Annotated in this window: 39 protein-coding genes, 1 tRNA gene, 1 other RNA gene and 1 pseudogene; 9 read left to right on the plus strand and 33 right to left on the minus strand. The window is 72.5% G+C overall.

The genetic code is table 11. From position 1 onward, the window contains the following. Positions 1 to 15 precede the first annotated feature (15 nt). From ACWDR0_RS05205 to ACWDR0_RS05225, 5 genes are all read right to left on the minus strand, one after another. On the minus strand, positions 16 to 417 hold the full coding sequence (locus ACWDR0_RS05205; RefSeq protein ID WP_456350251.1) for a type II toxin-antitoxin system death-on-curing family toxin: 402 nt from the start codon (positions 415 to 417) through the stop codon (positions 16 to 18). Between the two features lie 2 nt (positions 418 to 419). Continuing rightward, positions 420 to 635 (minus strand): CopG family transcriptional regulator, encoded by a 216-nt coding sequence (locus tag ACWDR0_RS05210; protein WP_456350252.1) that lies wholly within the window; start codon positions 633 to 635, stop codon positions 420 to 422. Positions 636 to 652: 17 nt separating this feature from the next. Continuing rightward, positions 653 to 1,114 carry a hypothetical protein gene (locus tag ACWDR0_RS05215; RefSeq protein ID WP_456350253.1) on the minus strand — a complete coding sequence of 154 codons (462 nt, stop codon included), beginning with the start codon at positions 1,112 to 1,114 and terminating at the stop codon, positions 653 to 655. Between the two features lie 66 nt (positions 1,115 to 1,180). Then, positions 1,181 to 1,348: a hypothetical protein gene (locus ACWDR0_RS05220; RefSeq protein ID WP_456350254.1), complete on the minus strand. Its 168-nt coding sequence runs from the start codon at positions 1,346 to 1,348 to the stop codon at positions 1,181 to 1,183. Further along, positions 1,345 to 1,692 (minus strand): hypothetical protein, encoded by a 348-nt coding sequence (locus ACWDR0_RS05225; RefSeq protein ID WP_456350255.1) that lies wholly within the window; start codon positions 1,690 to 1,692, stop codon positions 1,345 to 1,347. The genes ACWDR0_RS05220 and ACWDR0_RS05225 overlap by 4 nt, the downstream gene beginning before the upstream one ends. Before the next feature lie 131 nt (positions 1,693 to 1,823). On the opposite strand from ACWDR0_RS05225, the gene ACWDR0_RS05230 reads away from it, so the two are divergent. Beyond that, a complete protein-coding gene (locus tag ACWDR0_RS05230; protein WP_456350256.1) occupies positions 1,824 to 3,080 on the plus strand; it encodes a helix-turn-helix domain-containing protein in 1,257 nt (418 codons plus the stop codon). Between the two features lie 51 nt (positions 3,081 to 3,131). Here the strand turns inward: ACWDR0_RS05230 and cutA (ACWDR0_RS05235) are convergent, their stop codons facing one another. Beyond that, the gene (gene cutA, locus ACWDR0_RS05235) at positions 3,132 to 3,458 is read right to left on the minus strand and encodes a divalent-cation tolerance protein CutA (RefSeq protein WP_456350257.1); all 327 of its coding nucleotides are present in this window, start codon (positions 3,456 to 3,458) and stop codon (positions 3,132 to 3,134) included. Between the two features lie 113 nt (positions 3,459 to 3,571). On the opposite strand from cutA (ACWDR0_RS05235), the gene ACWDR0_RS05240 reads away from it, so the two are divergent. Together ACWDR0_RS05240 and ACWDR0_RS05245 are read left to right on the plus strand one after the other, a co-directional pair. Next, positions 3,572 to 3,850 carry a hypothetical protein gene (locus tag ACWDR0_RS05240; protein ID WP_456350258.1) on the plus strand — a complete coding sequence of 93 codons (279 nt, stop codon included), beginning with the start codon at positions 3,572 to 3,574 and terminating at the stop codon, positions 3,848 to 3,850. A gap of 128 nt (positions 3,851 to 3,978) precedes the next feature. Then, complete coding sequence (locus ACWDR0_RS05245; protein ID WP_456350259.1) at positions 3,979 to 4,962, plus strand: helix-turn-helix domain-containing protein; 984 nt, start codon at positions 3,979 to 3,981, stop codon at positions 4,960 to 4,962. 73 nt (positions 4,963 to 5,035) lie between these two features. Here the strand turns inward: ACWDR0_RS05245 and ACWDR0_RS05250 are convergent, their stop codons facing one another. Together ACWDR0_RS05250 and ACWDR0_RS05255 are read right to left on the minus strand one after the other, a co-directional pair. Further along, a complete protein-coding gene (locus ACWDR0_RS05250) occupies positions 5,036 to 5,680 on the minus strand; it encodes a dihydrofolate reductase family protein (RefSeq protein WP_456350260.1) in 645 nt (214 codons plus the stop codon). Between the two features lie 119 nt (positions 5,681 to 5,799). After that, positions 5,800 to 7,419, minus strand: coding sequence for a N,N-dimethylformamidase beta subunit family domain-containing protein (locus ACWDR0_RS05255; RefSeq protein WP_456350261.1), 1,620 nt, complete (start codon positions 7,417 to 7,419; stop codon positions 5,800 to 5,802). Positions 7,420 to 7,700: 281 nt separating this feature from the next. On the opposite strand from ACWDR0_RS05255, the gene cutA (ACWDR0_RS05260) reads away from it, so the two are divergent. Then, the gene (cutA, locus tag ACWDR0_RS05260; protein ID WP_456350262.1) at positions 7,701 to 8,039 is read left to right on the plus strand and encodes a divalent-cation tolerance protein CutA; all 339 of its coding nucleotides are present in this window, start codon (positions 7,701 to 7,703) and stop codon (positions 8,037 to 8,039) included. A gap of 77 nt (positions 8,040 to 8,116) precedes the next feature. After that, the gene (locus ACWDR0_RS05265) at positions 8,117 to 8,647 is read left to right on the plus strand and encodes a GNAT family N-acetyltransferase (protein WP_456350301.1); all 531 of its coding nucleotides are present in this window, start codon (positions 8,117 to 8,119) and stop codon (positions 8,645 to 8,647) included. A gap of 231 nt (positions 8,648 to 8,878) precedes the next feature. On the opposite strand, the gene ACWDR0_RS05270 is transcribed toward ACWDR0_RS05265, so the two are convergent. Further along, positions 8,879 to 10,480, minus strand: coding sequence for an MFS transporter (locus ACWDR0_RS05270; RefSeq protein WP_456350263.1), 1,602 nt, complete (start codon positions 10,478 to 10,480; stop codon positions 8,879 to 8,881). 214 nt (positions 10,481 to 10,694) lie between these two features. Between ACWDR0_RS05270 and ACWDR0_RS05275 the strand changes: the two genes are divergently transcribed. Then, a tRNA-Cys gene (locus ACWDR0_RS05275) sits at positions 10,695 to 10,766 on the plus strand. 251 nt (positions 10,767 to 11,017) lie between these two features. Here ACWDR0_RS05275 and ACWDR0_RS05280 read toward each other — a convergent pair. The 10 genes from ACWDR0_RS05280 to ACWDR0_RS05325 all read right to left on the minus strand — a co-directional run bounded on the left by ACWDR0_RS05280 (position 11,018) and on the right by ACWDR0_RS05325 (position 24,233). Then, positions 11,018 to 11,599: an AAA family ATPase gene (locus ACWDR0_RS05280; protein ID WP_456350264.1), complete on the minus strand. Its 582-nt coding sequence runs from the start codon at positions 11,597 to 11,599 to the stop codon at positions 11,018 to 11,020. 214 nt (positions 11,600 to 11,813) lie between these two features. After that, a complete protein-coding gene (locus ACWDR0_RS05285) occupies positions 11,814 to 14,135 on the minus strand; it encodes a xanthine dehydrogenase family protein molybdopterin-binding subunit (RefSeq protein WP_456350265.1) in 2,322 nt (773 codons plus the stop codon). Beyond that, a complete protein-coding gene (locus tag ACWDR0_RS05290; RefSeq protein ID WP_456350266.1) occupies positions 14,132 to 16,168 on the minus strand; it encodes a 2Fe-2S iron-sulfur cluster-binding protein in 2,037 nt (678 codons plus the stop codon). The genes ACWDR0_RS05285 and ACWDR0_RS05290 overlap by 4 nt, the downstream gene beginning before the upstream one ends. Continuing rightward, a complete protein-coding gene (locus tag ACWDR0_RS05295; RefSeq protein WP_456350267.1) occupies positions 16,165 to 17,064 on the minus strand; it encodes an FAD binding domain-containing protein in 900 nt (299 codons plus the stop codon). The genes ACWDR0_RS05290 and ACWDR0_RS05295 overlap by 4 nt, the downstream gene beginning before the upstream one ends. A gap of 826 nt (positions 17,065 to 17,890) precedes the next feature. Next, positions 17,891 to 19,573, minus strand: a complete 1,683-nt coding sequence (locus tag ACWDR0_RS05300; RefSeq protein ID WP_456350268.1) for a beta-N-acetylhexosaminidase — start codon at positions 19,571 to 19,573, stop codon at positions 17,891 to 17,893. Positions 19,574 to 19,667: 94 nt separating this feature from the next. Next, positions 19,668 to 20,495, minus strand: coding sequence for a carbohydrate ABC transporter permease (locus ACWDR0_RS05305; protein WP_456350302.1), 828 nt, complete (start codon positions 20,493 to 20,495; stop codon positions 19,668 to 19,670). A 101-nt stretch (positions 20,496 to 20,596) separates the two neighbouring features. Continuing rightward, on the minus strand, positions 20,597 to 21,589 hold the full coding sequence (locus tag ACWDR0_RS05310; RefSeq protein WP_456350269.1) for a carbohydrate ABC transporter permease: 993 nt from the start codon (positions 21,587 to 21,589) through the stop codon (positions 20,597 to 20,599). Positions 21,590 to 21,626: 37 nt separating this feature from the next. Next, positions 21,627 to 22,931 carry an extracellular solute-binding protein gene (locus tag ACWDR0_RS05315; RefSeq protein WP_456350270.1) on the minus strand — a complete coding sequence of 435 codons (1,305 nt, stop codon included), beginning with the start codon at positions 22,929 to 22,931 and terminating at the stop codon, positions 21,627 to 21,629. 361 nt (positions 22,932 to 23,292) lie between these two features. Beyond that, positions 23,293 to 23,574 carry a DUF3039 domain-containing protein gene (locus ACWDR0_RS05320; protein ID WP_456350271.1) on the minus strand — a complete coding sequence of 94 codons (282 nt, stop codon included), beginning with the start codon at positions 23,572 to 23,574 and terminating at the stop codon, positions 23,293 to 23,295. Positions 23,575 to 23,672: 98 nt separating this feature from the next. After that, the gene (locus ACWDR0_RS05325; protein ID WP_456350272.1) at positions 23,673 to 24,233 is read right to left on the minus strand and encodes a YqgE/AlgH family protein; all 561 of its coding nucleotides are present in this window, start codon (positions 24,231 to 24,233) and stop codon (positions 23,673 to 23,675) included. Positions 24,234 to 24,567: 334 nt separating this feature from the next. Here ACWDR0_RS05325 and murA point away from each other — a divergent pair, with 334 nt between their 5' ends. Further along, on the plus strand, positions 24,568 to 25,911 hold the full coding sequence (murA, locus tag ACWDR0_RS05330) for a UDP-N-acetylglucosamine 1-carboxyvinyltransferase (RefSeq protein WP_456350273.1): 1,344 nt from the start codon (positions 24,568 to 24,570) through the stop codon (positions 25,909 to 25,911). Between the two features lie 269 nt (positions 25,912 to 26,180). Here the strand turns inward: murA and ACWDR0_RS05335 are convergent, their stop codons facing one another. From ACWDR0_RS05335 to ACWDR0_RS05370, 8 genes are all read right to left on the minus strand, one after another. Continuing rightward, positions 26,181 to 26,462, minus strand: a complete 282-nt coding sequence (locus ACWDR0_RS05335) for an HU family DNA-binding protein (protein WP_456350274.1) — start codon at positions 26,460 to 26,462, stop codon at positions 26,181 to 26,183. Between the two features lie 343 nt (positions 26,463 to 26,805). Continuing rightward, on the minus strand, positions 26,806 to 28,239 hold the full coding sequence (locus tag ACWDR0_RS05340; RefSeq protein ID WP_456350275.1) for a malic enzyme-like NAD(P)-binding protein: 1,434 nt from the start codon (positions 28,237 to 28,239) through the stop codon (positions 26,806 to 26,808). A 482-nt stretch (positions 28,240 to 28,721) separates the two neighbouring features. Beyond that, on the minus strand, positions 28,722 to 31,391 hold the full coding sequence (locus ACWDR0_RS05345; protein ID WP_456350276.1) for a UvrD-helicase domain-containing protein: 2,670 nt from the start codon (positions 31,389 to 31,391) through the stop codon (positions 28,722 to 28,724). A gap of 72 nt (positions 31,392 to 31,463) precedes the next feature. Continuing rightward, on the minus strand, positions 31,464 to 32,300 hold the full coding sequence (locus tag ACWDR0_RS05350; protein ID WP_456350277.1) for an anti-sigma factor family protein: 837 nt from the start codon (positions 32,298 to 32,300) through the stop codon (positions 31,464 to 31,466). Continuing rightward, positions 32,297 to 32,890: a sigma-70 family RNA polymerase sigma factor gene (locus tag ACWDR0_RS05355; protein ID WP_456350303.1), complete on the minus strand. Its 594-nt coding sequence runs from the start codon at positions 32,888 to 32,890 to the stop codon at positions 32,297 to 32,299. Before ACWDR0_RS05355 ends, ACWDR0_RS05350 begins: the two co-directional genes overlap by 4 nt. Before the next feature lie 446 nt (positions 32,891 to 33,336). Continuing rightward, positions 33,337 to 34,026, minus strand: a complete 690-nt coding sequence (locus tag ACWDR0_RS05360; RefSeq protein WP_456350278.1) for a CGNR zinc finger domain-containing protein — start codon at positions 34,024 to 34,026, stop codon at positions 33,337 to 33,339. A gap of 155 nt (positions 34,027 to 34,181) precedes the next feature. Beyond that, positions 34,182 to 35,495 carry a serine hydrolase domain-containing protein gene (locus ACWDR0_RS05365; protein ID WP_456350279.1) on the minus strand — a complete coding sequence of 438 codons (1,314 nt, stop codon included), beginning with the start codon at positions 35,493 to 35,495 and terminating at the stop codon, positions 34,182 to 34,184. A 211-nt stretch (positions 35,496 to 35,706) separates the two neighbouring features. Next, a complete protein-coding gene (locus ACWDR0_RS05370) occupies positions 35,707 to 36,681 on the minus strand; it encodes a LysR family transcriptional regulator (RefSeq protein WP_456350280.1) in 975 nt (324 codons plus the stop codon). Positions 36,682 to 36,754: 73 nt separating this feature from the next. On the opposite strand from ACWDR0_RS05370, the gene ACWDR0_RS05375 reads away from it, so the two are divergent. Further along, complete coding sequence (locus ACWDR0_RS05375; RefSeq protein WP_456350281.1) at positions 36,755 to 37,978, plus strand: MFS transporter; 1,224 nt, start codon at positions 36,755 to 36,757, stop codon at positions 37,976 to 37,978. A gap of 132 nt (positions 37,979 to 38,110) precedes the next feature. Here ACWDR0_RS05375 and ssrA read toward each other — a convergent pair. From ssrA to ftsE, 5 genes are all read right to left on the minus strand, one after another. Next, positions 38,111 to 38,505: a transfer-messenger RNA gene (ssrA, locus tag ACWDR0_RS05380) on the minus strand. Between the two features lie 145 nt (positions 38,506 to 38,650). Further along, entirely contained in the window at positions 38,651 to 39,130 is a 480-nt protein-coding gene (smpB, locus tag ACWDR0_RS05385; RefSeq protein WP_456350282.1) for an SsrA-binding protein SmpB, read from the minus strand. A gap of 18 nt (positions 39,131 to 39,148) precedes the next feature. Then, positions 39,149 to 40,321 carry a S41 family peptidase gene (locus tag ACWDR0_RS05390; protein ID WP_456350283.1) on the minus strand — a complete coding sequence of 391 codons (1,173 nt, stop codon included), beginning with the start codon at positions 40,319 to 40,321 and terminating at the stop codon, positions 39,149 to 39,151. 67 nt (positions 40,322 to 40,388) lie between these two features. Next, positions 40,389 to 41,306, minus strand: a complete 918-nt coding sequence (gene ftsX / locus ACWDR0_RS05395; protein ID WP_456350284.1) for a permease-like cell division protein FtsX — start codon at positions 41,304 to 41,306, stop codon at positions 40,389 to 40,391. 21 nt (positions 41,307 to 41,327) lie between these two features. Then, positions 41,328 to 42,017, minus strand: a complete 690-nt coding sequence (ftsE, locus tag ACWDR0_RS05400) for a cell division ATP-binding protein FtsE (RefSeq protein ID WP_456350285.1) — start codon at positions 42,015 to 42,017, stop codon at positions 41,328 to 41,330. A gap of 266 nt (positions 42,018 to 42,283) precedes the next feature. Between ftsE and ACWDR0_RS05405 the strand changes: the two genes are divergently transcribed. Next, on the plus strand, positions 42,284 to 42,475 hold the full coding sequence (locus tag ACWDR0_RS05405; RefSeq protein WP_456350286.1) for a hypothetical protein: 192 nt from the start codon (positions 42,284 to 42,286) through the stop codon (positions 42,473 to 42,475). A gap of 94 nt (positions 42,476 to 42,569) precedes the next feature. Here the strand turns inward: ACWDR0_RS05405 and ACWDR0_RS05410 are convergent. Continuing rightward, positions 42,570 to 43,154 (minus strand): annotated as a pseudogene (locus ACWDR0_RS05410) (hypothetical protein); the annotation flags it as partial.

The following is a 43,154-nucleotide window of genomic DNA, read 5'->3' on the forward strand; positions in this document are numbered from 1 at the left end:
GGGGTGCGACCTACTTCACACGGAACCCGGTCCGGCCGCGCCCTCGTACAGTTCCCGCAGCCGCCCGGCGATCGCGGCGACATCCGCGACGGCGCCCGAGGCCACGCCGACGACCAGGTCGTACGCCGCGTCCTGGTCGACGCCGCGCAGGTCCAGGCCGTTGAGGTCGAGGAAGACGGCGGCGCACAGCCAGGCCGTCCGCTTGTTGCCGTCGACCAGCGGATGGTTCACCGCGAGGCCGTGGAGCAGCGCGGCGGCCTTCTCGAACGGGCCGGGATACGCCTCGACGCCGTACATGCGCGCGGCGGGCCGGTGCACGGCGGAGCCGAGCAGTCCGGGCTCCCGTACGGCGACGGGTCCGCCGAATCCGATGGCGGCGAGGTCCGCGGCCTCCAGGTGGGTCAGATAGCGGGTCACGGTCACTCTCCCAGCCGCCGCAGCAGGTCCGCGTGGCGCTCCGCGTACTCGGCCCCGGTCCGCCGTACGGCCTCGCGGTCGGCGGCGGCCGCCCGCTCCAGATAGGCGTCGACCGCCTCGGCCACCAGCTCGCCCACCGGGCGGCCGGTGGCCTCGGCACGGACGGCGAGGGCTTCGTACTGGTCGTCCCGGAGCCGGAGGACGAGGTCGTTGGTCATGCCATGGACCGTACTGATCACCGCCCGGCACCGGTACCGGATTTCGGCACCCCCGCCGGAAGGTCGTTGCTACCGGGCCCGGTGAGGCGGGCGTCGATGTGCTGGGGGCAGGCATAGAGCGTGCGGGTACGGCCGCCGGGTGCCGGGACGTCCCGTATCGCGACGGGCGCGGCGGTGCTGCGGCCGCAGACGCAGCAGTCCTCGCGCCGGGCCGCCGGGGGCCCGGCGGACAGGGCGAGGAGGTGCACGCCGATGCCCCGGGGCGCGATGTAGAGGGTCCGGTTCCCCCGGTGGAGGAAGCGCGTCCGGAGCGGGGTCGCGGACTGCCGGGCGAAATGTCTCCGGGCCTGGGCCCGGGTGGGCCCGCCGAGGGGCCGGGTCCACGGGTCGGCGGGCCCGGGCGGCGCCCCGGGGCCGCGGACGGGCTTCGCCGGGCGGCCGGCCAGGCGACGGGCGATACGGGCGATCAGTGCGCGCACGGTGTCGGCTCCTCGAACGGCAGGGGTCCCGGCCCGGGGCGGGGGCGGCCGGACCGGGACCCGGTCTCAGGGGTGCTCGTCGCCCGGCCCGGGCGCGGTATCGCAGTCGCGGTGCGCATAGAGACAGGGCCGGGCCCCGGAGGCGGAGAAGCCGTCGAAGACTTCGTTCTCCTCGGTGGCCTCGACGGGGCGCCCGCAGCGGACGCACCAGTCCATCCGGGCCGGGGTGCTCACGACGCCCCCCGACCGGCGATACGCAGCAGCGCCTCCGCGACCCGGAGTGTCTTGTCCGCGGCCCGGCGCAGCCCGTCGGCGTGCTCGGGGCACCCGTATACGGGACGGTCGGAACCGGACGCGGTGGGCACGGACGCAACGCGCCGGGTGCCCTCGCGGATACCGCAGATCCTGCACACCGGGCCCGGAGCAGCGGGGTTCGCGCTCACGACGCCGCCCGAACAGAGGGGCGGCAGAGCACGGGGGTCGGGACGGCACTGCGGGGTGCCGCACTCGCAGAGCGGCCAGTCCAAGGCCGGACGGTTCGGCCGCTCCGGCACCTTGGTGCCTCGCTTCTCGGTCATGAGAACCATGAGACTGCCGTCAAGGAGGCGTTCCCAGGGGAATCAGGAGGGGGAAAAATCCGTCAAGGGGGAAACGGAGGGGGAAGTACCGGTGACGATGGGCCAACGTCGTCGGACGATGGGCCTCACTCATGCCGCCAGCCGAGTCTTTCGGAGAGCTGTTACGCCGCCTCCGCGTCGAAGCCTCACGTACCCAGGAGGAACAGGCTGAGGTCGTCAACGCGGTCTCCGGCCGCGGCACACTGACACGGCGCGAGATCAGTCGCTACGAGAACAACGAGAACATCCCGACGAACCACACCGTCGCACACATCGCGATCGCCTGCGGTGTGTCATCCGATTACCTCCGGAAAGAAGCGGCCGACGCCCGTGAACGGCGGCGGAGAAGGGGAGAAGGGAGGGAGGAGGAGGAGGCGGATGACATGAAGCGACGTACGGTGTTGGAAGGGGCGATTCTCGGGGCCTCGGCAGCTTCCGCCGCTGAGCCATGGCAACGGCTGGCCCATGCGCTTGGGCGTGGCAGACGTCTCGACGCTCAGGCAGCCGGCGAGCTGAAGTCGCGTTCAGATGCGCTCCATATCAGTGAGTTGCAGCTCAGCGCCGATCAGCTGAGAAGCCAGGTGGAGGCTCACCTGGACGCGATTACCGCGGCTCTTCCCAGGGCCGGGGAGCATGAAAAGACTCTTGTCATTGCCGCGGGGGAAACCGCGGCCTTGGCCGGGTGGCTGGCCTGGGACCTGGGCGACCACGGCACTGCACGCGCCTACTACCGCGTCACGGCGGACTGCGCCGAGACCGCCGGGCATCCTCCGCTCCGTGCTCTGGCACTCGGCTACGCCAGCTACGGCGCGGCTGATCCCACCCAGGCCATCGAACTGCTCACCCTAGCCGCGGAGAATGTCAGGGGGCCGGGCTCGGCGACAGCGGCAACATGGCTCCATGCCAGGCACGCAGAGGAGGCGGCCGCCATCGGCGACACCACGGCCGCGCTGCGCGCTCTCGACCGGGCACAGACCGCATACGACTACGCCGACTACTCCGCCGAACAGTCCTGGGTCCGGTTCATGAGTCCGGCCCGCGTGGACTCGCTGGTTCTCTCCGTCTACGGGCGTCTTGCCCACCCGGAGTTGACCGACACGGTCAGCGCCGCCACGGATCGGCTGGGCACCGACCGGTCCGAGGCCGGAGTGGTCATTCTGGGAGACATCGCGGCAGCACTGCTTCAAAGTGGTGATCAGGAGAGGGGGGTTCATGTGGCGGCGGATTTCGCTGCGGCAGCGGCTGCCCGACCCAACACCATGGGACGGCACCGGGCACTGACGATCATGAGCAGGCTGCCTGCTCGGGAAAGAGACCTCGCGGAGCACTTCCGCGTTCTCGCGTCCTGAGCGGCGGCCCGTACCGGGAGCGGCCCGGTACGAGCTGCCCCACCCGCGAGGTCACCGGTCGGCGGTCTCCTCCGCCACCCACCGCAGGTACGCCTCCGATCCCCCGTCCACCGGCAGCACAATCCACTGCGGTACTTCGTACGCGTGCACCGACGCCACCCACGCCGCCAGCGCGGGCAGCCGGTCACGAGTCGTCTTGTACGAGATCCGCCACTCCCGCTCGACCTGAATCTCGTTCTTCCAGTGGTAAATCGCCTTGTGCGGTGGGTCGATATGCACACCGGCAGCGAGCCGGGCCTCCACCGCGCCCCGCGCCAGCGCCTCCGCCTTGCCCTCGTCGTCGATAGTGGTCTGCGCGACCACGATGTCCGTCGGCACGTCCGCTCCCTCCTCCGTCAGGGACAACGACCCTACCCAGACCGAGAACGGGGATTCGCAGGGCACGAATCGGCGCACCGAGCGTTCGGCGCACCCGCGCTACCGTCCCCATGATGACTTCGACGCAGCGCGCCCAGGAGAAAGCCGTCCGCGATGTCTGCCGCCGTGCCGGGCTGTCCACCGCCGGGCTGGGGCTGATCCGGCGGCACGCCACCGGGGTCTATCTACTGCCCGCTGAAGGCGCGGTGGCACGGGTGCGTCCAGTGAGCGAGTCGGTGGCCGCCCTCATGCTCTCCGAACTGCTGCGGTGGCTGATCGGCCTGGGCTATCCGGCGGTCGAACCGCTGACCGAACCGCTGCCGCCGAACTCAGGCACCGGCTCGACACCCTGAGGTCGGGCCGCCACGATGCCCGGTGGGGCCGACATTGAAAGCAGCTCTCCGAACAGTCGGCCCTGAACGCATCGTCGGCGCCGTGCCTCCTGCCGACCGCGGAGGCACTGGAGGAGAAGGAGACTGATGTGGACCGCAGGGAGCTCATCAGTGCCGGAGCGGGCGTTTTCGCGGGTGCGATGGTCCCGGGAGAGGCCTCGGCCCAGGAGGGCCGCCGGGTCGGGCAGGCCGATGCCGAGCGGCTCCGGCTCGCACTCGAGGATCTCCGGAGGCTCGACGACTACTCGGGCGGCGGGGTGACCTACCCGCTGGCGGTAAGGACGGCCCGGCAAATCGAGAACGTCCTCAGCAGGGCCGTCTACAGGGACGAAGTGGGGCGGCGGATGCTGGAGGTGCTCGCCGAAACGCATCAGCTCACTTCCTGGGTGGCCTTCGACTCGGGCAGGCTGGGTGAGGCCAGACGACTGGCCGAGCGGGCGTCGACGGCAGCGCATCAGGCGGGCAACCGGGTCCTCGCCGCTTCGGCGCTCTCCGAGCTGTCCTATCTGACGGCATCGGGACCGCAGCCGCGCGAAGCGGTGCAGATGGCCCGCGCCTCCCTGGCCCTGGCACCGCAGGACGCGCTCCCCGCCGCCCGCGTCCTCCTCGCGGACCGGCTCGCCTGGGCGTGCGCACGTACCGGCGACGCCCAGGGCGTCGACCGGGCCCTGGGGCTCTCCGAGGACTGCCACAACCGCCGGGACTCCGGCACGGAGCATGAACCGGACTGGGTGTACTGGATCAACCGCGAGGAGTCCCGGATCATGGCCGGGCGCTGCTGGGCCGAACTGCGCGAACACCGCCGCGCCCTGCCGGTGCTGGAAGGCATCGAGATGCCGTACGACGACACCCACTCCCGCGAAGTCGCGCTCTTCGCCTGCTGGCTGGCAGGCTCCTACATCGACGCGGGCGACATCGACCGCGCGGTGGCCTCGGCAACCCGCGCGGTCACCCTGGTCAAGGGCACCGACTCCCCACGCACCGACGACTGGGTCAGCGGAGTGCTCGACCGTCTGAAGGTCCACCACCGGGCACCTGGTGTCCAGGACCTCCTGGCGTCCTGGCCGGCCTGATCGTCCTGGGGTATGTCACAGACATCCGCCAGGACGCCAGGAGGCCGGCCTCAACCGCCCGGGGCAGGCCCGCTCACTTCCGCCAGAACAGGTGGTGCGTCACACCGCTCGGGCTCGGTACGACGTCCAGGTGGAACCGGTCGGTCAGCTCTTCGGGTGACTCCCAGAGCTTCAGTCCTGATCCGAGCTTCACCGGCGAGACCACCACATGCAGGGTGTCGACGAGGTCCGCGTCGAGGAACTCGCGGATGGTGCTGACCCCGCCGCCGAGGCGGACGTCCCGGCCCCCGGCCGCCTCCCGGGCCCGGGCCAGAACCGTGGCGGGGTCACCGGAGACGAAGTGGAACGTGGTGTCCGAGAGGGTGAACGACGGGCGCGGGTGGTGGGTCATGACGAACACCGGGGTACGGAACGGGGGCTCGTCACCCCACCAGCCGCGCCACTCGTCGTCCTGCCAGGGCCCGCGCTGGGGCCCGAACTTGTTGCGGCCCATGATCTCGGCGCCGATATCGCGCGCGTAATCCCGGGTGAAGTAGTCGTCGAGGCCCCGGCTCCCGCCGGGCTCCGTGCGCATGGGCCAGCTCGCGGTGGCCCCGGCCCAGGCAAAGAGCCGTTCGGGGTGCGGCAGCCCGAACGGGCATTCCAGGGTCTGGTCCGGACCGGCGGCGATACCGTCGGCCGAGACATTGAAGTTCTGGACCCGCAGCAACTGGGACATGTGTTCCTCCCGTGGTGTCGGACAACACCGGTGAGACTGCCCCGGGCGGGCAAACTCATCGGTCCGCCGCGCCGAGCCACGGGCCGGGCCGTTTCCGGCCCTGCCGCCCGCCCCCGCGGTCAGCGCGGCACGCCCGCCGTCAGACGGAAGACCACATTGGACGTCGCCCGTCTGATCCGCGACTTGGTGAGGGTGCTCGCCTTGACCGTCTTGAGGGCGTAGCCGTCGTCGTCGACCAGCAGCAGCGGCCAGTGGAAGGTGCCGGCCATGAAGACCGTGCCGCCGCCGTCGTGTTCCGTCACGGCGGTGTGCTGGACCTTCGTCTTCGCCTGCTTGGAGTCCTCGTAGCGGGAGTCCGCGAGCAGGGTCCGGCGGCCCCGGGGCTGCGGCGAGTGGATGTCGTAGCAGTCCGCCTCCACCCCGACCATATGGGGGAGCTGCTCGCCGTCCTTCACCCCGGTGCCGCGCCACAGCCAGTGCCCCGGCTGCCGGACCACCAGCGGTGTCGGCTTCTTCACGATGCCGCTGAACTGGATTCCCAGCAGCCGCTGCTCGGCCAGCGCCCGGTCCGGGAGGACCGACCGCCAGATGGTGGTGGCGCCGGACTCCCCCGCCCCCGGGTCGGGGGCGGTCTTGTAGCAGGCCACCAGCCGGTTCGGGCGGCCCGTCGCGGACCGCTCCAGCCGGATGTGGAAGTACACGTTGTTCGCGCCGAGGAAGGCGAGGTTGCGGCCCGCGGCGACGGCCCGGTCCGCCGCGTCGTACATCTGCTTCGACCAGTACTCGTCATGGCCGGGGAAGAACACCGCGCGGTACCGGGCCGGGTCCACCGCGCCGTCGTGCAGGTCGACGCTGCTCGCGTACGTGATGTCGTAGCCCATCTGCTCCGCCCAGCGGACGAACGCGGTGTCCATGTTGAACCAGGTCGGCGCGCCCGAGCCCGCGTAGGGCCGGTCGAACGAGACCTTCAGGGAGCGGCTCGCCGCACCCCCGGCCCCACCGCCGGGAAGGTAGCCGCCGTAGAGGTTCTTGCCGGTCTTCCCGTCCTTCGGCCACATGTTGTACGCCTGGTACGTGGTGAACGGGATCACGCACAGCAGCGCGGACGCCCGCTGCGGCTCGCGCACCACGAACGGGGTGCTGCTGCGGTAGCCGTCGTCCGTCGTGAACACGGCCTGGTAGAGCCCGGAACGCCAGCTCGTGGGGACGGTGATGCCCCAGGAACGCGTCCAGGCACAGGAGACGGCACCGGTCTCCGGGTCCGTCCGGGGCGCCGCCTGCCTGCGGCCCGTCAGGACCGGACTGGTGGTCATCAGCCGGGCGCCCTTGCCCCCGTAGTAACCGATCCGGAACACCGAGATCCGGTACGTCCGGGCGCTGCGCACCGAGATATGGAAGTCCACCACCTCGCCGTGCCCCGCCGAGGTGGTGGAGGTGTACCCCATGATGTGGCCGTAGGTGTCCGTGGACGCCTTGCCGATGCCCTGGTCCGGTATCCAGGCCCGGGACCCCGCCGCGCGGTTCTCGTCGGCGATGCTCCGGACCTGCACCGTCCCCGCCGTCGGGACCCTGGTGTAGGCCGCGGGCTCGACCCTGGTGAGCCGGGTGGTCGCTTCCGCGGCGGCCGCCCGGTCCGGGCGCAGCACCTTCTCGCGCAGGGCGTGCGCGCCGAGCGCGGTACCGGCGGTGGCGAGGGCGATCAGGGACAGCACCGACCGGCGCGGGGGTCTCGACGACATGGGGTCCTCCTGTGGGTTACAGAGGTATGAGCGCTGAGGGGCCCGGAGGGTTGCACCGGATATCTGATCGGAAAACAGGAGATCGACCGGACTGTCCGGTGGAAGGAGCGGATAAGGCCGCGGAGGGGCGGGCGAATCCGCTCTCCCGGCCGCGACACCGGCCGCGACACCGGGCGTGGCACGGGGCGTGGCACGGGGCGTGATACCGGCATTGACACCGGCCGCTTTCGCGGCCTCGGTAGGGTCGGTGGCCCGCGTTTCCCGATCAGGAGGAGACAGACATGACGGCGGACATCGTGGTCGCCCAGACCACTGTCGACGACGAGGGCAGGGCCGAGACCCTGGCGCTGGGCGCGGTGGAGGCGCGCCTCGCGGCCTGCGCGCATATCGATCCACCGGTGAAGGCGGTCTACCGCTGGGAGGGCGCGGTCCAGGTCGAGAAGGAGTGGCGGATCTCGTACAAGACGTCGCGGGACCGGCTGCCCGCGCTGGCGGAGTGGGTCGCCGCCGGGCATCCGTACTCCGTGCCGGAGTGGATCGTCCTGCCGGTGGACGGCGGCTCGGAGCCGTATCTCGCCTGGGTGGCGGAGGAGAGCACTCCGCCGCAGGGCGCGGAGTGACCCCGGCCGCGGGCGGGGCGGTCCCGCCGGAGGGCGCGGCCGCGGGCGGTGGGGCCGTACCACCGGGGGCCGTTGTTCTGGAGCGTCTCGACGGCCCGGCGGCCGCCCGGGCCGAGGACGCGTTCCGGCTCGTCTACACCGAGGTGTTCGCGGAGCCGCCGTACGGCGAGACCGACGCCGACGTGGCCGTCGCGTTCGAGCGCTTCCGGCCCCGGACCGGCGAGCCCGGTTTCCGGGGCGCCCTGGCCAGGACCGCGCGGGGCGAACCGGTGGGGATCGCGTACGGCTGGGCGCTGCCGCCGGAAACGGACTGGTGGGACCGGCTGGCCGAGCCCGTCGACGAGGAGACCCGACGCGAGGACGGCCACCGCACCTTCGGGCTGATGGAGCTGGCGGTACGCGGCCGGTGGCGCGGGCACGGCACGGCCCGGCGGCTCCACGACAGCCTGCTCGACGGCCTCGGGGCGGAGCGGGTCCTGCTGAACGTGCTTCCCGCGGCCGGCGCCGCCGCGGCCGCCTACCGCTCCTGGGGGTACCGCAGGATCGCGGAGTTCCGGCCCGCGGACGGGACGGACTCCTACGACCTGATGATGCTGCGGCTCCGCTGAGCCCGGCCCCGGCGGGCAACCGCCTGGCGGGGGGCGGGGTCCTGGGCCGGGCGCGGGCGGAATCCCGCACCGAAGCCGGAGCCGGACCCGGGGCGGGCCGGACCCGGAGCCGAGCCGGAATCGGGGCGGGCACCCGCGACGCCGGGCCGGACCGGAACCGGGAGCAGGCGGATTCCGGCGCCGAAGCCGGAACGGGACGGGAGCCGGGGCCCGGGGCCCGGGGCCCTGGCCCTACGCCGGGGCTCCCGGCCCGGCCGGGGCCGGTGCCGCCGGGGCCGGGACCTTCAGCCGGGTCGTGACCCAGGCGCCCGCCAGTGCCACCAGCGCCATCGGGACGAAGACCACCGCGAACGCCGCCGGGTGGGAGCCTCCCGAGGACGCGGCCGCCGTCGCATGGTGGCCCACCGCGCCGCCGCCGAGGGCCGCGAACGCCGCGCCGCCCGCCGCGAGCAGCATGATGTTGGAGAGGCCGTCGGAGATCTGGAGGGCCGCGGAGTTGGCCCCGGCCTCCTCGGGCGCGGAGAGCTTCAGCAGCATGACGCTGGTCGACGCGATGACCATGCCCATACCGAAGCAGCCGATCGCCCAGGTCACCGCGAGCGCCCAGACCGGGACGGCGTCGATGAGCACGGTCGGGGCGGCGGCGATCGCGAGACCGCAGAGCACCATCCCGCCGGCCATCAGCTTCTCGCGGTACGGCTCCATCCGCGGCCGGGACTGGAGGAACGAGCCCAGGGCCCAGGTCAGCCCGCCCGCGGCCAGGGAGAAGCCCGCCATCGTCGGGGAGAGTCCGCGCTGGGTCACCAGCATCAGCGGGATAAACGATTCGGCAGCGATGAACGAGCCCGCCGCCAGACCGCGCAGCAGCACCACGGACGGCAGTCCGCGCGCCGCCCGGTAGGTGCCCTTGGGCAGCAGCCCCAGGACCGAGGGCACCAGCAGTGCCGCGCCCGCGGCGGCCGGCAGCAGGGAGAGCCAGACCAGGTCCTGCGCCGCGTACTGGAGCAGTCCGGCGCCCAGCGAGATGCCCAGCGCCAGCCGGATCCGGCGGCGGTCGAACGGCGGCCGGGCCGCCTTCCGGCCGGCCGGGGCCGCCGTATCCGCCGGGCCCGCCGGGCCCGCCGGGCCCGAGGTCATCCGCCGGATCGCCGGCAGCGCGAGGGCCAGCGGGAAGACCACCAGCGCCGGGATACCGAGGAACACCCACCGCCAGCCGAGCTGCTCGGTCACCGTGCCGGAGGCCAGCGGGCCCACGATCGACGGGATGATCCAGCTGGCCGCGAAGGCCGCGAGGATCTTGGGCCGCAGATGCTCGGGGTACGCCCGCCCGATGACCACGTACAGCGCCACGATCACCAGTCCGCCGCCCAGGCCCTGGACGGCCCGGCCCAGGATGAACAGCCACATGGCGGTCGCCGTCCCGGAGAGCACCAGTCCGACGGCGAAGGCCGCGATTCCGGTCGCCAGCGGCCGCAGCGGGCCGTCCCGGTCGGCCCACTGCCCGGCCACCACCATGCCCAGCAGGCTGGTCGTGAAGTAGGACGAGAAGGCGAAGGCGTACACCTCGACGCCGTTCAGCTCCCGGGCCGCCACCGGCATCGCCGTGCCCACGGCGGTCGCCTCGAAGGCGATCAGCAGCACCACGGCGATGATGCCGATGCTGAGGGCCCGGTACGTACGGCTGAGCACGCCGTCCCCGGCGTCGGCGACCGGTGCGCCCGGCCCGCCAGGACCGGTGTCCCGGACGGCCGCGGGACCCTCCGGAGCAGGGGATATGACAGGACCTGCGGGCTGCTGGGCGGCCTCCGGGCCACGGGGTTCGACGGTGCTCATCAGCCCAGGGTAAGTGCCATAGGCAACTATGAAACCTGTCGCGGGTCGGGGATCGTTCTGGTCCCTTCGGCCTACGACTGTGAACGGAGCATGGCGGTCGTGTTGCGGGGGCCCCGACTCCCTTGGCCCGTACGGCCGCTGGGCCCTACGGTCGTGACCAGAGGGAAAGCCCGGCCGGGAGAAGCACAGGTGAAACCCGGCGGGGAAAACTCACGACCGTGTACCCGAGAGGTTCAGGGACTCGTCTGCAAAACGAGTTACGCCGGTTCGATTCCGGTCACGGTCTCGGTCCGTCCCGCCTTCGGGCGGGCGACCCATGGCAGCGCCCATGGCAACAGGGAACGGGTCCGGCCGTCCTCCTCCGGCGGAAGGGGGGCGGCCGGACTCGTGGCATGTCCGGGCCGGGCCGGAGCCGTACACACCGATCACGGCGGGTACGCGGGCCACCGGCCCCCGCAGACGGCCCCCGGTAGGCGGGTACGCGATCACGGCGGGCCCCCGGCACGGCGTCCGCGCGACCCCGGGCACCCGGCCCTCTCAGACCCGCGCCTCCGGCAGCCCCGCCAGGATCGCGTCCACGGTCTCCGCCACGGTCAGACCGCCGGAGTCCAGCCAGAGGCCGATCCGCGGTGTCTCCTTCCGCAGCAGCTCGTCCATGCCCTCCGGGGTCCAGCCCAGGCCGTAGCCGGTCTTCGGGCGGGCCGCCTCCCGGGCCGCCACCGCCGCCGGGGCGGGCGCCAGCACCACCACGTACAGCGGCCGGGTGCGGACGAGGGAGACGAACGCGGGCAGCTCCGCACCGATCACGATGTCCTGGACGACCGCGGTCCAGCCCGCTTCCGCGTAGAGGTCGGCCGCGCTCGCCGAGATCCGGTGCCGGAGCCGGAGCTGTTCCAGCACCCGGGCCCGGTCCGCCTCGTCGGCGCTCATCTCCGCCTGCCCGGACACCATCATCCGGCGGAAGGCATCCCCGCGGACATGCGCGGACCGGGGCAGGCGTTCGGCCAGCGCCTGGGCGACGGTGGACTTCCCGGCGGCCATGATGCCGGTGACAAGGACGACGGAAGAGCCGGGATCCACGGGGCCGGTGGGGGTGAGGGGGGTGGTGTGATCGGTCATACGCCGACGCTAGGCGCGCCGGACGCCCCCGCTCCACCGAATTCCCGCGGGGGGCTCCGGAGAACGCACCGGGTGGGTGCCGGGGGGCGCGCCCGGTGTGTGCCGGGGTGCCGTCCGAAGGACCCGGCGGACAGGACCGGCGGAGAGGACCCGGACCCCGGCCTGCGCCGGGCTGCCGCTCGCCGGGGAAGGCTCCCGGGGCCCGGCCCCGGCATCACATATGCGCGACCGCCGCCTGGGGGCGGATCGGCAGACGGTTCACCGGGCGGCCGGTCGCCGCCCGTACCGCCGCCGCGACCGCCGCGGGCGAGGTCACCACCGGCACCGCGCTCGCGGGCTTCGCCCCGAAGGAGGCGACGACGTCCCGCTCCTCCACCAGCTTCACGATCCGGATGTCCGGCGCGTCCAGCGCGGTCGGCAGGGCGTAGCCGGTCAGATCGGGGCGGCGGACGACACCGCGGTTGGTGCGGAGGTTCTCGGTGAGGGCGGTACCGACCCCGAGGGTGATGCCCGCTTCGATCCGGACGGCGAGCTGCGCCGGGTTGAGGATCCGGCCGACGTCCTGGGCGACGGCCATCTCGACGACCCGGACCGCGCCGAGTTCGATGTCGACGTCGACGACCGCGCGGACCGCGCAGAAGGCGAGGCCGACGAAGGCGTCGCCCTGGCCGGTCTCGTCGAGCGGCTCGGTGGGGTGCGGCCGGCACTGCGCGGTCGCCCACAGCTCCTTGCCGTCGAGGGCCTCGGCGACGGACACCGAGAGCACCCCGTCGTACGAGGTGATCTTGCCGTCGGCGATCTGGAGCAGCTCCGTGGACATCCCGAACTGGTGCGCCAGCGGCTGGAGGAGCTGGGTGCGGACCATCTTGGCGGCCCGCTCCACCGCACCGCCCGAGACCCAGGTGTGCCGCCCGTGGCAGGCGGCGCCCGCCGGGGGCTGGTCGGTGTCGACGGAGGCCACGTGGACCTCGTCGATACCCAGGGTCTCCTGGACGATCTGGCGGGCGAGGGTGGTGAAACCGGAGCCGGTCTCGACGGCCGCGCAGATAACGGTAGCGACGCCGTCCTGGACCTTGACGGTGGCGGTGGACACCTCGTCGGTGCCCTCCGCGCCGAGCATATGGACCATGCCGATGGCATAGCCCACGCCCCGCCGTACGGCAGCCGGTTCGCCCGCGCCCTCGGGGCCGCCGGGCAGCAGCCAGTCGTCCTCGGGCGAATCCTTCGGCAGCGGCGGGAGGGGATGGTCCCGGACGGCTTCGAGCAGTTCGGCGACGGGCGCGGGGCAGGTGACGGTCTGGCCGGTGGGGAGGATGTCGCCGGTGGCCAGGACATTGCGCAGCCGGATATCGGTGGGGTCCATGCCCAGCTTGTTCGCCAGCTTGTCCATCTGCGCCTCGTAGGCGGCGCAGACCTGCATGGCGCCCTCGCCGCGGACATGGCCGGACGGCGGGTTGTTGGTGCGGACCGCCCAGCCCTCGATAAAGGCGTGCGGGACGACGTACGGACCGCAGGCGAAGGCGACGGCGGCGGCCAGCGACTCGGACGAGGAGTCGGCGTAGGCACCCGCGTCCAGCAGCAGTTGCGCCTCGACCTTGACCAGCCGGCCCTCGGCGTCGGCGTGGTGCCGGTAGCGGAGCAGGGTGGGATGGCGGTGGGCGTGCCCGAGGAAGGACTCCTCGCGGGTGGCGGCCAGTTTCACCGGGCAGCCGGTGCGCAGCGCCAGCAGGCCGAGCGGCAGCTGGAAGCCGGGGTCCTCGCGGTCGGAGGTGGCGCCGGGCACCCCGGTGACGACGATCTTGACCCGGTCGGGCTCCAGGCCGAAGCAGGCGGCGGCCAGATCGCGGTCGGTGTGCGGGTCGGTGGAGGCGACGTACAGCTCGACGCCCCCGTCGGGGCGGGGCACCGCGAGCCCGGCCTCGGCGCCGATGGGCGCGGGGTCCTGGCGGCCGATGCGGTAGAGGCCCTCGACGACGACCTCGCCGGTGACATCGGGGTCGCCGTAGCGCAGCGGGATATGCCGGATCAGATTGCCGTCGGGGTGCAGCGGCTCGGCCTCGAAGGCGAGTTCGGGGTCGGTGACCGGCTCCAGCACCTCGTACTCGACGGCGATGGCGGCGGCGGCCAGCCGGGCGGTGTCCGGATGGTCGGCGGCGACGGCGGCGATGGCCTCGCCGTGGTGGCGGACCAGTTCGGCGGCGAAGACCGGCCGGTCGGCGATCCGGCGGCCGTAGGCGGTGTCACCCGGGATATCGCGGTGGGTGATCACGGCCCGGACGCCCTTCATCCGCTCCGCGGCCGAGGTGTCGACGGAGGTGATGCGGGCGTGCGGGTGCGGCGAGCGCAGGATCGCCGCCCAGAGCAGGCCCTCGGCCCAGAGGTCGGAGGCGTACGGGAAGGTGCCCTCGGTCTTGGCGCGCGCGTCGGCCGGCGGCAGGGACGTGCCGAGGCCGTGGGGCTGCGGTCCGGGGACGGGCCCGGGGACCGTACCCGCCCGGGGCGTCGCGGTGGTGGTCGCGGTGGCGTCGCTGGTCACGCCATGCCTCCGTCATGGGGGTGGGGCTGCACACTACCCGCACCGGGAGGCGCCTGGTGCGGAATACGGGCTTCCGGGCCGGGGCCCTCCGCCGGGTGTCCGGCGTCCTCCGCCACCGCGGCGCTCGCCTCGCGCTCGGCGACGACCTGGCGCACGGCGTCCAGCACTCCGCGGTAGCCGGAGCAGCGGCAGAGATTGCCGCAGAGCGCCTGCCGGGTCTCCAGTTCGGTGGGGTGGTGATTGCCCTCCAGCAGATCGTGGACGGTCATCGCCATACCGGGGATACAGAAGCCGCACTGGACGGCCCGCCGCTCGGCCAGCGCCCGCTGGACGTCGGAGGGTTCGCCGTCGGCGGCCAGGCCCTCGACCGTACGGACCTCGGTACCGGCCGCGGTCGCGGCGGGCACCAGGCAGGAGGCCACCAGCCGGCCGTCGACCTGGACGTTGCAGGCACCGCACTCGCCCTGGGAGCAGCCGTCCTTGGCACCGGCCAGGCCGAGGCGCTCACGGAGGACGTAGAGCAGGGACTCGCCGATCCACGCGTCGGTGACGGGCCGGTCGGTGCCGTTGACGCGCAGGACGTACGAGGTCGGCGGGTGCTCCTCGAAGACGGGCGCGGGAACGGCCTCGGCATCGTCCTCCGGCTCGGATTCGGGGCCGGACCCGGACTCGACTTCGGGACCGGATTCGAGGCCGGATTCGGGGCCGGATTCGGGGCCGGGCTGCGGTTCGGGCAGTGCCTCGGACTCGGGCCCGGTCCCGGCGTCGGGCCCGGCCTCGGGACCGGATTCCGGTTCCGCTTCCGTTTCCGGTTCTGATTCCGGGAGGGAGGCTTCCGGTTCCGCTCCGGGCGGCGCGGCGGCGGGCGGGCCGGGTTCGGACGCCGGCTCGGCCTCCGGCCCGGCGACTCCGGCGGCTTCGGCGGCCTGCGGATGGGCCGGGTGCTCCACCGGCCGCTCGACGGCGGGCGCGGCGGCCTGCGCCGGAGCGGGGTGCCCGGCGGAATGCCCGGCCTGTCCGGCGGCGGGGGCGCTGTGCCCGGTGAGGTCGGCGGGGTCGGCGAGTTCGGCGTGATCGGGGTGGCTCGGGTGGCCGGCGTGGTCAGGGTGGCCGGTGGGTCCCGCGCCCCCGGGACCGGCGGCGTGGCCGGGGTGCCCGGTGTGCTCGGCCGGAGGCGCGTGCTCCACCGGCGGGGCATATCCGGCCGCGGCGTGTTCGACCCCTTCGGGGTGCCGCTGCGGCGGCTCCGCCGCCCACGGCGCGGGGGCGCCGCCGGGGAGCGTCGCGGGCGCTCCGGCCGCCCAGGGCGCGCCGGAGCCGCCCGGCAGGGTCTCCGGGTGCGCGGTCCCCGCGGCGGCCCCGTGGACCTCCTGGGACGGCGCGTGCGGCGCCTGCGGGGCGTGCCACTGCTGCCCCTGGAGCATCGCGGGCGTGTACTCGCCGGTCTCCTCGGGGATATCGCCGCGGGCGACCGGGATGGTCCACTGCCCGGTGATATCGGTGGCGGGCCCGCCGCCCGGCTGCTCCGGGGCGTCCGGGAAGATCCACTGGCCGGTGGCGTGCGGATCGTGCGGACGCTGCGGCTCGTCGGTGTAGGGCGCGGCCGGCTCGGGCCAGCCGCCGTGGGGCTGCCCCGGCGCCTGATGGTGGCCATGGCCCTCGGCGAGGGCGTCCGGCGGCACCTGGGGGTCGGCGACCGGCGTCAGCGGAAGGATCATCGGCGGCACATAGCCGTGGCCCGGCGCCTCCAGGGGCGCGGCGTGCAGCGCGTCCTCCGGGGGCAGTTGGACGAACGCGGTCGCCTCGTGGTCGAACGCGCCCTGGGGCATGGGCTGCCAGCCGCCGTGCCCGGTCTGCTGCGGGTGCGGATACTGCGGGTGGTGGCCCTGAAGGCCCTGCTGCCCCGGGTGCTCGCGGTGCTCGTGCTCCGCCGACTGCCCGGTGCCCGGCGCCCGGCCGCCGCCGGTGTCGGCCGTATGGGCCGTATTGCCGGTGTGCCCGGTGTTTCCCGTATTGCCGTTGGTGCCGTTCACGACAGCGCCCTCCCCAGTGCACGCCGGGCCAGCGCGGCGACCGTGCGCCGCAGATGCAGTACGGCGGGTGGCAGCACCTGCTGCTCCTCGCCCTCGGCGGCCGGTTCCGGATCCGGGATGCAGGCCGCGGCGACGTACTCGCCGAACGCCGCCAGCGCCTCGGCCGCCAGCCCGCGCTCGCCGTCCCAGTCGATCAGGGACGCGATCCACCGCTCGGCCTCCAGCGGGCGCAGCGGCATCGGCGCGATGGCGCCGACGGCGCAGCGCACCCCGCGCCGCTGCGGATCGAGGACGACCGCGACCGACGCGGTCGCCCGGCCCGGACCGGTGCGCCCGGTGGCCTTCAGGAAGACCTGCGGCGCATGCAGCAGCGGTACCCGTACATAGCCGATGAGTTCGGCGGGACCCAGCAGGTCGCGGCCCGCGAGCAGATGGGCGACGGGGGTCTCCCGGCGGACCCCGCCGGGGCCCGCGATGATCAGCTCGGCCTCCAGGGCGGCGAGCACGGGCAGGGTGTCCCCGGTGGGCGCGGCGGAGGCGATATTGCCGCCCAGCGTGCCCGCGTTGCGGATCTGCGGCGGTCCGGCCGCGCGCGCGGACGCCGCGAGCGCGGGGATGAGCGCGGCGAAGTCGGGCCGTCCCATCCGCGCGTGGGTGAGTCCGGCGCCGAGGAGCGCGTGTCCGCCGTCCTGGTAGCGCCAGCTCCGGATCTCGCTGATCCGGCCGAGGCCGACGAGCCCCGCGGGCCGCAACTGGCCCCGGTTGACGGCGGCCATGAGGTCGGTGCCGCCCGCCACCGGTACGGCCGCGGGCATGTCCGACAGTGCCGCCACGGCTTCGTCGAGCGAACCCGGCAGCGTCACCGACTGCGCTGTCCGCGGTGCGTGCGTGGTCACCTAGCTGCCCCTTCCCGGTGTACCGGCGTCCCGCCTGTGTTGCCGTACCGTACGTGCTCACAGCCCGGACGTGGCAACTCTGGCACATCTTCCGGACCGACCGGCGGGAGGGTCCACGAAGGACCCGTCCACGACAGATGCCACCTTTACTACCCCGATGCACCCCTTTCACCCGCGCCATCCGGCATCCCCCGAGGAGCCCGAAATGGCGTGGCACGCCCGTCAGTACCCGAATCGCACGGTCCCGGTGGAGACCTCCCGGTCCGGCCCCGCCCCGGCGGCCGGGACCGGGGCGCCGCCGGACCCGGGGGCGGGGCGCCGCCGGACCCGGGGGCGGGGCGCCGCCGGGCGCGTAGCCGGCCGTCGTACCGGCGCGGCCGGGTCCGTACGCGACCGTTGCACGGGCCCCGGGGCGGTAGGTACGAAACCGGCGGGCCGGTGCGCAGGACGGCTGGATCCGGCCGTACGGCGGTGGCCGCGCGCAGGGGGCCCGCACGGCCCGGGCCGCCCGCCGCAAGGTCCGCCGCAAGACCCGCTGCGGAGTTCGCCGGGAGACCCCGCGCGAGGCCCGGGTTCCGGTTCCGCTTCCGTTTCCGTACGGCCCCGGACGCTCCCGTTCCGGCCGGGCCGCTCCCGCCCGTACGGCCCCGGAGCCGTACGGCCGGAGCCCCTCAGGACCGGCTCCGTACGGCGGCCCGCCGGGCGGCACGCTCCCGAACCGGATGCAATGTCCCCGAACCCGGCGGGAGGCCGCCGCGCCGGGACGGCGTTGCGCGGGCATGCCGACGGGGCCGGGCGCGAACGCCCGGCCCCGTCACGGGCGATGTCACACGTTCGGCGGCGCACCCTCCAGCGGGCGGCCCTTGATGCCCGGGCGCTTCTGCCAGGGCAGCGGCCCGCCGGGGCGGCGGTAGTCGACGCCGAGCGCGTCCAGCCGCGGGTAGTGCGCGCCCATCCGGCCCTCGAAGCCCGCCCAGTCCCGGTCCTCCGGCGGTCCCAGCGGGGACCAGGCGACCTCGGCGAAGGCGGCGAGGCGCGGGAAGACCTGGTAGTCGACGCGGGAACGATCCTGCATGACCTCGGTCCAGACGTTCGCCTGGGTGCCCAGCACCCGGGTCGCCGACTCCGCGTCCAGGGACGGCGGAACCGGCTCGAAGCGGTACACGTCCTCCAGGGTGCGGACATAGCCGATGGGCATCGGCTCGTCGGGCCCGCCGGCCTGGCGGTGGTCGAGGTAGACGTGCTGCTCGGGGCACATCACCACGTCATGGCCCGACCGCGCGGCCTCGATACCGCCGGCGTAGCCGCGCCAGGACGAGACGGCGGCACCGGGCGCGAGCCCGCCCTCCAGGATCTCGTCCCAGCCGATCAGCCGGCGGCCGCGGTCGGCGAGCCAGGTGTCGAAGTGGCGGATGAACCAGGACTGGAGGCCGTCCTCGTCGCCGACGCCCAGCTCCGCGATCCGGGCCTGGGCCGCCGGGGACTCCTTCCACTGGCCCTTGGGGCACTCGTCGCCGCCCATGTGGACGAAGGGCGAGACCTCGGCGGGGAAGAGGTCGAGGACCTCCTCCAGCACCTCCTCGTAGAACCGGAGGACCTCGTCGGTGGGGGCGAGGACGTTCGGGCTGACGCCCCAGGTGTCCCAGGGGCTCAGCGACGCGGTGTCGACGACATCGGTGTTGCCCAGCTCCGGATAGGCCGCGATGGCCGCCTGCGAGTGCCCCGGGAGGTCGATCTCGGGGACGACCCGGATATGCCGCGCGGCGGCGTAGGCGACGATCTCACGGATGTCGTCCTGGGTGTAGTAGCCGCCGTACGGCTTCTCGTCCCACAGCTCGGAGGCGCGGTGGCCCCACTTCGTCCGGTGCCGCCAGGCGCCGACCTCGGTGAGCTTCGGGTGGCGCTTGATCTCGATGCGCCAGCCCTGGTCGTCGGTGAGATGGAAGTGGAAGACGTTGAGCTTGTGCGCGGCCAGCAGGTCGAGCAGCCTCAGCACGTCGTTCTTGGGCGTGAAGTGCCGGGACACGTCCAGCATCAGCCCGCGCCAGCCGAACCGGGGCTCGTCCTCGATGGTCTGCGCGGGGATCGCGGGGATCACGGAACCGGGGGCGGGCGCGGCCCGGAAGGCTCCCGGGCCGAGCAGCTGGCGCAGGGTCTGGGCGCCCCAGAACACCCCGGCGCCGCTGCCGCCGCGGATCTCGGCCCCGGTCTCCGCGGTGACGGTCAGCCGGTACTCCTCGGCCCCCAGCCCCTCGTCCACGACGAGCGCGACCGTGTTCGGCCCGCCCGCCGGCCCGGGCGGCAGCGGCAGACCGAGGGATCCGCCCACGGCCCCCCGGAGCCAGCGCTCCACGGCCTCGGTGCCGGGGCCCGCGGCCAGCACGGTGGCGGCGTCGGGGGTGAACGTCCCGCCGCCCGCCGCCGCGGTGACCGAAACCGGTGCGGGAATCAGTCCCGCGGCCCCCACCGGGCTCCCGGTCCCCGCCGTCGCTGCTGTGGTGTCGCTCATACCGTCTCTGCCTTCCTCTCGGTCGTCGGTCGTCTCTGCCGCCGCGGGCCGCTTCCGGCGGCCCGCGGACGGATCCTTTCCCCCGGAACGGCGGTCAGTCCTTGACCGCGCCACCCAGTCCGGAGACCAGTCTCCGCTGTACGAGTACGAAGAAGATGAGCACCGGGATCGTCATCACGGTCGACCCGGCCATGATTCCGCCCCAGTCGTTCTCGTCCGGCTTGAAGAAGACGAGCAGTGCCATCGGCAGGGTCGACTGGGAAGTGTCGCTGATGATGAACGACTTCGCGAAGAGGAAGTCGTTCCAGGTGGAGATGAACGAGAACACGCTGGTGGCCACGAGCCCGGGGAACACCAGCGGGAACAGGATCTGCCAGAGGAAGCGGGTACGGCTGGCGCCGTCGATGTACGCGGCTTCCTCCAGCGCCTCGGGGACCGCCTTGACGAATCCCCTGAGCATCCAGATCGCGAACGGCAGGGAGAACGCGATATGCGGCAGGATCAGCGACCAGAGGGTGTTGAGCTGCCCCAGATCGCGCATCAGGAAGAACATCGGAATGGTCAGCGCCTCGATGGGGACCATCTGCGCGACCAGGAACATGATGAGCAGTGTCGTACGGAACTTGAAGCGGAAGCGGGTGACCGCCGTGGCCGCCAGGAACGCGATGAGCGCCGAGGCCAGGACCACCGCTCCGGCGACCATCAGGCTGTTGAGGAAATACCGCCCGAATTCCTGCTGCTCGAAGACCCGGCGGAAGGAGTCCAGGGAGGGATTGAGGGTCCAGGGCTTCGCGTCGGTGGACTGGATCTCGCCCGCCGGCTTGAACGCCGAAAGCACCATCCAGTAGAGCGGAAAGGCCACCACGACGGCGGTGAGAAGGGCCGCCGCCTCGGCGGCGAGCCGCCACGGCTTACGGATCAGCGGCCCCCGGCGGCGGGCCGGAGCGCCGCCTTCCGGTGCGGTGGCGGAACCGGCGGCGGCCGCCTTCTCCGGCCCGTTCGAGGGAGCGTTCACGGTGCTGCTCACAGTTCTTCTCCCTGGCGTCGCATGAGCCGCAGATAGACGAGCGTGACGGCCAGCAGAATCAGCAGCATCACCACGCCGATGGCCGAGCCCAGGCTGTACTGCGAGGAGGCGAAGGCCTTCTGGTACGCGTAGACGTTGAGGACGAGATTCTGTCCGGCGATTCCGCCGCCGGAGGTCATCACATAGATCTGGGTGAAGACCTTGAAGTCCCAGATGATCGACTGGATGGTGACGACCACCAGAATGGGCCGGAGCATCGGCGCGATGATCGAGCGCCAGATCTTCCACTGCGACGCGCCGTCCAGCGACGCCGCCTCCAGCACTTCGGACGGGATCGACTTGATGCCCGCGTAGACGGTCACCATGACGAACGGGAACGAGCACCAGACGACCTCGAAGAGGACGAGGGCGAAGGCGCTGTAGCGCCCGTACGTCCACGAGTAGTCGCCGAGCCCCAGCAGCCGGTTCACCGGGCCGTGGTCCGGGTCGAAGAGGAAGACCCAGACCGTGGAGCCGGTGATGGCGGGGGTCGCCCAGGCGCCGAGCGCCGCCATCATCAGGGCGAGCCGGGGCAGCGCCCTGATCCTGGTCAGCAGGACGGCCAGGGCGCAGCCGACGACGAGGGTGGCGATCACGCAGGAGGCGGCGAAGACCACCGTCGCCAGCAGGACGTCCCAGAACTGCCGGTCGGAGAAGAGCTCCTGGTAGTTGCCCAGCCCCTTGAAGGTGGTGGGTTCGCCACCGCTCACCTGGGCCTGGGTGTACTCCAGGAAGGAGATCAGGCCGAGCTGGTAGATCGGGTAGACCAGCAGTCCGGCGAGGACGACGAGCGCGGGCGCCAGATACAGCCAGGGCGTCCACCCGCTGCCGCGCCGCCCCGCGCCGCCCCGTCCTATCCGGTTCCGGCCGGGCCGGCGCCCCTCCGGGGCGCCGGCTGCCGGGGCGGCGGTCTTCACCGCGCCCGGCTCCGCTGTCGCTTCGTGCGTCATATCGGTGTGCTCTCCGGTTCGGGTCGGTCCGGTCCGGTCAGCCCGCGGACGTGAAGGCGGCGTCCATCTTCTTGGCGGCGTCGTCGGACGCCTTGGCGACGTCCTTCTTGCCGCTGACGATCTCCTGGAACATCGTCGGCAGAACCGTTCCGGCGTCGATCTGGCCCCAGGCCGGGGAGGCCGGGACGAACTTGGCTCCGGCGGCCAGGGTGTCGACGAACGGCTTGACGAAGGGCTCCTTGGCGGCGACCTCGGTACGGACGTCGGTGTAGGTGGGCAGGAAGCCCATGGCGTCGAAGAACTTCCGCTGGGTGTCCTTGCTCGCGAAGGACTTCATCAGGTCGACCGCGAGGGTGCGGCGGGAGCTGCTCTTGAGGACGCCGATGTTGTTGCCGCCCGCGAAGGCGGGGGCGATCTCCCCGGGCTTCACGCCGGGCAGCGGGACGACCGCGTACTTGCCCTTGACGGCGCCCGCCTCGACGGCCGCGTGGCTGAAGTCGCCGCCGATGGCCATGGCGGCGGTGCCCGAGGCGAAGGCGGTGACGGTGGCGTTGCCGCCCATCGTGGCGCACTTGGCGGCGGGACAGTTGTCGTCGCCGAAGAGGGACGTGTAGGCCGTGATGCCCTTGCGGGCCTCGGCGCTGTTGATGGCGGCCTTGTACTTGCCGCCGCTCTCGGTGGCTATCTCGCCGCCGTTGGACCAGATGAACGGCATCGCGCCGTAGAGGTAGGTGCCGCCGACCGCGAGGCCGTAGAGGTTCGGCTTGGCCTTGCGGATCTGCTTGGCCGTGGTGATCAGCTCGGCCTGGCTGGTGGGCGGCTTGAGGCCCAGCTCCTTGAAGACGTCCGTGCGGTAGTAGAGGGCGCGGACGCCGACGAAGAAGGGGGCGCCGTAGACCTTGCCGCCGACGGTGACGGACTGCTTGGCCGTCGGGTCGGTGTCCTTGGCGTCGGCCCAGTCGCCGAACTCCTTGGTGACGTCGGCGAGCCCGCCGTCCTTGACGTAGCCGGCGGTGTCGGTGTTGCCGTACTCGATCAGGTCGGGCGCGCTCTTGGGGTCGTTGAAGGCGGCCTTGATGCGCTGCGCACGGGTCTCGACCGGGATGTACTCGACCTCGACCTTGGCGTCCTTGTTCTTCGCGGTGAAGCCGGCGATCGCCTCGTCCACGATCTTCTTCTTGGGGTCGTTGTTGACCTCCTGGAAGAGCCAGACCCGCAGCGTGCCGGACTTCTCGTCCTTCGACGAGCTGTTGTCGGAGGTCTGCGGGGCACAGCCGGTGGCGGTGAGGCCGGCCAGGACGAAAGCGGTGACCGGTACGGCGATGCGGGAGCGGAGCTTCATTGGCGGTCCCTCGGAGAGAGTGCGAAGCGCGTTGCGGCATATGCAACGCGTGTTTCGTGCTGCACAACACCGGTGAACATAGAACGGCTCAAACGCATCGACAAGTGGTCTCAACCACTCTGTGACCGGACGAAGCATCCTGTGCAACGAACGACAAAACGCCCGGAAGACAGCAAAAACGGCCCCGGGGGCGCGTCTTATCACGCGCCCCCGGGGCCGTTCAGGTCTGTTGCCGCCGCCGGGTCACCGGGTCCGGACGGGCCGGAAGGGGTCCGTCCGGAGGCCGTTCATGGCCGGATTCCGACCATCGGCAGGGCCGTACCGCATCCGGACCGCGGCTCCGCGACCGGACCCGGACCGCCTACTTCTTGTCCTTGCCGCCCTTGTCGCCGCCCGGCCCCATGGAGTCGTAGATCTCCTTGCAGAGGGGACAGACCGGGTACTTCTTGGGGTCGCGCCCCGGTACCCAGACCTTTCCGCACAGCGCGACCACGGGAGTGCCGTCGAGGGCACTCGCCATGATCTTGTCCTTCTGAACGTAGTGGGCGAAGCGCTCGTGATCGCCGTCGCCGTGCGACACCTGCGGAGTCGGCTCTACGAGGGTTCCCGTCCCTGTCCCGCGCTCGGGCTCAAGAGTGCTCATGAACTCCAAGGGTACCCGGGCCCCGGACACCGGAAGCGCCATCCTCCGGGACCGCCGGGACACCCGGATCCCGGGCCCGCCGGACCCCGGCCGGACCGTCAGTTGAGAGAGGGGTCGTCCGGGTACGTCGCGAACATCGCCAGCTCGCTGCGCTGCCGCCGCAGCACCGCGCGCCAGAGGTGCTCCGGCCGCGGCGACGACACGTCACCCGGCTCCGACTCCACCACGTACCAGGCCCCCTCCTCCAGTTCGCCCTCCAGCTGGCCGGGGCCCCAGCCCGCGTACCCGGCGAAGATCCGCAGCGAGCCGAGGGCCGCGCCGACCAGCTCGGGCGGTGCCTCCAGATCGACCAGGCCGATCGCCCCGTACACCCGGCGCCAGCCGAGCGGACCCTCCTCGCCCGGGATGACGGCCACCCCCAGCGCGGAGTCCAGGGAGACCGGACCGCCCTGGAAGACCACCCCCGGCTCCCCGGCGAGCGGCTCCCAGGGCCGGAGGATGTCGCCGACACCGACGGGCGTGGGCCGGTTGAGGACCACGCCGAGGGAACCCTCCTCGTCGTGGTCGAGCAGCAGGACGACCGCGCGGTCGAAGTTCGGGTCCGCGAGGGCGGGGGTGGCGACGAGCAGTCGCCCGGTGAGCGAGGACACCTCGGTCATGCGGGCAATGATCCCGCATCGGGGCCCGCCGCGGGACCCGGCCCCGCCACTTCTTCCCCCGCCGTTCCTTCCCTCGCCGTTCCTGCCCTCGCCGTTCTTGCCCCCGGCGCGGCGGGCCGGTCTCTCCCGTCCGCCCCGGTGCGCCCCGGCCGGGGCGGACGGGACCGTCCGGCGGGCACGCCCGCGGCGGTGACGCTCCGCAGGGGGCGCTCCACCGAGGGTGCTGTACCCGAATCATGACCCTTTGGGTCCTCCCCGCCCTGACCGGGCACGGCCCATGGCCCCTTACCCTTTTCTCTGGCCCCCTGCCCGACCACTCCGGAACGCGAGATTCATGACCGGCACAGACGATGTACTGCTTGTCCACGGCGGAACCCCGCTGGAGGGCGAGATCCGCGTCCGCGGCGCCAAGAACCTGGTGCCGAAGGCAATGGTCGCCGCGCTCCTCGGCAGTGAGCCGAGCCGGCTGCGCAATGTGCCCGACATCCGCGACGTGCGGGTGGTGCGGGGGCTGCTCCAGCTGCACGGGGTGACCGTCCGCCCCGGCGACGAACCCGGTGAGCTGGTCCTCGACCCGACGCACGTGGAGTCCGCGAACGTCGCCGACATCGACGCCCACGCCGGTTCCTCCCGGATCCCGATCCTCTTCTGCGGACCGCTGCTGCACCGGCTGGGCCATGCCTTCATCCCCGGTCTGGGCGGCTGCGACATCGGCGGCCGGCCGATCGACTTCCACTTCGACGTGCTCCGCCAGTTCGGCGCGAAGATCGAGCGGCGGGACGGCGGCCAGTATCTGGAGGCCCCGCAGCGGCTGCGCGGCTGCAAGATCCGGCTGCCGTACCCCTCGGTGGGCTCCACCGAGCAGGTGCTGCTGACCGCGGTGCTCGCCGAGGGCGTCACCGAGCTGTCCAACGCGGCGGTCGAGCCCGAGATCGAGGACCTGATCTGCGTTCTGCAGAAAATGGGCGCCATCATCTCGATGGACACCGACCGGACGATCCGGATCACCGGTGTCGACCGGCTCTCCGGCTACACCCACCGGGCGCTGCCGGACCGGCTGGAGGCCGCCTCCTGGGCGTCCGCGGCGCTGGCCACCGAGGGCAACATCTATGTCCGCGGCGCCCAGCAGCGGTCGATGATGACCTTCCTCAACACCTACCGCAAGGTGGGCGGCGCGTTCGAGATCGACGACGAGGGCATCCGCTTCTGGCACCCGGGCGGCTCGCTCAACGCCATCGCCCTGGAGACGGACGTCCACCCCGGTTTCCAGACCGACTGGCAGCAGCCCCTGGTGGTGGCCCTCACCCAGGCGGCCGGGCTCTCCATCGTCCACGAGACGGTCTACGAGTCCCGGCTGGGCTTCACCTCCGCGCTCAACCAGATGGGCGCGCACATCCAGCTGTACCGCGAGTGCCTCGGCGGCTCCGACTGCCGCTTCGGCCAGCGGAACTTCCTGCACTCGGCCGTCGTGTCCGGCCCCACCAAGCTCCAGGGCGCGGATCTGGTCATCCCCGACCTGCGGGGCGGCTTCTCGTATCTGATCGCCGCACTCGCCGCCCAGGGCACCTCCCGGGTGCACGGCATCGACCTGATCAACCGCGGCTACGAGAACTTCATGGCGAAGCTCGGCGACCTCGGCGCGAAGGTGGAACTGCCCAAGGGCGGTTCGCTGCTGTAATCCCGCGGAAGCCGTCATCCCGCGGACCTGCCGCCGGGCCGGGCCGGGGCGCTCCTCACCACGAGGGGCGCCCCGGCCCTTTCCGTACCCGTACGCACCTGTACGTTCCGGTACGCGTCCGTACGCACTCGTATGCGTCCGTACCCGCTTGTACGCGCCCGGCGGCGGCCCGTGCGGACGCACCGTCACCCGGCCGGCCCCGGACACGCGGAAGGGCGGCCACCAGCGCCTGGTGACCGCCCTCCGTGCGTTCCGTTGGACCGGAAGGGTTACTTGCCCTTGGCCGCTTCCTTCAGCTTCGAGCCCGCCGAGACCTTCACGCTGTAGCCCGCGGGGATCTCGATCGGCTCGCCCGTCTGCGGGTTGCGCGCGGTGCGAGCGGCACGGTGGGTGCGCTCGAAGGTCAGGAAGCCGGGGATGGTGACCTTCTCGTCGCCCTTGGCGACGACCTCGCCGACGGTCTCGGCGAGGGCGGCCAGAACGGCGTCGGCGTCCTTGCGGGTCACCTCGGCGCGGTCGGCCAGCGCGGCCACCAGCTCACTGCGGTTCATGTTCTTACTCCCGTGTTTCTTTTGCCTGTGAGGCGTGAGATCGAAGCCGATGCTGCCAGGGCCCTCTGACAGTCCCCCGGTCAGGGGGTCCGTCAGCGGGCCCCGCCCTGTCCGGTGGAATCTCCCCAGGGACGCGGGTCCTCGGAGCAGCATCCTGCCTCCACCAATGGCGGGAACGCCAATCCGGCACCCTCCTGGATCACACGAAAAGCGCCACCGCCCCACCGTGGTGACGTTGCGTCGACACGGCGGGGACACAACGCAGCCGCGCGGGCCCATGCTTCCGGCCACCCTAGAGCGGGGGTGGGCGCGCCGCGCCCCGCGACGCGCCGAAGACCCGAGGTCAGGCGGGGGTGGCAGCCGTCACATCGGCGCCCGCGGCCTTCGCCGCGGTCCGTACGGCACCCGCGACGGCGCCCGCGACCTTGTCGTTGAAGACCGACGGAATGATGTAGTTGGGGTTCAGCTCGTCCTCCGTGACGACGTCCGCGAGGGCCGTGGCCGCGGCGAGCATCATCTCGGTGTTGACGGTCCGGGACTGGGCGTCCAGCAGGCCGCGGAAGACACCCGGGAAGACCAGCACGTTGTTGATCTGGTTGGGGAAGTCGGAGCGGCCGGTGGCCACCACGGCGGCCGTACGGCGCGCGACGGCCGGGTCGACCTCCGGGTCCGGGTTCGCGAGCGCGAACACGATGGCGTCGTCGGCCATCGCGGAGACGTCCTCGGCGCCGAGCAGATTGGGCGCGGAGACCCCGATGAAGACATCGGCGCCGACCACGGCCTCCTTGAGGGTGCCGGTGACGCCCTCGGGGTTGGTGTTGTCGGCGATCCAGCGGAGCGCGGAGCCCGGCACCGCGTCGACCAGGTCGTGGCGGCCGGCGTGGACCACACCGTGGATATCGGCGACGACGGCGTGCTTGACCCCGGCGGCGATCAGGAGCTTCAGGATGGCCGTACCGGCGGCGCCGGCCCCGGACATGACGACCCGTACGTCCGAGACGGCCTTGCCGACCACGCGCAGCGCGTTGGTCAGCGCGGCGAGCACCACGATGGCGGTGCCGTGCTGGTCGTCGTGGAAGACCGGGATGTCGAGGGCCTCGCGCAGCCGGGCCTCGATCTCGAAGCAGCGGGGCGCGGAGATGTCCTCCAGGTTGATGCCCGCGAAGCCGGGGGCGATCGCCTTGACGATGGCCACGATCTCGTCGGTGTCCTGGGTGTCCAGGCAGAGCGGCCAGGCGTCGATCCCGGCGAACCGCTTGAAGAGGGCGGCCTTGCCCTCCATCACGGGCAGGGCGGCCTTGGGGCCGATATTGCCGAGGCCGAGTACGGCGGAGCCGTCGGTGACCACGGCCACCGAGTTCCGCTTGATGGTGAGGCGGCGGGCGTCCTCGGGGTTCTCGGCGATGGCCATGCAGACCCGGGCGACGCCGGGGGTGTAGATCATGGAGAGGTCGTCGCGGTTCCGGATGGGGTGCTTCGACTGCATCTCGATCTTGCCGCCGAGGTGCATCAGGAAGGTCCGGTCGGAGACCTTCCCGAGGACGACGCCGTCGATGGACCGCAGGCCCTCGACGATCTCGTCGGCGTGCGCGGTGGACGAGGCCGCGATGGTGACGTCGATCCGGAGCTTCTCGTGTCCGGAGGCGGTGACGTCGAGGCCGGTGACGGAACCACCGGAGGATTCCACGGCCGTGGTGAGCTGGGAGACCGCGGTTCCGCTCGCGGGCACCTCCAGCCTGACCGTCATCGAGTACGAGACGCTTGGCGCCGTTGCCATGGCCGGATTCCTCTGCTTTCCCTAGCTCTGTCGCTCCACCGCCGGGGTCGCGTACGGGACGCTGGCCTCGGCGGCGCTCTCCGATGGTCGCACCTACCTGCCAGTAGCAGGTAATAGTGGTCGTATTGTTTTTGGAAAACCACTTCCACCATACGAGATCGACTCGGCGGCGTGGCGGCCCATGGCCCCCGGCGGCCTGCCTCCGCCCCTGCGGCCCCGAGGCCGCGGGGACCCTCAAACGCGATCAGGTCCGCGTCCCTGGGGGACGCGGACCTGATCCGGTGGTTTAGCAGCACCGACCCGCCATGCTCGCCTCGCGGCAAGTGGTCGCTCGAAGCGACGAAGGTTGGGCCCGGGGGCTTGGATCGAGCCGGTGCCACCACAAGGCTAACAAACAGTTCCCGGTTCGCAGTCGGGCCGTTCCCATCGATCCGCCGCCCGGGGGAACCCGGGCGGCGGACCGGCCGGAACGGCCCCCGGCATCAGTCGCGCAGCAGCTCCGGAACGCCCGAGGCGTCCGGAGCGTCCCCGCCGGCCGACACCACGGTCAGCTCCCTGGTCGCCCGGGTCAGCGCCACGTACAGCACCCGCAGCCCCACCTCGCTGCCGCCCGCGATCTCCGCGGGCCCGACCACGATCGACGCGTCGTACTCCAGCCCCTTGGCCTCCAGGGATCCGAGCGCGACCACCCGGTCCCCCAGCCCGTCGAGCCAGCCCGCCGCCTCCTCGCGGCGGTCCATCGCGACGACCACGCCGACGGTCCCGTCCACCCGGGCCAGCAGCCGTTCGGCCTCCGCGCGCACGGTGGCGCCCAGCGCGCCGGGCCCCTCCCCGGCGACGGCGAACCGCGGTTCCACCCCTGTGGAGCGCACCGCCGACGGGGACTGCGCCCCCGGCATCGCCCGGGCCAGCACCTTCGCCGCCAGCTCCGCGATCTCCGCCGGGTTGCGGTAGTTCACCGTCAGCTCGAACCGGCGCCGCGGCCGGGTGCCGAGGGCCTCGTCCCGGGCGGCCGCCGCGTCCTCGGGCTCGGGCCACGACGACTGCGCCGGGTCCCCGACGACGGTCCAGGTCGCCTGGCGGCCGCGGCGGCCGATCATGCGCCACTGCATGGGTGTGACGTCCTGCGCCTCGTCGACGATGACATGGGCGTACTCGGTGCGCTCGGCCGCCAGCCGCTCGGCCCGCTCCCGCTGGGTCTCCTCGCGCCGCGGCATCAGCTCCTCCAGCCCCGTGAGCTGGTCCAGCGGGTCGTACTCCCGCTTCTTCCGGGGCCGCGCCGGGGTGCCCAGCAGGGTGTGCAGCTCGTCCAGGAGGGCGACGTCGTGCACCGACAGCGGGCCGGTGCCGTCCGGTCCGGTCCGCCGCAGGGAGCGGGCGACCCGGCGTACCTCGCCCGGGTTCAGCACCCGCCGCGACCAGCGGCCGAGCCGCCGCTCGTCGGCCATCGCGGCCAGCACCGCGCGCGGCGTCAGCTCGGGCCACCAGGCGTCGAGGAAGTCCGTGAAGGAGTCCTCGCCGGTGATGTCCTCGTCGAAGGAGGAGCGCAGCTGGGCCGCGAGTTCGGGGTCGGAGTGCCGGCCGGCCGAGCCCGAGCGGGCGTACAGCGCGTCCAGCAGCAGCCGGCGGGCCCGGGGCCGCAGCAGATTGACCGGGGCCGTACCGCTCAGCACGGTCTGGCGGATCCGCTTCAACTCCGCCGCGTCCAGCTCCAGCCGCCGTCCGAAGGCGACGACCCGCAGCAGATCGGTCCGTACGTTCCGCGGCGCCTCCTCGCCGTCACCGTCGCTGTCGCCCGCGGCAGCGGGGTCGGGGTCGCCGAGGGTGAGCTGCCCGCGCGGGCCGCGGGGCGCGGCGGCCGGGCGCTCCAGGGCACCCCGGGCGGCCTTGCGGAGCACGGCCGCCATCCGCGACGAACCCTTGACCCGGGCCACCGCGGGATCGTCGTAGACCTCGGCCTCCGCGCCGTCGACCAGGCTGCCCACGGCCCGGATCGCGACCTGCCCCTCCTCGCCGAGCGACGGCAGCACGCCTTCCGTATAGGCCACCAGCAGCGGTGTCGGCGAGACGATCAGGATGCCGCCCGCGTACCGCCGCCGGTCCTGGTAGAGGAGGTACGCCGCCCGGTGCAGCGCGACCGCCGTCTTGCCGGTGCCCGGCCCGCCCTCCACATGGGTGACCGACGCGGCGGGCGCCCGCACCACCAGGTCCTGTTCGGCCTGGATGGAGGAGACGATGTCCCGCATGGTGTGGCCGCGGGACCGCCCCAGCGCGGCCATCAGCGCGCCGTCGCCGATCACGGCCAGCTCGAGGCCGCCGAGGCTCGCGGTCAGCTCCGGGCGCATCAGATCGTCCTCGACCCCGAGGACCCGGCGGCCCTTGGAGCGGATCACCCGGCGGCGTACCACCCGGCCCGGGTCGACCGGGGTCGACCGGTAGAAGGGCGCGGCGGCGGGCGCCCGCCAGTCGATGACCAGCGGCGCGTACTCCTCGTCCAGCACACCCATCCGGCCGATGTGCAGGGTCTCGCCGATTTCGGCGGTGTTGTCGGGCCGTACGGCGTCGTCCGCGGGCTCAACCGAGGTGTAGGCGCCGTCGGGGCCGCGTTTGCCGTCCTTCCCGTACAGCAGGTCGATCCGGCCGAAGAGGAAGTCCTCGTACTCGGCGTGCAGCCGGTTGAGATGGACTCCGGCCCGGAAGACCTGGGCATCGCGTTCGGCGAGGGCGCCGGGGGTGCCGACCTGGCTGAGCCGGGCGGCGTCGTGCATCAGGAACTCCGCCTCGTGGATCTTCTCCTCCAGGCGGACGTACACCCGGTCGAGGTGCTCCTGTTCGACGGCGATCTCCCGGTCGCGGGCGGAGTCACCCGAGGTGTCACCGGCCGGATCACCCGCGGAGTCACCGGCCGGGTCACCACCGGAATCGCCGGTTCCGTCCGGATCCGGGCGCGGACCGGCATCCGGTTCCTCACCCGGACGGGCGTCCGCTCCCCCGGCCGGGACGGCGTCCGTTCTCCGGTCCGGCGCGCGGTCCGGCTCCGGGTCCGGCTCCGGGGAGTGGTCCGTTCCCCGGTCCATGACCTGGTCCGTCGCCTGGTCCGTTCCGTCGGCCGGGTCACCGGCCGTGTCCGCAGCGGCATTGTGCCTGGCCACCGAGGCCCCCTTCTGACGTGCACTGGGCAGCCGTCAACCGTACGCGAAGGGGGGCCTTCTGTCAGGCGCCGGTCAGGCGTCGATCTCGACCAGTTTCTGATTGTCGAAGGTCCGGACCTCGAAGCGGTCGATGTCCTCGCGGTCCATCGCGGCACCGCCGTGCACATAGAGCGGGGCCTTGGCGGCCGCCGAGGGGCCGTCCGGAATGCCGTAACCCCACCGGGGGACGGACCAGGAGGTGATGATCTCCTCCTCGCCGGTCTTGGAGACCGCGACGAGATTGCACTTCAGGGGCCCCTTGACCCCCTTCAGTTCCAGCACCGCGTGGGTCCCCCAGCCCTTCTTCTCCAGGCCGACGACGGCGGACACCCGGGTCGTGGGGTCGGTGGCCCGCACCTTCTCGGGCATGTGGTGAAAGAAGGCGTCCTCGGCCGGGGAGGTGGGGTGGGCCTCGACATTGCCCGCGGGCGCCTCACCGCCGCGGGTCAGCGCATAGGTCGCCACGGGGACGGCGACGACCAGGGCCGCCGCGGCCGCGACCAGATACGTCCCCCGCCTGCGCCGGGCGGCCCGCTCCCCCGCGACCTCGTCCAGCACTCCGCCGAGCACCCGGGGACCCGGCGGTCCGGGTACGACGGGACCGCAACCGGCACCGGACGGCACCGCGCCGACCACGCCGAACGGGGTGGCCCCGGCTCTGCGGACCAGGGGGGAGGCGGCGGGCGGCACGGGGGCGTCGGCCAGCGCGGCCAGCATCGGTTCCAGGCCGGAGAACTCCTCCAGCCGGACCGCGCAGATATCGCACCCCGCCAGATGCGCCTCGAACGCGGAGACGTCCGCGTCGTCCAGGACACCGAGCACATACGCCCCGACGGCGTCGTGAATCGAGTCCTGCCCCCGCATGGTCATGCTGTGACCCCCCTCTCCTCCAGTGCGAGCTTCATGGAACGCAGTGCGTAGAACACCCGCGAGCGGACCGTTCCACTGGGTATGCCGAGCGTCTCGGCCGCCTCATTGACCGTACGGCCCTTGAAGTACGTTTCAAGAAGTACTTCCCGGTGCGCGGGCGTCAAATCGTCCAGCGCATCCGAGAGCGTCATCAGCCACAACGCCTTGTCGATCTCGTCCTCCGCGGGCATGACCTCCAGCGGCGACGGGTCCACCTCCTGCGGCCGGGCCTGCCGGCTGCGGTGGCCGTCGATGACGATGCGCCGCGCGACCGTCACCAGCCAGGGTCGGACAGAGCCGGTCGCCCGGTTGAGCTGACCGGCGTTCTTCCAGGCACGGATGAGCGTCTCCTGCACCACGTCCTCGGCCCGCTGGCGGTCGCCCGCGACGAGACGCAGCACATAGGCGAGCAGAGGTCCCGCGTGTTCGCGGTAGAGCGCCCGCACCAACTCCTCGTCGGGCAGAGAGGAGACATGGCGTGGCTTCGTGCTGCGATGGCGAGCCCTCTGCGGACGGTCATCGGCCACGGCGGCATCCTTGCGCACCTGCAACCTCCCGGTCGAGACCTTGACTTGGCGTCGGCTGACTGCTTGTCCCTGTCCTTTACGGAAGGGAACGCCAAGGCGCTCAACCCGGCCGGAAAAAGGTTGCCCGGGCCCCTGGGGATCGTCCTGTTCATCCTCCTTCCTCCACTGCCCGGCACCCGCGGAGACGCCGGTCACCAGGGATTACGGATGCGAGTGTGAAACGGTTCACTCCGCGCCGGGCCGGATGCCGCGGACCCGGCGAAGCATCATTCCGCGTCACTTTCCGGCCAGTTGCGATCACTTCGGATCGCTTCAACTCTCTTTGCGGCAATCGCATCGTCCCGGGTCCGGGTGAGGACCTCCGCCGCCCGCCACCATGCCGGGGCCCGGAACGGAACACCGGCCTCAGGTCCGGGCGAGGGGCCTCCGCCACCCGCCTCAGGTGCGGGCAAGGGCCTCCGCCGCCCTGCTCAGGTCCGGGCGAGGGCCTCCGCCGCCCGCCGCCGGTGGCGGGCCACCCGCTCCCGGTTCCCGCAGACCTCGCTCGAACACCAGCGGCGGCGGCTGCCGCGGGAGGTGTCCACGTACACCCGGTGGCAGCTCTCGCCCTCGCACTGCCGCAGCAGCGCCCGGGCCGCCGGATCGGTGAGCAGTTCGACCGCGTCCCGGGCGACGGCGGCCAGGAGTTCGGCGCACTCGGGCGTCCGGGCGAGCGTCCGGACGAGGGTGCCGCTGGGATCCCGTACGGCCCGTACGGGCGGGGGCGCCCCGGCCGCGAGGGCGTTCACCCGCTCCAGCGCGGCGTCGGCGGGGGCCCGGCCGCCGGTGGAGGCGGGCCGGCCCTCGATCTCCGCGCGCACCACCCGGGCCACCTGGCCGCGGAGTTCGGCGAACCGTTCCACCCAGGAGCGGTCGGCGGGCAGCGGGGTGCCGGGCGGGACCAGGGCCGCGCCGACCAGCCAGCGCCGCAGGGTGCCCTCTCCGGCGAGCGGTTCGTCCGCCGGGTCCGCGCCGGGGGCCGGGTCTCCGGTGGCGACCAGGTCGAGACAGAGCCGCCCGCTGTCGAACCGCCAGGGGTGCCGGGCGGATCCGCCGTTCGTGACGTCCGGCGCACCGGACCTGACCGCCCGCTCCGCCGGGTCTGCCGCACGTGCCGCCATGCCCCTGTCACCGCCTCGGGGTCGCCGCCGGGTCTGCCCCTCCAGAGTGCCCCTGTCACGGGGCGCCCGGAACCCCTCCTTCAGGACGCATCACCACGAAGGCGGGGGCGGGGCGGCAGGGCGGGCGCCCTTACGGCGGCCCGCCCCGCGCGTCCTCAGCGCCGGGCGATGCCCGGGGCGATGTCCTCGTACCGCTCGACGGCGGCCGCGGCCCCGGCCCCGGCATCAGCACCGGTACCGGCCCCGGTCGCGGCACTGCGCGCGGCGCTCGCCGCGGGCGCGGGCGCGGGCGCGGGCGCGACCCCGCAGAACGCCGCCTCCAGCGTCCGCGGCAGCGTGTTCAGCACCGTCCCGTTGTTGGAGGTGTTGGCGAACGAGGTGATCGACCGCTTCCCGTCCGCCGAGGTGAAGGCGAAGGTGTAGTACCCCTGCACCGTCCCGGTGTGCCCGTACACCGAGACCCCGCACGACAGATCGCGGCGCCGGAGCCCGAGGCCGTACCCCTGGGTGGCGTTGACCGGCGTCCAGGTCCGCATCTCGCCGAGCGCGGTGCCGGAGACGAGCTTGCCGCGCATCAGCGCCGACATGAAGGTGTTGAGGTCCTCGGCGCTGGAGACGACCGCGCCCGCGCTCTGCGCCCAGGAGACGGTCTGCCGGGTGGAGTCGACCAGCGGGGCGCCCGCCTCGTCGGGGCGGAGATAGCCCTTGGCGTGCTGCCCGGGGATGGCGGTCTCCGGGTGGACGTAGAAGGTGTCGTCCAGGTCGAGCGGCTTGATGATCCGCTTGCGGAAGGCGTCGCCCACGTCCTTCCCGGTCAGCTTCTCGATCAGCATGCCCGCGACGACGAAGTTGGTGTTGGAGTAGGAGTACGTGGTTCCGGGGGTGACGGTCGGCGGCTTGGCCAGCGACAGGTCCAGCAGCTCCCGGTAGCTGAAGACCCGGTTCCGTACGGCCTCGAAGCCGGGCACGGTCGCGGCGAACATGTCATTGGTGTAGTCGTAGAGGCCCGTGCGGTGGCTGAGCAGATGGCGGACCGTGATCCGGGGGTCGAGCAGCCCGGGGAGGTAGGTGTTCACCGGGGCGTCCAGCGTCAGTGCGCCCTCGTCCACCAGCTGGAGCAGCACGACCGCGGAGAACGTCTTGCTGACGCTGCCGATCCGGATCCGGTCGTCGGTGTTCATCGCCCGGCCGGTGGCCCGGTCGGCGATGCCCTCGGTCTGGCGGAGCACGCTCCCCCGGTCGTCGATCCGGGCCATCGCCCCCGGCGCCCCGTTCGCCAGCGCCGCCCTGAGGGCCGCGCGCAGCGCCTCGGGGTCGGGCGCCGACAGGGCGGGGGCCGCGGGCGCGGACGGCGCGGCGGGCTTGGCGGGGGCGGCGGGTGCGGCCACCGCGGACTGCGCGGAGACCGCGAGCAGCGACAGCAGCGCGGCACCGACCGCGGTTCCCCGGCTCACCTTGACTGAGACCATCTGGTCGTACTCCCTGTTCAAACCGTTCAAACCGGTCAAGTGGCGGCGCGGACGCGGCCGCCACCATCAGATGTAGACGACGAACGGGCGGAACAGGTGCATCGGCGGGGGCGAACTCCCGTTTTATCCCCCGCTCTTCCCCGGTTCGGGCGCCCGGCCCCGGCCGGTGGCACCCGCCGAGGACGACGGCGCGGGCCCGCCGCCGGAGCCCTCAGCTCCGGACGGCCGTCGCCGCCGCGTCCGCGGCCGGCAGCCACCACTCCCCCGCCGCGGGCCGCTCCAGCCAGCCGTGTTCGGCGGCGAGCGCGCGGGCGGTGCGCAGCAGGGCGTCCGCGGCCGGGTGGCGCAGCCCGCGGCGGCGTACGAGGGAGACCGGGGAGAGCGGTACGGGACGGGTCAGCGGCCGGAGCACCATCCCCGGCACCTCGGTGAAGACGGTACTGGCCAGCACGGACCAGCCCCGCTGCCGTACCACCCGGACGAACTCCTCCTCGCCGGTGATCTCCGGGTACGGCTCGGCCATCGTCAGGGAGAACTCCGCGAACAGGGCGGCGGCGAGCGCGGTCCACTCGGCGGTGGCCGGGTTGCCCGCGCCCGCGTAGAGCTTCTCGCCCGCCAGCTCCCGTACCGGCACCTCGGGCCGGGCGGCCAGCCGGTGACCGGCCGGGAGGAGGACGGCCATCCGCTCGTACCGCACCGGCCAGTGCTCCAGACCGGCCAGGACGTCCGGGGAGAGTCCGGCGACCCGGCCGAAGGAGACGTCGAGGCCGCCCGCGAGCAGCGCGGCGGCCGCCCCGGTGAGGCCGGTGTGGTAGCGGGCCATCAGTTCGAGTCCGGGTTCGGCGGCCCGGGTGGCGTCCAGCACCTGGCGGCCGGTGCTCGGGGAGGCACCGACGTCGACCAGCAGCGGCCGGTCCGCGCCGGTGGCCGCGTCGCGCAGCGCGTCGTGGGCGGCGAGCACCGTCCGGGCGTACGGCAGCAGCCGCTCGCCGTCGGCGGTGAGCGTCACCCGCCGGGTGGTGCGGTCGAACAGCGTTGTGCCCAGGGCCTGTTCCAGTTTCCGTATGTCACGGCTGAGCGCCTGCTGGGCGGTGTAGCGGCGGGCGGCGGCGCGGGTGAAGTGGAGTTCGCGCGCGACGGCGTCGAAGGCGCGGAGGAGTCGGGGGTCGATGTCCTGGTCGGCCACCGGACGGAATCTACACCGGGGTGGTGTGAATCGGCTCCGAACAGGTGTTGGACCGCGGTCGGCGGGCGCCCGGATGCTGGGGCTCATGCCTTCCGCCCTCCCCGCCGGGACCCCGCGCGCCGCCGCCTATGTCCGTCTGTTCGCCGCGCCGGGGACGGTCGCGTTCACGGTGGGCGGGCTGATCGCCCGGCTGCCGTTCGCGATGTTCGGGGTGAGTGCGGTGGTGATGATCGCGGAGTCCCGGGGGTCGTACGCCCTCGCCGGGGCGGTGACCGCGACCGGGCTCGCGGCCACCGCGCTGGTCGCCCCCTGGACGGCCCGGCTGGTGGACCGCCGCGGCCAGGCCCGGGTCGCGGTGCCCGCCACCGGACTGGCGCTGCTGGGCTCCCTGGCGCTGGTGCTCTGCGTACGCTTCGACGCCCCCGGCTGGACGCTGTTCGCGGCGTACGCGGCGACCGCCACCACGCCGAACACGGGGGCCATGGCCCGGGCCCGCTGGGCACACCTCCACCGCGGGGACCCGGCCGCGCTGCACACCGCGAACTCCTTCGAGCAGGCCGCCGACGAACTCTGCTTCATGACCGGGCCCGCGCTGGCTGCCCTGCTCTGCTCGGCGCTGTTCCCGGAGGCGGGGACGGTGACCGGGGCGGTACTGCTGGCGGCCGGCATGCTGCTCTTCACCGGGCAGCGGTCGACGGAGCCGCCGGTCACCGGCCGCCCGCCGGGAGCCAGGGCACCGCTGCGGACCGCCGGGATGCCCGGGCTGCTGGCGGTCTTCCTGGCCACCGGGGTGGTCTTCGGGTCGCTGGAGGTGACGACCCTGGCCTTTCTGGACGGCCCGGAGGCGGGGCTGCTGCTGGGCCTCCAGGCGGCGGGCTCCTGTGCGGCGGGCCTGGTCTACGGGCTGCGCCCGGCCGCGGATCCCGCCGCTGCCCGGCGGCTCGCGGTCTGTCTTACGGCGATGACCGCCCTGATGCTGCTGCCGCCGCTCGCCGCCCGTACGGGCTCGACCGCCGCGCTGGCGCTCGGGCTGCTGATGGCGGGCGCGGCGACCGCCCCCACCATGATCACGGGAATGGCGGCCGTTCAGCGGATCGTCCCGGCGGGCGGGATCAACGAGGGGATGACGATCGCGGTCACGGCGATCCTCGCCGGTATCGCGGCGGGGTCGGCGGCCGCGGGCTGGGTGGCGGAGCGGGCCGCCCCGGGTACGGGCTACGCGCTCCCGGCCGCCGCGGCCCTGCTCGGCCTGCTCGCGGCTCTGCTGCGCTGCCGCCGCCCCGGCCCCACCGCATGACAAAGCCGGATAGCACCGGGTCCACCGCGGCACCGGCCACCTGGCGCGCCGCCGGACGGAGCCACCGCATCACACCCACCGCATGACAAAGGCCCGGCTGCTTTCGCAGCCGGGCCTCTGCCCACATGGGATGAGTGGAGATGGCGGGAATCGAACCCGCGTCCAACGGTGCAGAATCAGGACTTCTCCGAGCGCAGTCCGCTGCGATTTTCTCGGCCCCGGAGATCACGCGGACAAGTCTCCGACGGGCTCAGTCACTGTTGGTTGTTCCTCAGGACCCCGTGACCGGGCCTAGAGGTTGAGTTCCCTAGATGACGCCAGGATCCGGGTCGGGAACACCCCCGGGCTGACGCTCCATAAGTGAAGTCTCGTCTCTACTGCTTATTAGGCAGCGAGGGCGAAGGCTTCGGAGTTATCGCGCTTAGAATTGGCGATTATAGTTTGCGACATATGGTTTACGAGATCATTGCCGCTTCCTCGGCTCGCTTCTCCTGCTTCGACATCCGCTGTCGAAACCGATCATCCCCATGTTGATTTTTCAAGCAGCACCGGAAGCAACCCTCCGGCGCGCCCCTCACCGAGGGACGTTCCCATCGTACGGGACCGGCACGGCCCCGTGCCAGCGCATTACCGTCCGCCGCGGCGGACCCGGCCGGGAGCCGGCCCCGGACATCAGGCCCGCTGCCGCCGCCGCACCGCCGACATCGCCTTGTCCGCCTCGCGCCGGTCCTGCCGCTCACGGAGCGTCTGCCGCTTGTCGTACTCCTTCTTGCCCTTCGCCAGGGCGATCTCCACCTTCGCCCGGCCGTCCTTGAAGTACAGGGCCAGCGGCACGATCGTGTGACCGGACTCCTGCGCCTTCGACTCCAGCTTGTCGATCTCCTCCCGGTGCAGCAGCAGCTTGCGCTTGCGCCGGGCGCTGTGGTTGGTCCACGTCCCCTGCGAGTACTCCGGTACGTGGACGTTGTGCAGCCAGGCCTCGTGACCGTCGATCTGGACGAACCCGTCCGCCAGGGACGCCCGCCCCTGGCGCAGCGACTTCACCTCGGTCCCGGTCAGCACGAGACCGCACTCGTAGGTGTCGATGATGAGATAGTCGTGCCGCGCCTTCTTGTTCTGCGCGATCAGCTTGCGCCCTTTTTCCTTAGCCATAGTGTGGTCATTTTCGCACTACGACCCGGCTCCGAGGCCACTCAATACCGTCTCGGCCCGCGCCTCGGGGTCCTCGCCCTCCGCCGGGGTCAGATCGGGGGTGATGCCCCGGCCGTCGACGTCGTGCCCCTCGGGGGTGCGGTAGTGCCCGACGGTCAGCTCGGCGACCGAACCGCCCGGCAGGGTGCTCGGCATCTGCACGGAGCCCTTGCCGAAGGTACGGGTACCGACCGTGACCGCGCGGCCACGGTCCTTCAGGGCTCCGGTCACCAGCTCCGCGGCGCTCATCGTCCCGCCGTCGACCAGGGCGACCACCGGCCGGCCGGTGTCGCCGCCGGGATCCGCGTACAGGGCCAGCTGCTCACCCGCCACGTCGTACGTCGCCACCAGTCCGCCGTCCAGGAAGGCGGAGGCCGCGGTGACCGCCTCGGCGACCAGCCCCCCGCTGTTGCCCCGCAGGTCCAGCAGGACCCCGGCGCCGTCCGGGGCCTTCTCGACGGCGTCCTTCACCCGCTCGCCTGAGCCCCGGGTGAAGGAGGAGACACGGATCTTCACCGCGCCGCCGTCCAGCCGCTCGACGGTGACGGACTCGGCGGGCAGCGTCGTACGGATCAGCTCCCGCGTCCAGGTCCGGGAGCCGCGCTGGAGGCCCAGCGAGACCGAGGTCCGCTCCTCGCCCCGCAGCAGGCCCACGACCTCGGTCACCGGACGGCCCTCGACGGGACGGCCGCCGATCGTCCGCAGCCGGTCCCCGGAGCGGATGCCCGCCTTCGCCGCCGGGCCGCCGGGCTGCACCCGGGCCACCTCCACCCGGCCGCCGCCCGTGCTGCGCGCCCAGAGCCCGACGCCGGTGTACTCGCCGTCGAGGGTCTGCTGGAACCTGCGGTACTCGCCGGGGTCGTAGACCGCGCCCCAGCGGTCACCGCTGCGGCTGACGACCTCCTCGGCGGCCTGCTCCGCGGAACCGCCCTCGGCGACGGCCTCGGCCGCGACCCGGGCCAGATCCCCGGGGTCGACACCGCCCCCGGCCGGGCGGGCGGCCTCCGGGCGGTTCCCGCCGTCCGCGGCGGGCCCGTCGTGCGGCAGTGCGTCGGTCACCGCGGCGGTGGCCAGGACCCCGGCGAACACCAACGTCAGGGCCGCCCCGCGGCGGATGCGGCGGGGCCGAGGCAGGAGTTCGGGGCCCGGCATGGCGCCGAGTCTAGGACAAGCCCCCGGCGCGGTAGGGCGGTTGCCCGTACCGCGCCGGGGGCGGATGTCACACCTTGAGGTACTTGCGCAGCGCGATGAAAGCCGCAAGGGCGGGCATCAGCAGCCCGATCGCCACGACCAGCGGCAACTTGGTCACCAGGGCGTCCCAGCCGATGAAGTTGATCAGCGGCATCTTCTCGGCCAGGGCGAGCCCGTGGTCGATCAGGAAGTAGCGGCCGGTGATCAGCATGGCCACGGCCAGCAGTCCGCCCAGCAGACCGGCGATCGCCGCCTCCAGGATGAACGGCAGCTGGATATAGAAGCTGGACGCGCCGACCAGCCGCATGATGCCGGTCTCACGCCTGCGGCTGAACGCCGACACCCGTACGGTGTTGACGATCAGCATCAGGGCAATGACCAGCATCAGCACCATCACCGCGATCGCGGTCACGTTCATGCCGTTCATCAGGTCGAAGAGGTTCTGGAGGATGCTCCGCTGGTCCTCGACCGACTGGACGCCCGGCCGGCCCGCGAAGGCCGACGCGACCACCTGGTACTTCTCCGGATCGTGGAGCTTGACCCGGAAGGACTCCGGCATCTGGTCCGGGGTGATCGTGTCGGCGATGGGGGTGTCGCCGTAGCTGTCCTGGTAGCGCTTGTACGCCTGCTCGGCGCTCTCGTAGTGGATCTTGTCCACGACGTTCATCTTGTCCAGATCGGCTTTGATCTGGTCCTTCTGGTCCCCGGTGACCGCGCCCTTGGCGCACTGCGGCGAGTTCCGGGCGTCGTTCTTGTTGCAGAGGAAGATGGAGACGTTGACCTTGTCGTACCAGAAGTCCTTCATCGTGCCGACCTGCTCGCGCAGCAGCAGCGCACCGCCGAAGAGGGCGAGGGACAGGGCGACGGAGATGACGACGGCGAAGGTCATCGTGAGATTGCGGCGGAGACCGATGGCGATCTCCGACAGGACGAACTGGGCGCGCATCGCGTGCGGTCAGCCTTTCTCTCAGTGCTGGTAGCCGTAGACACCGCGGGCCTGGTCGCGGACGAGCCGGCCCTGCTCCAGTTCGATGACGCGCTTGCGCATCTGGTCGACGATGTTCTGGTCGTGGGTGGCCATCACCACGGTCGTACCGGTCCGGTTGATCCGGTCCAGCAGCTTCATGATCCCCACCGAGGTCTGGGGGTCCAGGTTTCCGGTCGGCTCGTCGCAGATCAGCAGCATCGGGCGGTTGACGAAGGCCCGGGCGATGGCGACCCGCTGCTGTTCACCGCCGGACAGCTCGCCGGGCATCCGCTCTTCCTTGCCGCCGAGCCCGACCAGGTCGAGGACCTGGGGTACGGCCTTGCGGATCTCGCCGCGCGGCTTGCCGATGACCTCCTGGGCGAAGGCGACGTTCTGCGCGACGGTCTTGTTCGGCAGCAGCCGGAAGTCCTGGAATACGGTCCCGAGCTTCCGCCGGACCTGCGGCACCTTCCAGTTGGAGATCTTCCCCAGGTCCTTGCCGAGCACATGGACCGAGCCGTGGCTGGCCCGCTCCTCCCGGAGGATCAGCCGGAGAAAGGTCGACTTCCCCGAGCCGGACGATCCCACCAGAAAGACGAACTCCCCTTTGGCGATGTCCAGGGAGAGGTCGTGCAGCGCTGGCCGGTTCTGCTTGGGATAGGTCTTCGAAACATGAGCGAATCGGATCACGGGGCACACCACGTCGGCCGGGGGTAGAGGTGTGCGTGACACTACGCGAACAGGGCGTGAGAACGCAGTCGACGGCCGGGGATGCGTAGATTGTCACGCCCATCCGGCCCGCCTCCGGACGGTGGGGCTTCCCCCGGCCGCGCGCCGAACGGTGCGGGAGCTGGCACAGTGGTAGGGAACAGTCGCGTGTCCTTGAGCGTTGTCGGACGAGAAGTGTGCTGACGGCTCCGCGGAACGCGGCTCCGGCGCGCGGGAGAGGAGAGCGCATGACCTACGACCGTCTGGTGTGCGCCAACTGCGCGGCCCCGGTCTCCGAGGGCCGCTGCCCGGTGTGCCGGGCAAACCGCGAGCGGCTCCAGCAGGAGGGCCCCTTCGCCGCCCTGACCCCGGCGGCCCTGGCCGCCCTGCTGATCCTGCTCATCGCGGCGGTCGCCCTGCTGGCGACCCGTACGGCCTGACGAAAAGGCCACCGGAACGGCCGAGGGGCCCGGGGTGCTGTGCCACACCCCGGGCCCCTCGTCACTCTCCGCCCTCGGGCGGTCACACGCTCACTCAGACGGCGGCGCGGTTGCCACCGACCAGCCGGGGCAGCATCCGGAACCCGATCCCACCGGCGATCATCGTCGCGGCGCCGACGAGCAGGAACGTCGTCTCCATCGCACCGGTCTCGGCGAGCTCCTCCTTGGCCTCGCCCTGCTGGACGGGCTGGGAGCCGGCGTTGTTGGTGTCGGTCTGGTCGCCACCACCGGTCGCACCGCCGGTGGACCCACCGGTCGAACCGCCGGTCGCGTCGTCACCACCGCCGGTGGTGCTGCCACCGCCGGAGGTGCTGGCGTTGCTGCCGCCGGAGGTGCTGTTGCCGCCGTTGTTGTTACCGCCCTGGTCACCACCGTTGGCGGCCTCACCACCATTGGCAGCCTCACCACCGTTAGCGGCCTCACCACCGTTAGCGGCCTCACCACCATTGGCAGCCTCACCACCGTTAGCGGCCTCACCACCGTTAGCGGCCTCACCACCGTTAGCGGCCTCACCACCATTGGCAGCCTCACCACCGTTAGCGGCCTCACCACCATTGGCAGCCTCACCACCGTTAGCGGCCTCACCACCATTGGCAGCCTCACCACCGTTAGCGGCCTC

The organism is Streptomyces sp. NPDC003691 (assembly GCF_053981115.1).

What these genes read in the sequence shown, in the direction of transcription:
- ACWDR0_RS05210 (WP_456350252.1), bottom strand. Translation starts at nt 635, where the DNA reads ATGACCAACGACCTCGTCCTCCGGCTCCGGGACGACCAGTACGAAGCC.
- ACWDR0_RS05225 (WP_456350255.1), bottom strand. Translation starts at nt 1,692, where the DNA reads ATGACCGAGAAGCGAGGCACCAAGGTGCCGGAGCGGCCGAACCGTCCG.
- ACWDR0_RS05230 (WP_456350256.1), top strand. Translation starts at nt 1,824, where the DNA reads ATGCCGCCAGCCGAGTCTTTCGGAGAGCTGTTACGCCGCCTCCGCGTC.
- ACWDR0_RS05240 (WP_456350258.1), top strand. Translation starts at nt 3,572, where the DNA reads ATGACTTCGACGCAGCGCGCCCAGGAGAAAGCCGTCCGCGATGTCTGC.
- ACWDR0_RS05250 (WP_456350260.1), bottom strand. Translation starts at nt 5,680, where the DNA reads ATGTCCCAGTTGCTGCGGGTCCAGAACTTCAATGTCTCGGCCGACGGT.
- ACWDR0_RS05255 (WP_456350261.1), bottom strand. Translation starts at nt 7,419, where the DNA reads ATGTCGTCGAGACCCCCGCGCCGGTCGGTGCTGTCCCTGATCGCCCTC.
- cutA (WP_456350262.1), top strand. Translation starts at nt 7,701, where the DNA reads ATGACGGCGGACATCGTGGTCGCCCAGACCACTGTCGACGACGAGGGC.
- ACWDR0_RS05270 (WP_456350263.1), bottom strand. Translation starts at nt 10,480, where the DNA reads ATGAGCACCGTCGAACCCCGTGGCCCGGAGGCCGCCCAGCAGCCCGCA.
- ACWDR0_RS05280 (WP_456350264.1), bottom strand. Translation starts at nt 11,599, where the DNA reads ATGACCGATCACACCACCCCCCTCACCCCCACCGGCCCCGTGGATCCC.
- ACWDR0_RS05300 (WP_456350268.1), bottom strand. Translation starts at nt 19,573, where the DNA reads ATGAGCGACACCACAGCAGCGACGGCGGGGACCGGGAGCCCGGTGGGG.
- ACWDR0_RS05310 (WP_456350269.1), bottom strand. Translation starts at nt 21,589, where the DNA reads ATGACGCACGAAGCGACAGCGGAGCCGGGCGCGGTGAAGACCGCCGCC.
- ACWDR0_RS05315 (WP_456350270.1), bottom strand. Translation starts at nt 22,931, where the DNA reads ATGAAGCTCCGCTCCCGCATCGCCGTACCGGTCACCGCTTTCGTCCTG.
- ACWDR0_RS05320 (WP_456350271.1), bottom strand. Translation starts at nt 23,574, where the DNA reads ATGAGCACTCTTGAGCCCGAGCGCGGGACAGGGACGGGAACCCTCGTA.
- ACWDR0_RS05325 (WP_456350272.1), bottom strand. Translation starts at nt 24,233, where the DNA reads ATGACCGAGGTGTCCTCGCTCACCGGGCGACTGCTCGTCGCCACCCCC.
- murA (WP_456350273.1), top strand. Translation starts at nt 24,568, where the DNA reads ATGACCGGCACAGACGATGTACTGCTTGTCCACGGCGGAACCCCGCTG.
- ACWDR0_RS05335 (WP_456350274.1), bottom strand. Translation starts at nt 26,462, where the DNA reads ATGAACCGCAGTGAGCTGGTGGCCGCGCTGGCCGACCGCGCCGAGGTG.
- ACWDR0_RS05340 (WP_456350275.1), bottom strand. Translation starts at nt 28,239, where the DNA reads ATGGCAACGGCGCCAAGCGTCTCGTACTCGATGACGGTCAGGCTGGAG.
- ACWDR0_RS05350 (WP_456350277.1), bottom strand. Translation starts at nt 32,300, where the DNA reads ATGACCATGCGGGGGCAGGACTCGATTCACGACGCCGTCGGGGCGTAT.
- ACWDR0_RS05360 (WP_456350278.1), bottom strand. Translation starts at nt 34,026, where the DNA reads ATGGCGGCACGTGCGGCAGACCCGGCGGAGCGGGCGGTCAGGTCCGGT.
- ACWDR0_RS05365 (WP_456350279.1), bottom strand. Translation starts at nt 35,495, where the DNA reads ATGGTCTCAGTCAAGGTGAGCCGGGGAACCGCGGTCGGTGCCGCGCTG.
- ACWDR0_RS05375 (WP_456350281.1), top strand. Translation starts at nt 36,755, where the DNA reads ATGCTGGGGCTCATGCCTTCCGCCCTCCCCGCCGGGACCCCGCGCGCC.
- smpB (WP_456350282.1), bottom strand. Translation starts at nt 39,130, where the DNA reads ATGGCTAAGGAAAAAGGGCGCAAGCTGATCGCGCAGAACAAGAAGGCG.
- ACWDR0_RS05390 (WP_456350283.1), bottom strand. Translation starts at nt 40,321, where the DNA reads ATGCCGGGCCCCGAACTCCTGCCTCGGCCCCGCCGCATCCGCCGCGGG.
- ftsX (WP_456350284.1), bottom strand. Translation starts at nt 41,306, where the DNA reads ATGCGCGCCCAGTTCGTCCTGTCGGAGATCGCCATCGGTCTCCGCCGC.
- ACWDR0_RS05405 (WP_456350286.1), top strand. Translation starts at nt 42,284, where the DNA reads ATGACCTACGACCGTCTGGTGTGCGCCAACTGCGCGGCCCCGGTCTCC.